Annotated in this window: 42 protein-coding genes and 1 pseudogene (1 of these 43 only partly in view); 13 read left to right on the top strand and 30 right to left on the bottom strand. The window is 52.8% G+C overall.

Translation table 11 applies throughout. The features are described 5' to 3' along the window. The 3 genes from E1N14_RS08900 to E1N14_RS08890 all read right to left on the bottom strand — a co-directional run. Window positions 1-216: the 5' portion of a 7(1) septoil knot domain-containing protein gene (locus E1N14_RS08900; RefSeq protein WP_025010474.1), read on the bottom strand. Its footprint begins 66 nt before the window's first position; only the first 216 of its 282 coding nucleotides appear in the window; the start codon lies at window positions 214-216; its stop codon lies beyond the left edge, outside the window. Window positions 217-294: 78 nt separating this feature from the next. Beyond that, window positions 295-738 carry a hypothetical protein gene (locus E1N14_RS08895; protein WP_025010473.1) on the bottom strand — a complete coding sequence of 148 codons (444 nt, stop codon included), beginning with the start codon at window positions 736-738 and terminating at the stop codon, window positions 295-297. A gap of 91 nt (window positions 739-829) precedes the next feature. Further along, window positions 830-1,441 (bottom strand): LysE family translocator, encoded by a 612-nt coding sequence (locus E1N14_RS08890; RefSeq protein WP_025010472.1) that lies wholly within the window; start codon window positions 1,439-1,441, stop codon window positions 830-832. A gap of 553 nt (window positions 1,442-1,994) precedes the next feature. Here E1N14_RS08890 and E1N14_RS08885 point away from each other — a divergent pair. After that, window positions 1,995-2,399, top strand: a complete 405-nt coding sequence (locus tag E1N14_RS08885) for a GFA family protein (RefSeq protein WP_123116176.1) — start codon at window positions 1,995-1,997, stop codon at window positions 2,397-2,399. A gap of 193 nt (window positions 2,400-2,592) precedes the next feature. Here the strand turns inward: E1N14_RS08885 and E1N14_RS08880 are convergent, their stop codons facing one another. Next, complete coding sequence (locus E1N14_RS08880; protein ID WP_025010470.1) at window positions 2,593-4,224, bottom strand: dipeptidase; 1,632 nt, start codon at window positions 4,222-4,224, stop codon at window positions 2,593-2,595. 202 nt (window positions 4,225-4,426) lie between these two features. Between E1N14_RS08880 and E1N14_RS08875 the strand changes: the two genes are divergently transcribed. Next, a complete protein-coding gene (locus tag E1N14_RS08875) occupies window positions 4,427-6,637 on the top strand; it encodes a M3 family metallopeptidase (protein ID WP_025010469.1) in 2,211 nt (736 codons plus the stop codon). A gap of 93 nt (window positions 6,638-6,730) precedes the next feature. Here the strand turns inward: E1N14_RS08875 and E1N14_RS08870 are convergent, their stop codons facing one another. Both E1N14_RS08870 and E1N14_RS08865 read right to left on the bottom strand, forming a co-directional pair. Further along, entirely contained in the window at window positions 6,731-7,147 is a 417-nt protein-coding gene (locus E1N14_RS08870; protein ID WP_062793990.1) for a GFA family protein, read from the bottom strand. Between the two features lie 64 nt (window positions 7,148-7,211). Then, window positions 7,212-9,377, bottom strand: coding sequence for a M3 family metallopeptidase (locus E1N14_RS08865; RefSeq protein ID WP_025010467.1), 2,166 nt, complete (start codon window positions 9,375-9,377; stop codon window positions 7,212-7,214). 436 nt (window positions 9,378-9,813) lie between these two features. On the opposite strand from E1N14_RS08865, the gene E1N14_RS08860 reads away from it, so the two are divergent. Then, window positions 9,814-11,865 carry a bifunctional 2',3'-cyclic-nucleotide 2'-phosphodiesterase/3'-nucleotidase gene (locus E1N14_RS08860; RefSeq protein WP_025010466.1) on the top strand — a complete coding sequence of 684 codons (2,052 nt, stop codon included), beginning with the start codon at window positions 9,814-9,816 and terminating at the stop codon, window positions 11,863-11,865. Window positions 11,866-12,025: 160 nt separating this feature from the next. Further along, a pseudogene (locus tag E1N14_RS08855) lies at window positions 12,026-12,641 on the top strand (DUF938 domain-containing protein). 186 nt (window positions 12,642-12,827) lie between these two features. Here the strand turns inward: E1N14_RS08855 and E1N14_RS08850 are convergent. The 10 genes from E1N14_RS08850 to fabB form a co-directional block, all read right to left on the bottom strand. After that, window positions 12,828-13,619, bottom strand: a complete 792-nt coding sequence (locus tag E1N14_RS08850) for a class I SAM-dependent methyltransferase (protein WP_025010465.1) — start codon at window positions 13,617-13,619, stop codon at window positions 12,828-12,830. 381 nt (window positions 13,620-14,000) lie between these two features. Next, window positions 14,001-15,515, bottom strand: coding sequence for an amidophosphoribosyltransferase (gene purF, locus E1N14_RS08845; RefSeq protein ID WP_062793938.1), 1,515 nt, complete (start codon window positions 15,513-15,515; stop codon window positions 14,001-14,003). Window positions 15,516-15,558: 43 nt separating this feature from the next. Beyond that, entirely contained in the window at window positions 15,559-16,047 is a 489-nt protein-coding gene (locus E1N14_RS08840) for a CvpA family protein (protein WP_025010464.1), read from the bottom strand. 107 nt (window positions 16,048-16,154) lie between these two features. Continuing rightward, window positions 16,155-16,745, bottom strand: coding sequence for an SPOR domain-containing protein (locus E1N14_RS08835; protein ID WP_037437005.1), 591 nt, complete (start codon window positions 16,743-16,745; stop codon window positions 16,155-16,157). Window positions 16,746-16,763: 18 nt separating this feature from the next. After that, window positions 16,764-18,035 (bottom strand): bifunctional tetrahydrofolate synthase/dihydrofolate synthase, encoded by a 1,272-nt coding sequence (gene folC / locus E1N14_RS08830; protein ID WP_062793937.1) that lies wholly within the window; start codon window positions 18,033-18,035, stop codon window positions 16,764-16,766. A 68-nt stretch (window positions 18,036-18,103) separates the two neighbouring features. Then, on the bottom strand, window positions 18,104-18,889 hold the full coding sequence (gene truA / locus E1N14_RS08825) for a tRNA pseudouridine(38-40) synthase TruA (protein WP_025010463.1): 786 nt from the start codon (window positions 18,887-18,889) through the stop codon (window positions 18,104-18,106). Between the two features lie 132 nt (window positions 18,890-19,021). Next, window positions 19,022-22,276 (bottom strand): FimV/HubP family polar landmark protein, encoded by a 3,255-nt coding sequence (locus E1N14_RS08820; RefSeq protein ID WP_062793936.1) that lies wholly within the window; start codon window positions 22,274-22,276, stop codon window positions 19,022-19,024. A 166-nt stretch (window positions 22,277-22,442) separates the two neighbouring features. Further along, on the bottom strand, window positions 22,443-23,459 hold the full coding sequence (locus tag E1N14_RS08815) for an aspartate-semialdehyde dehydrogenase (protein WP_025010462.1): 1,017 nt from the start codon (window positions 23,457-23,459) through the stop codon (window positions 22,443-22,445). Further along, window positions 23,460-24,590 (bottom strand): 4-phosphoerythronate dehydrogenase, encoded by a 1,131-nt coding sequence (locus tag E1N14_RS08810; protein WP_062793935.1) that lies wholly within the window; start codon window positions 24,588-24,590, stop codon window positions 23,460-23,462. A 165-nt stretch (window positions 24,591-24,755) separates the two neighbouring features. Continuing rightward, window positions 24,756-25,967, bottom strand: coding sequence for a beta-ketoacyl-ACP synthase I (fabB, locus tag E1N14_RS08805; RefSeq protein ID WP_062793934.1), 1,212 nt, complete (start codon window positions 25,965-25,967; stop codon window positions 24,756-24,758). 140 nt (window positions 25,968-26,107) lie between these two features. Between fabB and mnmC1 the strand changes: the two genes are divergently transcribed. Continuing rightward, the gene (gene mnmC1 / locus E1N14_RS08800; RefSeq protein ID WP_025010461.1) at window positions 26,108-28,162 is read left to right on the top strand and encodes an FAD-dependent 5-carboxymethylaminomethyl-2-thiouridine(34) oxidoreductase MnmC1; all 2,055 of its coding nucleotides are present in this window, start codon (window positions 26,108-26,110) and stop codon (window positions 28,160-28,162) included. A gap of 86 nt (window positions 28,163-28,248) precedes the next feature. Here the strand turns inward: mnmC1 and E1N14_RS08795 are convergent, their stop codons facing one another. From E1N14_RS08795 to prmB, 5 genes are all read right to left on the bottom strand, one after another. Beyond that, window positions 28,249-28,518, bottom strand: coding sequence for a YfcL family protein (locus E1N14_RS08795; RefSeq protein ID WP_025010460.1), 270 nt, complete (start codon window positions 28,516-28,518; stop codon window positions 28,249-28,251). Window positions 28,519-28,521: 3 nt separating this feature from the next. Further along, entirely contained in the window at window positions 28,522-29,649 is a 1,128-nt protein-coding gene (locus E1N14_RS08790) for an ATP-NAD kinase family protein (protein ID WP_025010459.1), read from the bottom strand. Window positions 29,650-29,691: 42 nt separating this feature from the next. Continuing rightward, window positions 29,692-30,879 (bottom strand): MFS transporter, encoded by a 1,188-nt coding sequence (locus E1N14_RS08785; protein WP_025010458.1) that lies wholly within the window; start codon window positions 30,877-30,879, stop codon window positions 29,692-29,694. Beyond that, window positions 30,880-31,974, bottom strand: a complete 1,095-nt coding sequence (gene aroC / locus E1N14_RS08780; protein WP_025010457.1) for a chorismate synthase — start codon at window positions 31,972-31,974, stop codon at window positions 30,880-30,882. 96 nt (window positions 31,975-32,070) lie between these two features. Beyond that, window positions 32,071-33,015 carry a 50S ribosomal protein L3 N(5)-glutamine methyltransferase gene (gene prmB / locus E1N14_RS08775; protein ID WP_025010456.1) on the bottom strand — a complete coding sequence of 315 codons (945 nt, stop codon included), beginning with the start codon at window positions 33,013-33,015 and terminating at the stop codon, window positions 32,071-32,073. An 84-nt stretch (window positions 33,016-33,099) separates the two neighbouring features. Here prmB and smrB point away from each other — a divergent pair, with 84 nt between their 5' ends. Then, window positions 33,100-33,630, top strand: coding sequence for an endonuclease SmrB (smrB, locus tag E1N14_RS08770; RefSeq protein WP_025010455.1), 531 nt, complete (start codon window positions 33,100-33,102; stop codon window positions 33,628-33,630). A gap of 171 nt (window positions 33,631-33,801) precedes the next feature. Here the strand turns inward: smrB and sixA are convergent, their stop codons facing one another. Next, the gene (sixA, locus tag E1N14_RS08765; protein ID WP_025010454.1) at window positions 33,802-34,272 is read right to left on the bottom strand and encodes a phosphohistidine phosphatase SixA; all 471 of its coding nucleotides are present in this window, start codon (window positions 34,270-34,272) and stop codon (window positions 33,802-33,804) included. Between the two features lie 171 nt (window positions 34,273-34,443). Between sixA and E1N14_RS08760 the strand changes: the two genes are divergently transcribed. The 4 genes from E1N14_RS08760 to E1N14_RS08745 all read left to right on the top strand — a co-directional run bounded on the left by E1N14_RS08760 (window position 34,444) and on the right by E1N14_RS08745 (window position 42,378). Continuing rightward, window positions 34,444-37,233, top strand: coding sequence for an insulinase family protein (locus E1N14_RS08760; protein ID WP_062793933.1), 2,790 nt, complete (start codon window positions 34,444-34,446; stop codon window positions 37,231-37,233). A 289-nt stretch (window positions 37,234-37,522) separates the two neighbouring features. Next, window positions 37,523-38,401, top strand: coding sequence for a ligand-binding sensor domain-containing protein (locus tag E1N14_RS08755; RefSeq protein WP_037437003.1), 879 nt, complete (start codon window positions 37,523-37,525; stop codon window positions 38,399-38,401). Window positions 38,402-38,418: 17 nt separating this feature from the next. Next, window positions 38,419-41,769 (top strand): EAL domain-containing protein, encoded by a 3,351-nt coding sequence (locus E1N14_RS08750; RefSeq protein WP_210736136.1) that lies wholly within the window; start codon window positions 38,419-38,421, stop codon window positions 41,767-41,769. 153 nt (window positions 41,770-41,922) lie between these two features. Beyond that, window positions 41,923-42,378, top strand: coding sequence for a hypothetical protein (locus E1N14_RS08745; protein WP_025010453.1), 456 nt, complete (start codon window positions 41,923-41,925; stop codon window positions 42,376-42,378). Between the two features lie 196 nt (window positions 42,379-42,574). On the opposite strand, the gene E1N14_RS08740 is transcribed toward E1N14_RS08745, so the two are convergent. From E1N14_RS08740 to E1N14_RS08730, 3 genes are all read right to left on the bottom strand, one after another. Beyond that, window positions 42,575-42,793 (bottom strand): hypothetical protein, encoded by a 219-nt coding sequence (locus E1N14_RS08740; RefSeq protein WP_243880317.1) that lies wholly within the window; start codon window positions 42,791-42,793, stop codon window positions 42,575-42,577. Window positions 42,794-42,957: 164 nt separating this feature from the next. Continuing rightward, window positions 42,958-45,411 (bottom strand): ABC transporter permease, encoded by a 2,454-nt coding sequence (locus E1N14_RS08735; RefSeq protein WP_062793979.1) that lies wholly within the window; start codon window positions 45,409-45,411, stop codon window positions 42,958-42,960. After that, entirely contained in the window at window positions 45,411-46,223 is an 813-nt protein-coding gene (locus tag E1N14_RS08730) for an ABC transporter ATP-binding protein (RefSeq protein ID WP_081782927.1), read from the bottom strand. Before E1N14_RS08730 ends, E1N14_RS08735 begins: the two co-directional genes overlap by 1 nt. Between E1N14_RS08730 and E1N14_RS08725 the strand changes: the two genes are divergently transcribed. Further along, on the top strand, window positions 46,162-46,836 hold the full coding sequence (locus tag E1N14_RS08725) for an arylesterase (protein ID WP_051546997.1): 675 nt from the start codon (window positions 46,162-46,164) through the stop codon (window positions 46,834-46,836). The two genes, E1N14_RS08730 and E1N14_RS08725, sit on opposite strands and share 62 nt — an antisense overlap. Before the next feature lie 47 nt (window positions 46,837-46,883). Here E1N14_RS08725 and E1N14_RS08720 read toward each other — a convergent pair whose 3' ends face one another. Then, complete coding sequence (locus E1N14_RS08720) at window positions 46,884-47,384, bottom strand: GNAT family N-acetyltransferase (RefSeq protein ID WP_025010451.1); 501 nt, start codon at window positions 47,382-47,384, stop codon at window positions 46,884-46,886. Window positions 47,385-47,592: 208 nt separating this feature from the next. Here E1N14_RS08720 and E1N14_RS08715 point away from each other — a divergent pair, with 208 nt between their 5' ends. Next, window positions 47,593-48,654, top strand: coding sequence for a DUF3083 family protein (locus E1N14_RS08715; RefSeq protein WP_025010450.1), 1,062 nt, complete (start codon window positions 47,593-47,595; stop codon window positions 48,652-48,654). A gap of 96 nt (window positions 48,655-48,750) precedes the next feature. Here the strand turns inward: E1N14_RS08715 and E1N14_RS08710 are convergent, their stop codons facing one another. After that, window positions 48,751-49,470, bottom strand: coding sequence for a suppressor of fused domain protein (locus tag E1N14_RS08710; protein WP_025010449.1), 720 nt, complete (start codon window positions 49,468-49,470; stop codon window positions 48,751-48,753). A 238-nt stretch (window positions 49,471-49,708) separates the two neighbouring features. Here E1N14_RS08710 and E1N14_RS08705 point away from each other — a divergent pair, with 238 nt between their 5' ends. Beyond that, complete coding sequence (locus tag E1N14_RS08705; protein ID WP_025010448.1) at window positions 49,709-52,351, top strand: SO2930 family diheme c-type cytochrome; 2,643 nt, start codon at window positions 49,709-49,711, stop codon at window positions 52,349-52,351. Between the two features lie 73 nt (window positions 52,352-52,424). On the opposite strand, the gene E1N14_RS08700 is transcribed toward E1N14_RS08705, so the two are convergent. The 3 genes from E1N14_RS08700 to E1N14_RS08690 all read right to left on the bottom strand — a co-directional run bounded on the left by E1N14_RS08700 (window position 52,425) and on the right by E1N14_RS08690 (window position 57,431). Then, entirely contained in the window at window positions 52,425-53,435 is a 1,011-nt protein-coding gene (locus tag E1N14_RS08700) for an AraC family transcriptional regulator (protein ID WP_037436999.1), read from the bottom strand. 385 nt (window positions 53,436-53,820) lie between these two features. Beyond that, complete coding sequence (gene sohB, locus E1N14_RS08695) at window positions 53,821-54,843, bottom strand: protease SohB (RefSeq protein WP_062793978.1); 1,023 nt, start codon at window positions 54,841-54,843, stop codon at window positions 53,821-53,823. Window positions 54,844-54,962: 119 nt separating this feature from the next. Continuing rightward, window positions 54,963-57,431: a VolA/Pla-1 family phospholipase gene (locus E1N14_RS08690; RefSeq protein WP_062793977.1), complete on the bottom strand. Its 2,469-nt coding sequence runs from the start codon at window positions 57,429-57,431 to the stop codon at window positions 54,963-54,965. Window positions 57,432-57,671 lie beyond the last annotated feature (240 nt).

Genomic DNA, 57,671 nt, shown 5'->3' with positions numbered 1-57,671 from the left:
CACCAGCAGATCGGCCGCGCCACGATGGCTGACCCAATGAATGAGTGACGTAGCCATTGAGCGGCTCGCCACCTGACACCAGAGACTATCCTGATTGTGTGTAGCGCCGCGGCTGTCGACTCGATAAACCAATAGATCGGCGGCCGCGCGGGAGCTGACTTCATGTACCAGCACCTTGGCCGCTCCCCGAACCTGAACCTCATAAATAAGCGCCATAAAACCTCCCTGTTGTAGCTTGGCTCTTGGTGGTTTTGCCTCTTATATCTAAATGCCACGCCTGTGATGCCTGAACACTCAGGGCTGTAGCATGCCTAAATCTTCAGCCACTTTCAGCGGGTTAAAAGGCCCGTCGATAGCCTTTGCCAGCGCCTCAACCTGACTCTGATCCAGGTGTTGTATCGCCTCTTTGTCCGGCGCCTCAAAATAGATAAAACCTTTGAGCAAGTCGTTGAGTGTGGTGATATCGGCATCGGCGAGTACCGCTTTGAGTCTCAGTGCTTCATCCTCAGTACACTGATAGTCTTTTAACTCATTCAGGTAAATCAACACTGCTATCTTGTCTTCACGTGCCAGAGCGTTGAACCAAGGGCTGGCGGGGAATGTGAGTGTCGATGTCTTGCCCTGACGATCACATGCTTGCCAGCTGTCATTCCATTGCTTCAGATAGGAAAACTTATCGACTTGAGTTGCGCAGCCTGACAGCAACAGCGCAATTGATACCACTATGATTTTCTTCATAAATCCCTTTTATTCTGCAAGCTTGTTGAAGATACCAACAACCCGCTTGAGATCATCCTATTTAAAAGCTCATGCCATAAACCCTGTGACACTAGCGGCTTGATGCGGCGAGGCCAATGCCGAAGCAGACAAAGACGCCGCCGCTTAGCTTATTCAACACTGAGCCTCCCTTGCCGGAAGCCAGCTTGGTCTTGGCAATGGAAGCAAACAGGGCATACAGAGTGTGAATAAGGATCACCAAGCCACTAAAGGTTGCGGCGAGTAAGGCAAACTGAGGAGCGTATTCCCGCTGCAGGTCGATAAACTGCGGGAATATCGACATAAAAAACACGATCGCCTTGGGGTTGGAGATGGAGACTAAAAATCCTTCGGCGAAACACTTGCGAGCGCTGCCTTGCTGTAAATGAGCGCTGCTGGTGCCACCACCCTTGGCTCGGAACATTTTCAGGCCAAGATAGATAAGATAAGCGGCGCCAATAAACTTAATCAGGGTAAAGGCCAGCATTGAACTGGCCAACACAACCCCCAAACTGGTGGCCGAGATCAAGGCAACAAACAAAATAGCCAGTGCGACCCCAAAGATACCGGCAAAGGTCTTGAGCAAGCCGCGTTGAATCGAGTTATTGACGGTCAGCATCACCGCTGGCCCAGGCAAGAGAATGGTGGCCATGGCAACACCGAAATACACAAAATAGTTATCCATTTTTATTCCTGAACTGATAAAACTGTCAAAAACCCTTAATCCATTCAAAATCTGCCAATCATTGTCATAGATATGGGCCTGCAACCTCGCAAACCCGCAAACCCGCAAACATGGATAAGCGATAAGATCAAATCATCACCATAACCCAGGCGCACAAGTTTGATGTGCTGGAGAATCAACATCCGGTAATGAGTAAACAAGAGAGCGCGCCGAACCTTGAGTTCAATCGGCGATAGCTACCGCGGAACCGACAATCCTTTTCGTCCCTGAAACATCCTTGAATACCCCGGGAGCTTGTACTGTATCTCATTGATAGTTATGGCGACCATACCCAAGCAAGTCACAGATTACAAGAAGATTTCCCGAAGGCCAAAGCCGCTTCTTTGGGTGCAAAATCGCGCTGGTTGTGGTGCCAACAGGATTTGCTGTTTCCCGGTCCATCCCATTAGAGTAAACTCGTTTGCTTATTCCTTGAGCCAGGGAGGCTGGAGCGGCTGCCAAGATTTTGGGACGGGCTCGAAAGGGAATAACCTATCAACACCAAGGAGGGAACATGAAGCACTATCGAGGCAGTTGCCTTTGCGGCAAGGTTCGTTTTGAAATCAGCGCTGAGCTGCAGCAGTTCTTTTTGTGCCACTGCAGTCGCTGCCGCAAGGATTCAGGTTCGGCCCACAGTGCCAATCTGTTTTCAGACAGCGCCGAGTTAACCTGGCTCAGTGGCCAGGACGCCATTACTGCGTTTACCCTGCCCGGTACCCGCCACAGCCGCCACTTTTGTGCCGTTTGCGGCTCGCCGCTGCCCAAAGCGGTCGAGGGTGGCCACCTACTGCAAATACCCGCAGGCAGCCTGGACGATGAGCCGGGCCTGACTCCCCAGGCGCACATTTTTTGTCAGACACGCGCCGCTTGGGATCAGGCTTTGGAACAAGTGCCCGGCCTGGAGCAGGGCCCGGTTTAAGAGTATAAGGCACCGCCCTGTGATGATAGCGCCACTCCCAGTCCGCATGACTTTACTTTTACTCAAGAGCGATTATCTCGGCAGCTTAGGGAAGTATTGTAAAGGACTAGGGCCATTTGCTGCGCCCCCCTTGCATTCAGGCCTGTAAGCCGACGCAGAGCACACATGGGACTTATTCGCACCTTCCCTAGACTTATGATCCCGGGTTTACCGCCAACTCCACCATGGCAGCGGTGTACATCTTAAGGTTCAGCTGCAACTGCTCGCGGGTGATAAACTCATGTTCACTGTGGCCTGTATACTCGACACCCGGCATGGCCGGACCAAAACTGAGGGCATTGGGAAACAGTTTACTGTTGGTGGAGCCGCCAATAGCAACAGGTTTAGGGTCGGTAATACCGGTAAACTCGGCAAACACATTGAGCAGGGTTTGCAGATGCGGCGCCTTATCCATCACCTTGGGCTCGCCCCAATAGCTGCTGACATCGACCAGAGTCACGCCGTGGGATTGCTGCCAACCGGCCAGCGCCGCAGACAGCTGTTTATCCAAGGTTTCCGGGCTCTTGCCTATGGGGCGCCTTAGGTTAAGCGTAATACTGGTACCACCCTGCCCCCACTCCACCACAGTCGGCGCCAGCGACATAGGGCCCATAAAATCATCACTATAGCCCAGCTCGCCAAAGCGCTCGGCATAGAGGTCCAAGCCTATCATTTCATTGATAAATGCCAGGGTTAATGCCGACTGGCTCGGCGCAAATATCTCAGACTCCAACAGCGCAGCCAGATGAGTCACGGCATTGACACCATCTTCAGGGGTTGAGGAATGGGCCGATTTACCGTTGGCGGCTATCTCCAGGCTGTCGAAATCCAGGGTAAAATCATAGCGCATCCCCTGCTGGGCTTCTGCGGCGCGTTGCAAACGGCTGACCATGGCGCTGTCGGCTCCGCGGATCAGGGCCAAGGCCTGCTGGGGGATCTGACTGGCAAATGAGCCACCGCTGAAATGCTGCAGTTGCGGTTTATCGAAATTAGGCGCCTTGACTTTGGGTTCAGGTATCGTGAGTTTTATCTGACTCCAGCCCTTCTCGGCGGTGACTACAGGATATTCGGCGTCTATGGTGATATTCATATCGGCCGCTTGATAGTCCTTGAGAAACACTTTCAGCGGCTCCCAGTCCGACTCCTCGGCCAGATATACCATGAGCTCGATGCGGCGATTCAGTTTTACCGACTTGTCCTTGAGCGCCTTCATGGCATACATGGCGGTGACTATCGGCCCCTTGTCATCTTCGGTGCCGCGGCCTATCAGCTTGCCCGGTTGCGATTGAGTATCCAGTTGATAGGGACTCTGGTGCCAAAGCGTTGAATTGGCCGGCTGCACATCCCCATGGGTAATAATGCCAAGCTTATTAGCGCCGCCGCCCCTGTCTTCGCCAAGGCCTATCAAGAGCACATAACCGTGATCGGCATAATCCAGCCCCAACTGCTCAGCTTGGGCCTTGAGCGCCTGCTTGAAGCCGATGAATTCCGGATTGGTGTCGGGTGTCAACCCTGGGATAGCCTCGGTATTGAAGTTCACCAACTCGGCGAGACTCTGTTCCATCTCGCTGCCGTAGCGGTCAAGGCTGTACTGGGCCAAGGTTTTCGACAGTGGCGAGACTTTACTCGTTGCAGACTCTGTACCTTGGGCAGCACTTACGCTTGAAGTCTGGCTTGAAACCTGGCTCGAGGGCTGAGCCGTAAGGCCGCTCTCTGCGCTTACAAAAGGAGCAAACACGCACAGGGACAGCGACAGGGATAAACGGGAAAGTGTTCTTATCATCATGGCAGGGTGGCTTTTGTTATCTTTTATTTTCAATGGCCTGAGAGTGTGCCACAGATACAGTTTCGATACTGCATTCGCTAAATTTTGTTACAAACTAAACAGGACAAAATTGGCCTTTTTCAATACGGCATGTTACTAAGGACGGCTTCGGCGCGGCCCGCTGCGCCATACGGGAGATAAACACCAGCATAGAGGAATAACAATGAAGGGAATGACCCTCTCTCCAGTGGCTCTGGCCCTGGGATTGGCGCTGACACTGAGCGCCTGCGACAACCAGCCTGTATCCCAGAGCGACACATCTGCCCAAACTCAAGCGCCTGCTCTCCAGAATGGCACAGGCACAAACCCAGCCGCAGCCAAGGCCGAACAAACCCGGGACAACCCTTTCTTCCAGCCCTGGAATACTTACCTTGAAATCCCCGCCTTTGATCGCATCAAGTCCGAGCATTACCTGCCGGCCTTCAAACAAGGGATTGCCGAGCGCAAGGCAGAGATTCAGGCCATCATAGATAATCCGGCCGCCGCTGACTTTGCCAACACCATAGAAGCCATGGAGCGCAGTGGCGCCTTGCTGACCAAGGTGTCAGGGGTGTTTTATAACCTCACCAGCGCCGACACCTCCGCCGAGCTGCAGAAGATCTCCAAGGAAGTATCCCCGTTGTTGTCTTCCAGCCGCGATGATATTTACCTGAACAACGCCTTGTTTCAGCGGGTCAAGGCTGTCTATCAGCAAAAAGATCAGCTGGTACTGAACCCGGCGCAGCAGAAGCTGCTCGAAGACACCTACAAACGCTTCAGCCGCGGCGGTGCCAACCTGGATGAAGCCGGTAAGGCGGAGCTTAGAAAGCTCAATGAAGCGATTGGCAAGCTGAGCTTGGAGTTCGGCGACAATGTGCTGGCAGAAACCAACGACTTTGAACTTGTGATAGACAAGCAGGCCGATCTGGCCGGTCTGCCGCAGGATGTGATTGACGTTGCCGCCCAGGCGGCCATCAAGCGCGGCCATCCCGGCAAATGGGTATTTACCACCCAACGCCCCTCCGTCACCCCGTTTTTGACCTATGCCGATAACCGAGAGCTGAGAGAAAAACTCTACAAGGGTTATATCGAGCGCGGTAACAACGACAACGCCCACGACAACAAGAAGGTGCTGGCAGAGCTGGCGGCTCTTAGAGCCAAACGAGCCCAGCTTCTGGGCTATCCGAGCCACGCCCACTATGTGCTGGAAGAGCGTACTGCCAAGACTCCGGAAAATGTCTACGCCCTGCTGGATAAAATTTGGCCCGCCGCCCTGGCCCAGGCCGAAGCCGAAAAGGCCGAGATGCAAAAGCTTATCGACAGCGAAGGCAAGGATTTCAAACTGGCCGCCTGGGACTGGTGGTACTATGCCGACAAGATACGCGTCGCCAAGTACAGCTTTAACGAACAGCAGACCAAGCCATACTTCTCGCTGGAAAACACCCTCAAGGGCGTGTTCTACACTGCCAACCGCCTCTATGGCATCAGTGTCACCGAGCGTGACGATCTGCCCAAGTATCACCCGGATGTACGCACCTTCGAGGTGAAAGATAAAGATGGCAGCGTTATCGGTATCTTCTTTGGCGATTACTATGTGCGTGACAGCAAACGCGGCGGCGCCTGGTCCAATGCCTATCGCCGCCAGGCGGTGGTCGATGGCGTCAACGAGCAGCCCATCATAGTCAACGTACTCAATTACCCTCGCCCCAGTGGCGATGAGCCGACGCTGCTGACCTTCGATGAAGCCGGTACCCTGTTCCATGAATTCGGCCATGCGCTGCACGCCTTGCTGTCCAAGGTGGAGTATCGTTCCCAGTCCGGCACTTCCGTGCCCCGCGACTATGTGGAGTTCCCGTCACAGGTGATGGAAAACTGGATGACTCAACCGGATGTGCTGGCGCATTTTGCCAAGCACTATCAAACCGGTGAGGTGATCCCCCAGAGCCTGGTAGACAAGATCCGCGCCGCCAGCAAGTTCAACCAGGGTTTCGCCACGGTGGAATACATGGCAGCCACCAAGCTGGATCTGGACTGGCACAGCAGCAGCGTCACCGAACCTCAGGATGCGGCCGCCTTCGAGCAGCAATCGCTGAGCAATATGGGGCTGATCTCTGAGATAGCTCCGCGCTATCGCTCCACCTACTTCAGCCACATCTTCTCCGGAGGATATTCGGCCGGTTATTACTCCTATATCTGGTCTGACATTCTCGGCGCCGATGCCTTTGAGGCCTTCAAGGAAAACGGTATTTTTGACCCGGCTACCGCCAAGGCGTTCCGCAGTAACATCCTTGAGCGCGGTGGCAGTGAAGATCCTATGGCGCTTTACAAGGCGTTCCGTGGTCAGGAAGCCGCCATTGAGCCACTGCTGCGCAGTCGCGGCCTGCTGGCGGAATAAACGCTTGCCGGATTAGCAATGTCCAGCAGCGCAATCAAAAAGCCGTTCACTCAGTGAACGGCTTTTTTAGTTCTTTATCAGGGCTGGGCTTTCTCAAGGCTGACCGGTGTATTGCTTGACTCCGGGCGGGATAACAAACCAGTCCTGCTTTTCACTGACCCAGGCATGGGCACTCGGCTGAATGATACGGGTATCTTCCAGGTTACTGGGCTTGAGCTTGATACTCTGCGGCTCTGCCGGGTTGTAGTGATAGATACGATTGCCGCAGCGACCACAAAACTTGGCGGCGCTGATATTACCGCTGGCCGAACCACGCTGCCAATGGCTCAGTTCGCCACTGAATTCTATATCTTCGGCTCTGACAATCGCCGTGATGCTGAAGGCACTGGTGGACAGCTTCTGGCATTCCTTGCAGTGGCAGGCCACCACCATCTGCGGCGGCGCCAACAAGCGATAACTGACAGCGCCGCACTGGCAACTGCCCTTGATGGGATAACGAATAGCTTCCATAGCTTTTATCATCTTATTTGAGGGATAAAAAACACCCGCCATTTGGCGGGTGTTATCAAAGGTTTCAGTCTACCAGGCCTCGGCGCTTGAGCAGCGCATCCACTGTGGGTTTCTGGCCGCGGAACTGGATGTAGTCCTGCATCAGATCCTCACTGTTCCCCTTGGAGAGAATTGCCTGACGATACTTGTCACCATTGGCTCGTTTGAGGCCACCTTCTGCCATGGTATGGGCAAAGGCGTCGGCAGCGAACACTTCGGTCCACAGGTAAGCATAATATCCGGCCGAGTAACCGCCACCGAATACATGGCTGAAATAAGTCGACTGGTAACGTGGCAACACAGGCGCGTAATCCAGGCCATGTTTGGCACGGGCCTTGGCTTCGAAGGATTTAACGTCCGCCACTTGTTCACCAGCCTTGAGTGAGTGCCACTCCATATCAAGCAGCGCTGCGGCCAGATACTCTACCGTGTCATAGCCCTGGTTGAAGGTAGCCGCTGCTCGCACTTTTTCCAGCAAGGCTTGCGGAATTGGCTCGCCGGTTTTGTAATGTTTGGCATAGTGAGCCAAAACGTCCGGATCTGTGGCCCAATCCTCGTTGGCCTGGGATGGGAACTCAACAAAGTCCCTTGGAGTAGCGGTACCAGCAAGGCTTGGGTATTTCACCTGCGAGAACAAACCATGAATGCCGTGGCCAAACTCATGGAACATGGTAGTCACTTCATCAAAGGTCATCAGCGTAGGCTGACCTTCGGCTGGCTTGGGAATATTGAGCGCGTTGTACACCACAGGCTTGTTATCCAAAAGGAAGCTTTGGGTCACGTACTCATCCATCCAGGCGCCGCCGTTCTTGCCTACTCTGGCGTAAGGGTCCAGATAGAAGAGCCCGATAGAGCTGCCGTCTTCGTTGAATACTTCCCAGGCGCGGACATCTTCCTGCCATACCGGCAGATCCTTGCGCTCTTTCATTGTGATGCCGTAGAACTTCTGCATGGCGTAGAACATGCCGTCATTCAGCACGGTATTGAATTCGAAGTAGGGCTTGATCTGGCTCTCATCCAGATCGTATTTGGCCTTGCGAACCTGCTCGGCATAGAAGGCCCAGTCCCATGGCTGCAGCTCAAAGTCGGCACCGGATGCCTTGATTTGCGCCTGGATATCCTTGCCTTCAGCCTTAGCCTTGGTAACGGCCTTGGGTGCCAGGTCATCCAAAATGGCAAATACCGCATCCGGATTACCGGCCATCTGATCGGCCAGTGCATAGTCAGCCCAGGTTTCATAACCCAGCAGTTTGGCCTTTTCGGCGCGCAACTGTGCCTGCTTGAGTACGATAGGACCATTGCTGGCCATGGCGCGATTGGCCGAAGTCTGCCAAATTTTCTCTCTCAGGCCTCTGTCTTCCAGGCTCGACAGCAGTGGCTGGCGGGTGGTATTCACCAGGCTTATCAGGTAGCCCTCTTTACCCGCTTCCTTGGCGGCGTTGGCCAGGGCGCCTATCTCATCCTCACTCAAGCCTTTGAGCTGCGCCTTATCGGTCACCAGGATCACATCATCCTTAAACGACTTGAGAATGTTTTGCGAAAACTCGGTCGACAATGTGGCCAGCTCACCGTTGAGCTCACGCATTTGGGTCTTGTCGGCTTCGCTCAATTTGGCGCCGGCACGGACGAACTGATTGTAATAGAAGTCCACCAGACGCTGATCTTGCGCGCTCAGGCTATCTTTGTGGTTGTAGACAGCTTCAACCCGGGCAAACAACTTGGGATTGAGGAAAATATTGTCGCTGTGTTCGGTAAGCTTGGGAACGATTTCCCCTTGAATGGCCTGAAACTCATCGTTGGAGATCAACCCGGCCAGATTGAAGAAGACCCTGGAAGTACGATTGAGAATGGCGCCGGTCTTTTCCATCGCCACTATGGTGTTATCAAACGAAGCGGCTTCGCTGTTGTTGATTATGCCGGCAATTTGCTGGTTGTGTTCCTTGATCCCGGCTTCAAAGGCCGGCAGATAGTCTGCGATTTTTATCTTGTCGAACTGCGGGGCATGATACTGCAGCGGACTTGGGCTGAGCAGCACATTGCTTGCTGTTTGTTCGGTGCTTTTTGCCTCTGGCGTACTTTGGCTCGCTTCTTTGGCCGGGGCATTGCTGACGGTTTCATTGGTTTGCTGTTCGGCACAGGCACTCAGCACCAGTGCAGCGCCTATGGCGGTGGCGATTAATGTCTTACGCATCTTGACTCCATTAACGGCAGGCTATTGCTTAGTTATGATTGAATACCCGGGACACCTGTCTCGGCGGGGCAACAGCCCTGTTGATTCCCGCCATTACCTTAACAACTCTTCCGCTATTTGGACAATGACTTAACTGTAAGAAATTCTGCCCTCCCCCGAGGGGCCGACATGACTGAGCAGAAATCCAGCGCCAAAGTTGGGCCTCTTGCGGTCACTGGATCAAGTTTTGAACAACCGGGACAGTCAGCGGACATTTATTTGCCACTTGTCACAAATTGTCACCCGTTTTTAACGGCCGATGTCACATAAGTGTCGCCGCCTTTGGGTATACTGCGCCTTGGTTAACCAGATTAATCACATGATTAACAGTGATTTAACCGGATGATGGACGGGATAATCTCCCGGGGTCGATAATAAAAACCAAGAGTAGTAAACAATGCAAACTAAAACATTAGTAACACTGGCGGTTGCCGCCGCAATGGGTCTCAGTGCCTGTGGCAGTGACAACAAGGATGAGCCAACGGTGAGCGTAGATCTGCGGGTTTTGGAAACCACAGATCTGCACACCAACATCATGGATTACAACTATTACAGCGGCAAGGAAGACCCTACTATAGGTCTGGCCCGTACCGCCAGCCTGATCCATGCCGCCCGCAAAGAAGTCACCAACACAGTATTGGTCGATAACGGCGATCTGTTGCAGGGCAGCCCCATGGGCGACTATATGGCCAAGGTCGGTATCACCGATGGCGAAGTGCACCCCGCCTACAAGGCGATGAACCTGCTCGATTATGCCGTGGGTAACATAGGCAACCACGAATTCAACTACGGCCTGGATTTCCTGGAGAAATCCCTCGCCGGCGCCCAGTTCCCCTATGTCAACGCCAACGTCTATTGTGATGCCGATGATTGCTGGAAGGGACTCAAGAAAGGTGACAACCTGTTTACCCCTTATCTCATCAAGGAAACCGAGGTTAAGGACACTGACGGCAACAGTCACAAGCTCAAGATTGGCTATATAGGATTTGTGCCTCCGCAAATTATGCTGTGGGACAAGCAGAACCTCACCGGCAAGGTTCGCGCCGAGAGCATAGTGGAGAGCGCCAAGAAATTTGTGCCGCAAATGAAGGCTGAAGGCGCCGATATCATTATCGCCATTCCGCACTCAGGCATTGGCTCCACCGAAAACCCAGGCGATCCTGCCGCCGAAAACGCCACCTATGCCCTCACCTATGTCGACGGCATTGATGCCATCATGTTCGGCCACAGCCACTCCATCTTCCCCGATGCCCGCTATGCCGACCTGCCCAACACAGATGTGGAAAAAGGCCTGCTCAACGGTGTCCCCGCCGTGATGCCGGGTCGCTGGGGCGACAACATGGGCCTGGTCGACTTCAAACTGCAACGTAAAGACGGCAAGTGGACTGTGCTCTCGGCCCGCACTGAGGCCCGCCCTATTTATGACGGTGCCAACAAGACGCCTCTGGTGGAAGCCGATAAGGACATTCACGATGCGGTTGAGCTGGAACACCAAGGTACCATCGCCTTTGTCGAGCAGCCAATCGGGGTAGCCGCCGCCGACATGTTCAGCTTCCTGACGCTGGTGCAGGACGACCCGACTGTGCAGATTGTCTCCGACGCCCAGATAGCCAACGTCAAGGCCAAGCTGCCGGAAGCACTCAAGTCATTGCCGGTGCTCTCTGCAGCCGCGCCGTTCAAGGCCGGTGGCCGCCATAGCACCACCAGTGATGCCGATCAGTATGTGATGGTGGACAAAGGGCCGCTGACCTTCAAGAACGCCGCCGATCTCTACCTCTACCCCAACACTATGGTAGCGGTTAAGGTAAACGGCGCCGAGCTGAAAGACTGGCTCGAGTGTTCAGCCAACCAGTTCAACCAGATAGATCCTGCCAGCACTGAGCCGCAGGAGCTGGTGAACTATAACCACCCCACCTACAACTTTGATGTTATCGATGGCGTGACCTACAAGATAGACGTGACTCAGCCAAGCAAATACGACCGGGATTGTGCTCTGGTCAATGCCGATGCGTCGCGAATTGTGGATCTGGCCTTCACCGACAGCGAAGGCACTGTCTATACAGGTGAAAACCTGGCGGCCAAGGAATTTATCGTCGCCTCCAACAACTACCGCGCCTTTGGCGGAAAGTTTGCCGGCACCGGCAGCGAGCACGTGGTACTGGAACTGCCGGACACCAACCGTGAAGCTCTGGCGGCTTATATCACAGAGCAGTCCAAATACAATCCTGAAACCGACAAGTATGACGCCATGGTCAACCCCACGGCCGACTATAACTGGGACTTCAAGAGTATAGATACGGCTGTTGCCCTGGATATCCGCTTTGCGACCCAGGACAGTGACAAGGCAGCCAACTTCATCCAGGCCAACCAGCAAAGGACCATGACCAAGCTGAGTACCGATGAGCTGGGCTTTGCCGTCTACCGCATAGATCTCAAGCCTGCCCAATAAGACTGTCGATTGAGACTGAAAACGACCCAAGCGCCCTCAGGGGCGCTTTTTTATGTTCTTCGCAAGATTAATCTAAACCTCTGGCAATGTTATAAAGTAAGTACAATAAAACACCAGACTCACTCAGCCGTCACGACGGCAAGATTGCAGGAAATCTTTTATGTCTTCGATACCCGCGCCCTTCTCCCAAGCCTGTGAAAACAATCGCGAGCCGATACTCAAAATACTCAAACAGGCATTTTCAGGCTGCCGCAGGGTATTGGAGATAGGCAGTGGAACCGGTCAGCACTCGGTCTACTTTGCCCCGCAGTTGCCGCATCTGGTGTGGCAATGCAGCGATCAGCCCCAGTATCTGGATGGGATCCGCGCCTGGCATGCCAAACTCCCGGCGAGTAACCTGGCCGAGGTGATCACTCTGGAGGTATGTTCACCCTGGCCGCAGGCGGCAACTGAGCCGGCGCCGGATGCCATCTATAGCGCCAATACTGCGCATATCATGAGCCAGCCCATGGTGGAGGCGATGTTTACCGGCATAGGCAAAGTATTGCAAAGCGGCGGCCGTTTCTGCCTCTATGGCCCCTTCAACTACCGAGGCGATTACAGCAGCGACTCCAACCGGGTGTTCGATGCCATGTTAAGGCAGCGCGATCCGCAAAGCGGCATTCGCGATCAAGAGTGGATCCTGATGCTGGCTGCAGCCCAGGGACTTGAGCTTTGTCAGGACCATGCCCGCCAATAACCGCCTGCTGGAGTTTATTCGCAAAACGGCTCGCTAACTGAGAAAAAAATCACGAGACAAAGTTACGCGAAAAGGCCACGAGAAAAAATCGTGAGACAAATTCACGAGCCAACAGTCGTGATAAAAAGCAGTGAACAAAAAGTAGTGAACAAAAAGTAGCGGGCAAAATAAGCGTTTTACCTGAAAAGCTCAGGCGCTATCAGCCTCTGAAGCGCCTTTGTTTTTACACGGCTTTGGCGTAGAGAAACAGATCTGTGGCCTTGACCTCGCCCTGCTCCAGATAGGGTTTACGCAGGCTGTCGATGAGCTCAAACCCGGCCGCGGCCAACTCACTGACGAAAAACACTTCGGGATAATAGTGGATAAATACCCTGTCTCCTGCGCTGGAGCTTTGATAGCCGGACTCTTGATAGTCATCCTCCATGGAGGCCAGATACAGGAGCCCGCCGTCATTCAGTAGCGCACGGCAGTCTTGCAGTAAGGCAATCACATCCTGACGTTCAAGATAAGGCGTGACGAAGAGCAGAACTATTGCATCAAAACCCTCTAGCGTGTCTAAGCCATTAAGGGCATTAAAGTCATCAAGGGTATTAGAGCCATCAGAAACCCCAAGGCTTAGGGGCGTAGCTGCACTTTCAGGCACATCTAAGGTTGCGATAGCCTGCACGGCATCAGCTTCAAGCAGCGACGAAAGACAACCAAGCTCGCGGCTATCCAGCCGATAAAAACGTCCCTCGGGTAACAACTCACTGGCAAGTGCCACCATAGCCGGCGCCGCATCTATACCCACTATCTCGAGCTCAGGCACCCTTTTTGCCAACATGCCGCTGACATGCCCTGGGCCACAACCGATATCCAGTAACCGCAGGCGCCGTCCGGCACAGGCCTGATACTGCTTCAGCAAGGAGGCAAATCGGTTATGGGCCGAGTCATAACAATCGTTGCCGGCAAACTTATCCCGATAGGGAAGCGCCATTTTGTCAAAGGTTGCCATGGTTTCCCGGTACTTATCCATTGTGCTTCTCTCCCTGCACCATCAAGAGTCGAGGCTCAGCATACTGACTGGCACAGAAAAAAGCCAACCTCAAGGGTTGGCTTTATCATAGAGTACTTAGGAAGGTGCGAACAAGTCCCATGTGTGCTCTGCGTCGGCTTACAGGCCTGAATGCAAGGCGTGGTTCGCAGCAAATGGCCTTAGTCCTTTGCAAGAAGCACAACACAGCAGGCAGGTCTGTAAGCCACGCCCTTCGGGGCTTTCACAGCAACCAGCTTTCTGCGTTATCTGACTCAGGCAGGCCCCGGCATGCCTTCAGTCAGATGCCTTGAACGCCAATTGCTGTGTAAGCCACTCTCTACAAAAGAGAAGGCCACGAGGACTTATTCGCACCTTCCCTTATCAAGGATGGCAGACGTTATGCAGCTCCAGGTTGGTACCTATATCCTTGTTGCGGTTGGCCTTGGCGTCGTCGTTACGCAGCTGGGTCAGATGATCCAGATAGGCCTGATCCACATCCTTGGTGATGTAGTGGCCGTCAAACACTGAGGTTTCGAAGCGCTTGATATCCGGGTTTTCCATTCGCACCGCTTCCACCAGGTCGCTCAGATCCTGGAAGATGATGCCATCTGCGCCAATGAGACGGGCGATTTCATCGGCATCACGGCCATGAGCAATCAGCTCATTGGAGGTTGGCATGTCTATACCGTAGACGTTGGGGAAGCGGATCTCGGGCGCGGCCGAGGCGAAATACACCTTCTTGGCACCGGCTTCACGGGCCATCTCAATGATCTGCTCTGAAGTGGTACCACGCACTATGGAGTCGTCCACCAGCAGCACATTCTTGTCCTTGAACTCGGCGTTGATGGCATTGAGCTTGCGTCTGACCGACTTCTTGCGCTCCTGCTGCCCCGGCATGATAAAGGTACGGCCGATATAGCGGTTCTTCACGAATCCCTGACGGTAAGGCAGATCCATGCCACGGGCAATTTCCAGAGCAATATCACAGGAGGTTTCCGGAATAGGGATCACCACATCGATATCATGGTCATACCATTCCTTGCGGATCTTCTCACCCAGCTTGGCGCCCATGTTGACCCGGCTGGCATAGACTGACACCTTGTCTATGGTGGAGTCCGGACGGGCAAAGTAAACGAATTCAAAGATACAGGGGGCATAGCTTGGCGCTTCGGCGCACTGACGGGTAAACAGCTCACCTTCCGTGGTGATATACACGGCTTCGCCGGGAGCCACATCGCGCATCACTTCGAAACCAACGGCATCCAGTGCCACGCTCTCTGAGGCCACCATATACTCGGTACCAGAGGCTGTCTCGTGCTTGCCGAGCACCAGAGGGCGAATACCGAAAGGATCGCGAAATGCCACCAGGCCCTGACCGATAATCATGGCCACCACGGCGTAGGCACCGCGGGTATCGGCGTGCACCCGAGAAACCGCATCGAACACTTCATCCGGGCTCAAGGTCAGGCTGTCGGTCTTGTCCAGCTCATCGGCCAACAGGTTGAGCAGCACTTCAGAGTCAGAAGTGGTGTTCACATGGCGGCGCTTGTTACGCAGTCCTTCGGCCAGTTGCAGTGTGTTGGTCAGGTTGCCGTTGTGCGCCAGAGAGATCCCGAAAGGAGAGTTCACATAAAACGGTTGGGCTTCAGAGGCACTGGAGCTGCCGGCGGTGGGATAACGCACATGGCCTAAGCCGGCGTTGCCCTGCAGCCGCTGCATATGCTTGGGTTCAAATACGTCCTTGACCAGACCATTGGCCTTACGCAGGCGAAAGGCATTCTGATCGATAGTCACTATGCCTGCAGCATCCTGGCCACGGTGTTGAAGCACTGTCAGTGCATCATAAATGGTCTGATTGACCGCCGAGCGGCCAACGATTCCGACGATACCACACATGGGTAAGCTTCCTCATTGTAAGATGTTCTGATAATTGTATTTTTTATATTTTGGGTACAAAGCTTGAGGTATTTTCCAGGTAGTCAAAAAACCACTGAATAACCACCCCGAATTCGGGCACCAGTTGCGAACCCTGCCACCAATCGGTTTTGGGCGCGCCGGTAAAGGCATCCATAAAAAAGAGTATGGCACTGACTATCAATGCGCCGCGCAGCGCACCGAAACACAGGCCAAGAATTCTGTCCGTTCCCGAGAGCCCTGTCTTGGAGACCAACTGGCCTATCAAATAGTTCACCAAGGCCCCCACAATCAGGGTGACTACAAACAAGATGGCGATGGCAACCCCGTTTCGCAGCACCTCATCATTAATTTGGGTGATATGAACGGCAAGGTCCTGATAAAACTGGCTGGCGATGAAAAAGGCGGCGAACCAAACCACCAGCGACATGGCTTCTTTGGCAAAACCACGGATCAGACTGATAAGGGTCGATAATCCGATAACTATGATGATGGCGTAATCTATCCAAACCATGGGTAGAAGTATCCGGTGAAGATTTAAGTCGGCGGGATTTTACCAGAGAAGGCAAGCATTCTCACCCCCGGGGCGTAAATAATTGCTTGCCGACTCGGGGCAAACTGTCATCTTTCCTGTGGGTTATAGCGAACCACTTTACCCTTGAGTTTGGTCAACTCTTCAACCTTCTTCTGTTGCTGTTTGATGCGTTCACTGGAGACATCCGGACCGACAAATACCCGGGTCAACTTTCCGTCCACAGGCTTGTCCGGCAAGGTATAGGCGCTGAATCCGGCCTTGCGCAATTTGGCTACCAGGGCTTTGACATTGGCCGCATTACTAAAGGCGCCGAGCTGTAAAGTCCAGGCTGCATCACTGGGTTTAGCCTTGGGTTCGGGAGTCTTTTTGACCTCCTGAGGCTTGGATTGGGCGGTGTTGGAAACACTGTTTTCGGTAGCTTTCACCTCGGGAGCGGGTTCGACTTCAACCTGAGGCTCGTCTGTTTCCTGTGCCAAGTCCAGAGTCTCGGCGACATCCAGGGTTTCAAACTCTCCCGGCTCCGCCAATTGCGATTCGGTATCCGGCCGCAGCGGAATTTCAGTGAACTGCTCTTGCTGGCGCTCTTTCTTGCCATCGAGAATGTCAGGTAAAAAGATCACCCCCAAAGCGACCAATACTACGGTACCTACCAGACGGTTATGAAACTGAGTCGACAAAATATCTTCCTTCCAGTCTTAGATAAGCGCTTTAAAGCCCGAAACAGTGTAAAAGGAGCCAAAGACAATTACCACATCTTCGGCGTCGAGTTTGGGTTTGAGGTATTGCCAGCAATCTTGCATCTGCTCAAATTCCCGGGCGTCACAGCCATCCGGCAGGGCTTTTTGCAAACGGCCAGCATCGGCACCACGCTCATTATGCAGCGTCACCAACAACCAGCTGTCTATGCTAGGCGCCAGCGCCTGCATCACGCCTTCGATATCCTTGTCCTTGAGCATACCGCAAACGCCATAGACTCGCCCCTTGGCTTGCAGTTCATCCAGCCTTTGCGCCAGATAACGGGCCGCGTGGGGATTGTGCGCCACATCCAAAATAATCAGCGGCGCCTCACTGATATGCTCCATTCTGCCACTGAGCCTGGCACTGGCGAGCCCTGAGCGAATCGCCGCTTCGGAAAGTTCTGGCCAGAGTTGTTCCAGCGCCGCCAAGCTGGTGGCGGCATTGGGCAGAGGTAATTTCGGCCTGGGTAAGCCCTCAAACTGCCAGTGCTCACCGCAAAAATCCCAGCCTATGCTGGTTTGCTTGTAGGAAAATGCCTGCCCCACCGCTTTGAGCAAAGCGCCCTTTTCATTGGCAACCTCAACTACGCTGGCAGGCATCTCGGCATCCCCTACTATCGCCGGGCGGTTCTTACGGAAAATGCCGGCCTTCTCACGGCCAACCAGCTCCCGAGTGTCACCAAGATACGCCTGATGATCAAGATCTATGGCGGTTACCACACTGACATCGGCATCTATGATATTGGTGGCATCCAGCCTGCCTCCCAGGCCCACTTCCAGAATAACCAGATCCAGCTTGGCCTGCTTGAACAGCAGTAACCCAGCCAGCGTGGCATATTCAAAGAAGGTCAGCGAGGTGTCACCCCTGGCCGCTTCTATGGTTTCAAAGGCCGAGATAAAGTCGCTATCCGGTGCATCGACACCGTCTATCCGCACCCGCTCATTGTAATTGATGATATGGGGCGAGCTGTAAACCCCGACCCGATAACCCGCCGCGCGCATCATCTGCTCCAACATACGGCAGGTGCTGCCCTTGCCATTGGTACCGGCAACTGTGATCACCTTGGTGCTGCCCAGTGACAGCACCCCGAGCCTGGCCGCAACTTGAGTAACCCGCTCAAGCCCCATATCGATTTCGGTCGGATGAATGGCCAGCAGGTAGTCCAGCCAAACAGACAAAGGAGCGTTGGCTCCCGGTAGCTGATGCGGATGAGCGGATGATTGCGACATTTGATTCTTCCCTTAAATCTTGATGTTGCCGCAAGCAAAAGCGTGGCGGCAACAGCATGCTAACGGTTTCAGTCCGGCATAAACAGTGGGCCCATAGCCAGCTTGGGCAGTTGATATTGCTCAGGATAACTGACATGCACCAGATAGAGGCCATTGGGTTTGGCCGTGGGGGCAGCCTTGGTTCTGTCTTTGAGCTCCAGCAACTGTCCCAGCCAATCCAGCGGCTGATTGCCAAGCCCCACTTCCAGCAGCGAGCCGACAATATTGCGCACCATGTGATGCAAAAAGGCATTGGCTTCGATATCCACTATCACATACATGCCCTGTCGGGTCACACTGACCCTATGCACATTGCGAAACGGGGTGCGCGACTGGCATTGGATCGCCCTGAAACTGGTGAAGTCGCGCTCGCCCAGCAGATACTGGGCCGCCTGATGCATCTTCTGTTCGTCTAGGTCACCGTGATAATGGCTGACGCCACCACGCAAAATGCCGGGACGGAAATTGTGGTTGTAGATGATATAGCGGTAGCGGCGAGCGGTTGCCGAAAAGCGGGCATGAAAACTGTCATCCACCTCTTTGGCCCAGCGCACCGCGATATTGTCCGGCAGATTGGCATTGACGCCCAGGGTCCAGGCGCCTTCTTTACGCACGGCAGAAGTATCAAAATGCACCACTTGCCCGGTGGCGTGTACCCCGGCATCGGTGCGACCGGCGCATTGCAGTGCTATCGGCTCATTGGCGACCATGGATAAGGCCCGCTCCAACTGCCCCTGAACTGAATCCACTTCGGCCTGGCGCTGCCAACCATAATAGCCGCTGCCGTCATATTCGATACCCAACGCGATACGCATCTGTTTCTCCCCTAATCTCAAGGCGGCGAATTCTACCACAGAGCAAGCATTCGCCTCCAAGAAAAAGCCCGGACAATAAACGGACTGCATAAAAAACGGCGCTCCAGGCGCCGTTTGAGTATTGATTGAGCTCTAGCCCAAGGTTTTTATCAGGGCTACAGCTTCCTCTTGCTGGCGGGCGTTGCCGTCCAGCTCCACCTCTTTAAGCAATGCCTTGGCGCTGTCTTTGTCATCGATTTCGATATAGGCCCGCGCCAAGTCCAGTTTGGCATTGACAGAGTTTTCCTCATCATCGACATCGACCATAGCGGCGGCGCCAACGAGGGAGTCGAGCTCACCCATATCCACATCCAGCTCCTTATAGGGATCGGTATCACTGTTGCCTTCATCGGCTTCACTGAGCAGGCGCTCAATATCGATAAAACCGTTTTCCTTCTGGAAGGCGCTGAGATCGTGCTCAGGTACCATGCTGGAAGCCACCTTGCCTTTTTCTTTGGCATCGAGGGCCGCCAGTGCTTCATCCACTGTCAGTTTATGGTCTTCGAGATCCAGCGAGTCATCATCATCCAGTTCGAGACTGAATTCCTCATCCGCCTCCGCTTCCTTGGCAACGTTTTCAGAAAAAGCGGCCAACAGGTCATCGTCGCTCAGGCTCTTGTCACTGTCGTCAGTATCCTGGGCCAGGTCAATATCCAGAGCCTGCTCGGTATCTATTACGCTGTCTTCAACATCAGCAGCCTGTTCCTGATTAGAGAGTTCCTCTTGAGCCAAGAGCTCTTCTATGGCTGAAGGCTCTTCTTGCGCTGAAGGCTCTTGCTTTTCTTGCGCTGAAGGCTCTTTTGGCGCTGAGGGCTCTTCCTCAACCAAAGGCTCTTTGGGTGCGGAGGGCTCCCACTCAAGAATATGGGGATCATGGCTCTTGCTGCCGGCCTTGAGATCGTCGAAGAAGCCGGAATCCTTGTCGCTGCGTTGAGCGCTTTGTGGCGCGCTGTCGGTATCCCTGCTCTCATCGGCTAAAGTATCGGTTTCATCGGACTTCTTAGGCTCATCCAAGTCCTCAACCTGCGACAAGCCTGCCAGCATGGCATCCAATTCGGCATCGCTGCGCTCAGTGGCATCACCCGACTCAACCTCTGAGCTATCTTCCTCGTCAGTCTCAGCTATCGCCTCATCAAGGTTATCTATCGCAATTACGTCATCCGCAAGCCCAGCCAACAAGGCGTCCAGATCTTCACTCTCTCCCTCAGCTTGAACCGGCTCTGCTTCAGCTTCCTGAGTCTCGACAGCATCGCCCAAGTCATCGAAGCCTGCCAGCAAGGCATCTATGTCTGCCTCTGTATCGCTGGAGTCTATGGCAACATTGTCATCTTCAAGCTCTGCGGCGATAGCGTCACTTAAGTCTTCCGTTTCAATGCTCTCTTCTGCAGGCGAGTCGAATCCAGCCAACAAGGCATCAATGTCTGCTTCTTCGCCCAGCTCGGTATCAGCTGAGTCATCCTCATCCAGCTCGGCAGCAATGGCAGCGCTAAGATTTTCCTCGGCTTCAGTCTTACTATCGTCTTCAACTTGAGTACCGGCTTCAATTTGAGGTTCTGTGTTTTCATTGACGTCAAACCCGGCCAGCAGCGCATCGAGATCGGCTTCCTGTGTCTCATCCAGAGTTTCTTCAGCCTGCTCATCTTCGGCCAATTCGGCAGCGATGGCGGCACTGAGATCTTCATCCTCATCAATGACTACAGCGCTGTCATCGGCCTGGCTATCCAAATCCAAACTCTGCAGCTCTGTATCCAATTCAGGCTCGGGGCTCTGCTCTTCGGGTTCGAGATTGAGATTCTGTTCAAGCTCGGCTTCAAAGCTCTGGTCGAAAGCGGCCGTCACATCTTCGGGTAAGGTTTCACTGAGCTCAGGCTCTGATGCTGGAACACTTTCGGCCTGCAACTCTTCAGGAATGGTTTCCTGTTTATCGGTATCGTCCAATCCGGCCAGCAGTGAGTCCAAGTCTTCTTCAGCGGGTTCTTCCTGCTCACCCGACTCCTGCTCGCCCATGGCTTCGGCCCAAAGATCATCAAGGGACTGGCCTTCATCTTCGGCCTCTTGGGTGTCATCTCCCTCTCCCGAGTCGATGAACATCTCCTGCGCCATGTCCATCTGCTCGTTGTCACTCTCAACTTCCGGCTCAGGCTGCAGCGCTGAGCTGTCGACATCCAGCAGTGAATCAATGGAATCGTCCGGATCATCATCCAGATGCACCGCCAATTCGTCGTCGGCATTGGCCATCTCGGCTGTGGCCGCGCCGGCGGCAGCCGCGGCAGCCATTGGAGCCGCTTCGGTCTGTGGTGCTTGGGCATCACTCTGTTTACGTCTGCGGCGCAGCATGCTCCATAGCAATAACAACAGCAGTACCGCGGGTATGGCCGCGGCCAGGGCCAGTAACAGCGGGTTGTCCATCAGGCTGCGCCAGAGGTCGTCCGGCTCATTAGCCGTAGCACTGGCAGCTTGAAGTTGCTGCTTGAGTTCAGCATTTTCGGCTTTGAGTTGCTGCTCCTGCTTTTTGCTGGCCTGCAGCGATTCTTCCAACACAGACAGACGCTGATTCAGTTCATCGATTTGCGCTTGCAGCCCTTGGTTATCGGTATTGGCCACTGTGAGCAGATCCTGCGCGCGTCCCAGTTCATCGGTCAGGCTCAGATTGCGGCTCTGCAGCGCTTCAATGCTGTTGTCGTCGGCCGTTTCCGGAGTTGCTTCCGTGGCTGCTTTTTCGGTTGTGGTGGCTGGCGATTTGTCTGCAGCCACTTGAGTTGGCTCAGTCGCTGGCTCACTGACTTTCGGCTGCGCGCTGTTTTCCTTGGCACTTGTAGCTACCTTGGATGGCTGCGCCGCCGTTGGAGTTTGGGTGGCCGGCGTTGGCTCTTTTGCGGCTTGGCTTTCACGCTCGGGGGCTTTGGCAGTTTCAATTTTGCCATCATCTGCTTTTAGCGGCTTACCGGAAGACCAGCTCTTGTCGTCCTGCTCGGCACGGGCTCTGGCCATACTCTGGGGAATAGCCTGCATCACCTCTTTGGAAGGGATCAGCAGTATCATGCCCCGTTCCAGGCTGTTGTAATTATTGGAGGTGAAGGCGTGCGGGTTGGCCTCAAATATAGCGGCCATGACCTGATAGATGCTAACACTGGAATCCGGTCTGACTTTCTGGGCAATGCTCCAGAAGGTGTCTGATGGCGTAGTCGGTCCATACTGGCGTACCTGTTGGCGCACCTGTTGGCGCACCTGACCATCAGGGCCGGTAATTTTCAGGCCTTCTGCATGGGCGGGTTCAATGAGAGTACCTTGGTTCAGGGCAAAAAAAGCGGCCATCAGGCCAACAAGATATGAAGTGCGAAAGTTCATCCATTCTTCCCTTTCAAGCGCTGGTTTCGCCAACTGACGACTGGCTTTAGGCATTTGTATTTATTGAGATTACTATAAACCAGAAATGTCCGCCCTGCTACTGTTCACATTTGCAAAACAAAAAAAGCCTGCTGCTTGCAGGCTTTTTCAACAGAAACAAGAAGTTCTAGAGATAATCGCGGATTAGGATTTCGCCTATCTGTACACTGTTGAGCGCCGCGCCCTTGCGGATATTGTCAGAGACCACCCAAAGATCTATACCCAGATCGTGGGAAATATCCTTGCGCACCCGGCCGACATACACAGGGTCACTACCGGCACCTTCGGTGACAGCTGTTGGATAATCATCATCATCTTCAAACAGCACCACACCTTCGGCATCCCGCAATACCGCCTTGACTTCCGCGGCATCAACCGGCTGCAGCGTCTCGATATGAATCGCTTCCGAATGGCCATAGAACACAGGTACCCGTACCGCGGTAGGGTTCACCAAAACCTCGCTGTCGCCGAGGATCTTCTGGGTTTCCCAAACCATCTTCATCTCTTCTTTCGTATAGCCATTTTCCATAAACTTATCTATATGCGGCAACACGTTGAAAGCTATCTGCTTATCATAAACCTTGGGCTCTGAAGGCAAGCCCTGCAGCAGCTTGGCAGATTGACCCGCCAGCTCTTCAATCGCCTTTTTGCCTGTACCGGAAACCGACTGATAAGTGGCCACATTGATACGGCTGATCCCAAAGGCATCATAGATGGGCTTGAGCGCCACCAACATCTGAATGGTTGAGCAGTTGGGATTGGCGATAATATTACGGTTACGGAAGTCGGCAATCGCCTGTGGATTGACCTCTGGAATAACCAATGGAATATCCAGGTCGTAACGGTAGTGGGAGGTGTTATCTATCACCACACAACCGGCATCGGCCGCTATCGGCGCCCACTTGGCCGAGACATCGCCACCGGCAGAGAAGAAGCCTATCTGCGCCTGAGTCCAGTCGAAGCTCTCCACATCGAGGATCTCTACCTGTTTACCGTGAAAACTCACAGTTTCACCGGCGCTGCGACTGCTGGCCAGCGGAAACAGATTCGCCACCGGGAAGTTACGCTCCTCAAGGATTTCTATCATGGTTTGACCCACAGCCCCTGAGGCACCCAATACGACAACGTTAAATTCCTGCGACATTTACAGACCGACTCCTGAAAAACCTAAATGAGACAACCAATCTACCCCAGAACCCCCGGCGTTTGAAAGAGTCAAAGCACTGAATTCTCGCCTATGGCGGTGATTTTTTCTCATGTCATCAAAACCTGCGGGGTTTTTCAGCATTTTCCGGAATTTTTCATCGTCATCACGTAGATCATAAATAAATCGGCATAGAGACAATAATGCCTTTTCATCGGGCATACTGCTGATATCGAGCCGGGAATTCCAGCGCTCGGGCAATAGAGTGGCAAGCGACTTGTCCGCCGGGCGATTGAGTATCGCCATCAAGGCCTGATATAACATGAAAGTGCCCCGGGCCTTGCCTTCCAGGCTGTAACCGGCAATATGCGGGGTAGCAAACTCCACCAAAGACACCAGTTCCATCATGGGGTTGGGCTCCCCTTGCCAAACATCCAGTACCAACTTGAGGTCCGGCCGCTTGGCCTTGACCCGGATCAGCGCGCGATTGTCTATCACTTCACCGCGGCAGCAGTTAAGCAACCAGCAGCCGGGTTTCAATGTCTCCAGTCGCTGCTCGTCAAACAGATACCAAGTAGGATGTTCGCCATCCCGGGTCAGAGGTACGTGCAGACTAACAATATCGGCGCCGGCAATCAGTTCATCCAGGCTGACAAAACGGCAGCTGTCTCCAGCCTTGGCCAGTAAGGGGTCGCAGAGCAAGGTATTGATTCCGTAGGCTTCAAGGCAGCGCGCCAGCGCCGAGCCGGTATTGCCGGCGCCGACTATGCCAACGGTTTTGCCCTTGAGCTGAGTATCAAATCTGTTGGCCAACTCCAACATGGCGATAAAAGCATACTCGCCAACTGCGGTGGCATTGCAACCTGGGGCATTGGAAAAGGGGATATTACGGGACGCCAGATAAGCCTTGTCCACATGATCTGTCCCTATGGTGGCACTGCCGACAAATTTAAGCTTATGTGCACCTGCCAGCAATGCCTCATTGACCTCGGTGACCGAGCGCACCAGCAAGACATCGGCATCTGCTACGGTGGCCGCATCCAGATGACGACCATCAACGGCCACTATCTCCCCCAGCTCGGCAAACAAGGGCAGCACATAGGGCATATTTTCATCAACCACCAACTTCATCGACTTTCCTGCTCTGTTGTGGATTAAGCCGCTATTCTATCAGCGGCCTGCAGACTTGTCTGAGTCCGGCGCACATTTAAGGAAGGTACTAACAAGTTCTGCGTCAGCTCATAAGCAAAGAAGGAAGCCATTCGGCTTCCTTCTTGTTTCACTGCATCAAGGCGCTTACTTGTACTTGCGCATCACCAGTGTGGCGTTGGTGCCGCCGAAACCGAAGCTATTGCTCATAACAGTGTTGAGCTCGGCGTCGCGGTATTCCCGTACAATTGGCATACCTTCTGCGGCCGAGTCCAGATTGTCGATATTGATGGAAGGCGCGATAAAACCACCTTCAAGCATCAACAGGCTGTATATAGCCTCATGAACACCGGCTGCGCCCAGGGCATGGCCTGTCAGCGACTTGGTTGAGGCAATCGCCGGCATCTGGCCGTCGAAAACTTCACGCAAGGCTTCCAACTCACGCACATCACCGACAGGGGTAGAAGTACCGTGAGTGTTAACATAATCGATAGGTGTATCTACTGACTCCAGCGCCATCTTCATGCAGCGCACCGCACCTTCACCGCTTGGGGCAACCATGTCATAACCGTCTGATGAAGCGCCGTAGCCGATGACTTCGGCATAAATCTTGGCACCACGGGCCAGCGCGTGCTCCAGCTCTTCAACAATCACTATGCCACCGCCACCAGAGATAACAAAGCCATCACGGTCGGCATCATAGGTGCGGGAAGCTTTTTCCGGTGTGTCGTTATACTTGGTCGACAAAGCGCCCATAGCATCAAAGCCCATGGTCAGGGTCCAGTCGATCTCTTCGGCGCCGCCGGCAAAGACCATATCCTGTTTACCCATCTGGATAAGTTCCACCGCGTGACCGATACAGTGCGCACTGGTGGCACAGGCCGAGCTGATGGAATAGTTCATCCCTTTAATTTTGAAGGGCGTCGCCAGACAGGCACTGGCAGTAGAAGACATAATCCGCGGCACAATATAAGGACCCACACGCTTGACGCCTTTGGCACGCAAGGTGTCTGCCGCCTGAACCTGGTTGGAAGACGAAGCGCCGCCGGTACCCACGATAAGACCCACACGAGGATCTGAATACTGCTCTTCGGTCAGACTGCTGTCTTCAATAGCTTGCTGCATAGCCAAATAGGCGTAGGCTGCGGCATCACCCATAAAACGCAACGCCTTGCGATCAATAAGCTCTGCGGGATTGAGTTTGATGTCGCCCCAGACATGACTGCGCAGCTGCATCTCCTCAAACTGATCCGAGTGGGTGATACCACTGCGGCCAGCCTTGAGAGATTCAGTCACTTCTTGTTTGTTATTACCGATACTTGAAACAACGCCAATTCCGGTGATCACGACTCTTTTCATGTTTTACTATCCATTCCGTACAATTCAGTACCTACTTTTGCTGACGCCATGTTAGCCGTTTTACAGCATTTAAGTGGTCAGCTTTCCGTAAACTTGGGTAAAATAATGCCGAACAAGGCCTCCAGAGTAAAAGATTGCCCGTGAAACAGGAACAACTTCGGCCATCCGGCAGTGAAAATACGCAAACTTGCAGCCAAAATCCCACATCTGCAGAAACAACACAAGCCCCGGCGACAACTCTTGCGCCCTACCAACAAACCCGGCTCGATGACAAGCCCCTTGGACGGCAAATCTGTCTGGCGGCGGTAGGCGGCGAAACCCTGTTGCCGCTGATACAACTCTGGAGCCAACTAAGGCAGGATTATCCCAAGCTTGTGTTACAACTTTTGCTGTTCGCCGCCGATAAAAACTCTCAGGCCGAGTCGCTCGAGCTTCTGAAAAACAAACTGCAATTATGGCAGAAGGCAAAAAATACGACATCCGCCGAGAGTCAAACGACTGCAGTAATGAGTTTGCTCGCCGAGCTGCAGGCAGGAAAACCCATGGCGCTCCCAGGCTGCCAGCGCTTTGTGCTCGATGGCGGCAGGCTGAGACTGGATCTCTATCTTGAATTCGACGCTGTGCTGCTCAAAGAGCTGCCAGGTTTAAGCCATCAAGGTTGGATAGACAACTGGCTGTGGCTTGCCGAGTCCTTGCCCTCTCAGGCAGCAGCCTGGCAGATGGCTCGCCTGGCCAAAGACAGCGCCGCCCTGCTGTGCTTACCGGAAAGAAAAGAAAGATTTGCGCCCTTAATGGTCAATAGCGGCCTCAATGCTGCGGATTTTAGCAGCCCGGCATCGCTGCTTTTGACTCACCAAACTGAGCTCGAGCCTATCGCCAAGGCAGAGCGCCTTGCCTTGCGGCACCAAAGCAGTGCCCGGCTGGCGCCCTGGCCACTCTATCGGGAGCCGGCGCTTGCAGCCGATGACAGTGTTGCCATTATCGGCGCCGGTGTGGCCGGCTGTCAGTTGGCGTTGTCGCTGGCAGAGCGTAAACAAGCCAGCCAGGTATTTTGCAGCGAGGAAAACGCGGGTGAAAGCGCCAGCGGCAACCGTCAGGGCGCGCTCTACCCGCTGTTGACTCCGGAAACATCCGAGCTCAACACCCTGTTCCAACAAGGTTTTCTCTTTAGTCGGCGGCGGATAACCGCGCTGGCTGCCGCCGGTTTCGATATCGCCCATGACTTTTGCGGTGTGTTGCATACAGGTTTTGATGAGCGAAGCCGCGCCCGTCTGAATAAGATTGCCGAGGGCCAAAACTGGCACTCGGATATTCTGCGCCGGGTCGACAACACTGAGGCGACAGAGCTTGCGGGATTGGATATAAAAGAAGATGGTCTTTTTTACCCTCTGGGTGGCTGGGTCTGTCCCAGAGCCCTGTGTCAGGCCGCCATCCAATACGCCGTCTACTCGACTTACTGTGACTTTCAACCCCGAACCCATATCAGCGAGATTTCAAGAGAAGGTAGCCTCTGGTGGCTGAGTGCAGCCGATGGTCACCGCTTTGGACCATTCAAAAAACTGGTGCTGGCAAGCGGCGCTTCGCTGACGGCGCTGCCACAAACTTCGGCCCTGCCCGCCTCCCCCTTTCGCGGCCAGGTCAGTGAAGTGGCAACCCAAGGCGGTTTGGGAGCGCTTAAGACTGTACTCTGCGCCAAGGGCTATCTCACCCCGGCCTGGGAGGGTATTCATTGCCTGGGAGCCAGTTATGTTAAAGATCCCGAGCAATTGGCCTACAGCGCAGTCGAGCAGAGAGAAAACCTGCAAAAAATCGCCATGAGTTATCCGGATGCCGACTGGCACCAGGGGCTGGTGATGGGGCAAGGTGCCAGAGTGGGTGTGCGTATGGTCACCCGGGATCACTTCCCCATGTTGGGACAAGCGCCGGATGTCGAGGCACTAATGCAGGGCTATCAGCAACATCAGCACACTCCCGAGAGTGCCCGCTACTGGCAACAGACGCAGGCGCCTGTGCATCCGGGTCTGTATGTTCTTGGTGGTTTGGGCTCCCGCGGCCTCAGTACCGGCCCGTTGGCGGCGGAAATTCTGGCATCAGAGCTTTGCCATCAGCCTTTGCCTGTGGGAAGTACACTGCTGCAGCGCCTCAACCCCAACCGGATGTGGATGCGAAAGCTCATCAGAGGCAAGGCGCTGTAAACTCTCTGCATTCGCTATCATTTCAGACACAAAAAGTCAGACACAAAAAAAGCCCCGAACGGGGCTTTTTCTTGCTTAAACCAGACTCAGGCGGCGATCCGCTGTTTCAGTTCTGACCAAGCGTTATCCACCAGACGGTAATCGGCATCTTCAAGCTCTTTGGCTGCCAGTTTCAGGCATTGCTGCATCCGCTCATTCAAGGCATCCGGCCCTTGCTCTGACTCGTTTTCCAGCTCGGCCAGCACCACGGCAAAATGACCCTGCAGGTAACCGCTGGCAAACAGGGCATCATCGTCACCGCCGGCCACTATCTCGCCAATCCACTGCTCCAATGCCTGTTCGTACTTCTCTAACATGCTCTACTCCGCTAAGTCTGGGTTGGCCACCTGATACATCACGTAATCCCGGTAACCTGTCACAATTCGATAATAGCCACTAAGTTCGCTATCCAATTTCTGGTCGCCACTATCCACGATAAGCGGCCTGCCTTCAAGTGCTTTTAGTTTGCTTTTGGTGGCAAGAATGATGATATTTTCCTTAGCAATGCGCCTGATAAGCTCGGGCGACAACTGCTGATTGCCACGGCCAAGAATGTGCCCTTGGCCGCCTATCAGGGTAATGACCAACTTAACCTTTTGATTTTCAGTGGCACTCAATAACTGCGCCGCATTAAGATCTGAGGCCAGCAGGGCCTTGTTCTGCACCAGATCCACCCCGAGCAGGGTGTTATCGAGCCCCAGCTCCTCCATCACGGCCGCCACTGTACTGCCGGAGCCCATAATATAGAGCTCATCTTCCATATCGCCGACCACCTCGGCGGCAATATCCGCCAGCACCAGTTCATCCACCTCGCGGCCGCCCATCTTCACCGCCTGGATATATCGCGGCTCGGCAGGCACTGTCATTTCACCATAACGCCGCGCCCTGACCGTGCCTTGGCGGAAGGCCTCTTCATCTATGTCCATCACATCGGCGCTCATCAGACTCACCAGGGCGCCTTCCAGCAGTTGCTTTAATACCAGCCCGGATGCATGGGGAGTAATGCCGTAAACACCCGAATGAATTTTGACCCCGGCCGGTACACCGAGTACAGGGAAGTGCTCACCGACAACGCCATAGATATCCCTTGCCGTGCCATCGCCGCCGGCAAACAGCAGCAAGTCCAGCTCCTGCGCCATCAAGGCCTTAGCGGCAGCCTGGGTATCACTGCGACTGGTATCCATTGCCGCCTGGTAACACACCTTTGTGCGAAAACCCAGCTTTTGCGCCAGGTCGGCGCCCATGTTACCCGAGGCGGTATAAATTTGCAGGCGCTCGGCAAAAGGCGTTATCACAGCCAAGGCCTGCTCCATTCGCAGCCCGGCCTTGGGGGTGGCGCCAAGGCTCAGCGCCTCTTTTGCCACACCGTCGCTGCCCTTGAGGGCCACACTGCCCCCAAGCCCGGCCAGCGGATTAATGATAAGGCCCAGTCGAAACATTTTACTCATAACTCTCTCCGGCAAATGATGCTCTGCTCTTGTAAGAAATCATCAGGCGTCAATGGGGTCACTCTGTGATTGACGCCTGGAGTCGCTACCCGGAATAGCCAGCACGGCCAACATGGACAGCAAGGCGCATGCTGCGGCAAATACCCAACACCAGAAGGCGCCGCTGCCATCGCCCCAAATCAGGCCGCAGATCCAGGTGCCCAAAGCGCCGCCGACGCCAAAGCTCAAACTGGCGTAAAGTGCCTGGCCCTTGCTGCGGTGACTGATATCAAAATTACGGTGAACAAACTGGATGGATGCCGCATGGGTCAAACCGAAGGTAAAGGCATGCAGCAGTTGGCTGAGCCCCAAAAGCAACATGCTTTCGGCGCCAAAAGCCACCAGCAGCCAACGCAGTGCCGTCATGCCTATGCTCACCAGCAGCAGCGTCTTGACCCCATAGCGACCGAGTAACCTGGGCGCTATCATGAACATGAAGATTTCCGCCATTGCCCCGAGAGCCACAAAAATACCGGCGCTGGCCTCTGTGTAACCCACCTGCTTGAGATAAAGCACGAAAAAGCCGTAGAAAGGCCCGGCGCTGGCTTGAAGCAACATGGCAGACAGTAAAAACCACAGCAGCGGCCGCCCGAGTTTGAGTGCCGGCTTATCCTGCCCGGCCCCCGCCGAGGCCCGATTCGATGGCAAGGGTAAGGCACTGCCCAGCAACCCAAGAAACAGACTCAGCCCCACATAAAGCAGCACCTCGGGGCCAAATTCCTTGATTGCCCAGCCTGTGCCCACCACCAGCACGATATAGCCGACACTGCCGAAACTGCGAATGAGGCCATACTTGTTGGCTTCAGCACCCAGGGTTTCCAGGGTGATTACCTCAAGCTGCGCCAGAATCGCATTCCAGAAGAAGGTATAAAGGGCCAGACTCAGCGCCAGATAGAGAAAGCCGCCATGATAAAAGAAACTCAGATAGGTCAAGGCGGCGGCAAAGGCGCCGAGCTTGATAAGCTCTGAGCGCATGCCGGTGCGATCCGCCACCTGCGCCCAGACATTGGGCGCGACTATGCGGGTCGCCATTAGTATGGCCAGCAGGAAGCCTATTTCGGCGGCGTCGAAGCCGCGGTTGTCAAAAAATACCCCCAGATAGGGCACCATGACACCGAGTATGCCAAAGAAGAAGAAATAGCAGGCAGAAAGCCAGGCGAGCTGTCCCCCTGCGGGAAACAGTCCGCGCATTTATCGCATTCCAAGTACAGGTGTAAGGCTGCTGACATCCTGGTTTTGGGCCCGATGACGCAGCAAGTGATCCATCAAGACTATCGCCAACATGGCTTCGGCAATGGGCACGGCGCGGATCCCGACACAGGGGTCGTGCCGCCCCTTGGTCACCACTTCAGCCTCAGTGCCCTGCACTGTCATGCTCTTGCCTGGCACGCTGATACTGGAAGTGGGTTTCAGCGCCATATGCGCCACTATGGGTTGCCCGGAAGAGATACCCCCGAGCACACCGCCGGCATGGTTGCTGTCAAACCCGGCAGGCGACATCAGATCTCTGTGCTCTGAGCCCTTTTGGTTAACAACGGCAAAGCCATCACCGATTTCAACGCCCTTGACCGCATTAATCCCCATCAGCGCATGGGCAATATCGGCATCGAGACGGTCAAATACAGGTTCGCCAAGGCCGACCGGCACATTGGTGGCCACCACACTGACCTTGGCACCGATGGAATCACCGGACTTTTTCAGCTCGCGCATATAGTCATCCAGCGCTTCCAGCTTGGAGGCATCGGGGAAGAAAAAGGGGTTCTGTTCTACCTGAGCCATATCCAGAGTGTCAGCGCAAATAGGCCCAAGCTGGGAGAGATAACCTTGGATCTCAATGCCGTGTACCGCCTTGAGGTATTTCTTCGCCACAGCCCCTGCCGCCACCCGCATGGCAGTTTCCCGCGCCGAGGAGCGGCCACCGCCGCGATAATCGCGCAGGCCATATTTTTGCTGATAGGTATAGTCGGCATGTCCGGGACGGAACAGATCTTTGATATTGGAGTAGTCCTGGCTGCGCTGATCGGTATTTTCAATCAACAGGCCGATGGAGGTGCCTGTGGTCTTGCCCTCAAACACGCCGGAAAGAATACGCACCTGATCCGGCTCGCGCCTGGCTGTGGTATAGCGGGAAGTACCCGGACGGCGACGGTCGAGATCCTGCTGCATATCGGCTTCGGTCAGCTCAAGCCCTGGCGGGCAGCCATCGATAATGCAGCCCAGTGCAAGCCCATGGCTTTCACCAAAAGTGGTGACGACAAAGTTCTGACCTATGCTGTTTCCCGACATCCGCTTAATTTCCCCCTGGAGATAAAATGACCGAGCGCTGAGGTTCGGCCATCCGAACCTCGTCTTTACTGGCCCATTGGCTAATGGGCCGCTTTATTATTCACTGTCTTTAAAGATGGCGAACAGTGATTGATTTTCAACTAGCTGATCTTTTGTCAGCACAAACACCCCATCACCACCATGTTCAAAGCTGACCCAGGTGAAAGGCACATCGGGGAACTGCTCAATCAGGTGCACCATGGAGTTACCCACTTCAACCACCAGGATACCGTCATCTGTGAGGTAATCGGCGGCGTTGGCCAGAATGCGTCTGGTGATATCCAGGCCGTCGCGACCGGACGCCAAACCAATTTCCGGCTCATGGCGATACTCATCCGGCATATCGGCAATATCTTCGGCATCAACATAAGGAGGGTTGGACACAATCAGATCGTACTGCGGCGCTCGTGGCACTGCGCTGAAAAGGTTGGACTGCATGGGAAACACCCTGTCCATCACGCCGAGCGACTCAACGTTTATCTGCGCCACTTCCAGTGCATCCTCGCTGATATCCAGCGCATCGACCTCAGCATCTTCAAACTGATAGGCACAGGCGATAGCGATGCAACCACTGCCGGTGCAGAGATCGAGGATCCGTCTTACCGGCTTGTTGTAGAGCCAGGGACCGAATCCGTTTTGGATCATCTCGGCAATGGGTGAGCGAGGCACCAGCACCCTTTCGTCCACATAGAAGTCCAGCCCGGCAAAACGGGCGGTGTTGGTCAGATAAGGTACGGGCAAGCGCTCGCGTACCCGGCGGATGATAAGCTCAACTATCTTGTGTTTTTCGCTGCTGGTGAGATTGGCGTGGATCACCTGCTGACCAATGTCATCGGGCAGATGCAGGGCATGAAATACCAGGGAAACCGCTTCGTCCCACGCGTTATCTGTACCATGGCCATAATAAACATTGGCGTCATTGAAACGGCTGACGGCCCAGCGCAACATGTCGCCTACCGTCCGCAATTCGGTGACGGCTTCATCCACAAAGATCTTATCCAAAATCTGACTCCGGCTTTATTCTTATTCCGCCCCCATTGTAACTGAAGTCTGTTCAGAAGAAACAGGATTCAATAAAATAGCCTGATGAACGAAGAAAACGACAAAGAAGGCCTGGCGGAATTTCAGGCACTGGTATCCGGGATCACCCCGCTCGACCAGGATAAACGCCATTTCCGCCCGCCGAGCAAAACCAAGAAGCAACTGGCTGAAAAAGAAGTTCAGATCCAGGCGGACAGTTATTTTTCAGACGTTTACCAGCCATTATTGCCAGTTAACGGCCCTATGCGTTGGTGTCGGGACGATGTGGACGCCATGGAAGTCAAACGTCTGCGTAGAGGCGATTATGTGCCTGACTTTCTTTTGGATCTGCATGGTTACCGCCAAACCGAAGCCAAGCTGGAACTGGCGGCCTTGATCCAGGCCTGTATCCGTGAACACAGCCCTTGCTGTAGTGTCATGCACGGCTACGGCACCGGCATTCTCAAACAGCAGTTACCCATGTGGCTGGCGCAGCACCCCAAGGTCAAAGCCTTTCACCAGGCTCCCAAAGAATGGGGCGGCGATGCGGCGCTGTTGGTACTGATAGATATCGGTGAACATCCCCACAGACGCTAGCCGCAGCAGAGTTGCCCCCTTTTAAAGACTTAGCGCGATAAATGCAAGGAACCCGGCCATGGCCGGGTTCCTTGTTTAGCTGGCGCTTTAAGATTCATCTTTTAATCACATAAGGCGCATGATTTCAGGTTAGTTGCAGCACTAAAGGCGGCTTTAAACCTGGGGAAAGCACTAGGCGATATTGTGCGGCCCTTGCTGCCACATCACGCTTGCCTGCTGACCATGTACATCAATAAGTGCCACTGACGAGGTCGCAAATAACGGCGGCTCAATGCCGGCCACCAATTCACTGACCATATAACCCAATAGTGGCATGTGGGCTATCACCAACACCTTGTCAGCCTTGAACTGTTCCGCGTATGCCTTCACCAGGCTGGCAGCCATTTCAGGGTCGGCCGATGGTACCAATTCATCCAATACCATCCATTTACGCGGTTCAGGAAAGTGCTTTCCCAGTTCTTGCCAGGTCTGCTGCGCTCTGAGGTAGGGGCTTACCAACACCAGATCAAAGGCAGAGACTGAATCATTCAGCCAGTTGCTCATCTGTGTCGTATGGAGGCGTCCGGCATCAGTCAGCATTCGCTCCCGATCCGAGGGTGCTTCGAAACTGGCCTCACCATGGCGCATTAGAAAAAGCTGCATACATCACTCACTACAGAAAAAGTTCTTATGGTTCTATGTCAATTGTAGCCGTTTATAGCGCGGCAACAAACCGCACAGCTCTCAATCTTTAGTCGAAAAATCCAAGAGATATTTGCCAAAAAAGCATAAGGCTATCAATATATAACAATCTGTCTATACGGGAGTTATCCCTTGAGCACTTGCCAGTCTGTCATTTCCAGCCCCAATGAACACCGCAGCTATCGTCATCTGACTCTGACCAACGGCCTGCGGGTGTTGCTGGTGCAAGATATGCATTCTGCCCAGGCCGCCGCATCCATGGCGGTCAATGTCGGCCACTTCGATGATCCCCAATCCCGCCCCGGGATGGCACATTTTCTCGAACACATGTTGTTCCTGGGTACCGCCAAATTTCCCGAGGCAGGAGGTTATCACAGCTTTATCAACCAACATGGCGGCAGCAATAATGCCTGGACGGGCACGGAGCACACCAACTTCTTCTTTGCCATAGATCCCCTGGTATTTGCCGAGGCACTGGACAGATTCAGCCAGTTCTTTATTGCACCTTTGTTCAATCAGGAGTTGGTGGACAGAGAAAGACACGCCATAGAATCTGAGTTCAGTCTCAAGCAGAAAGATGATATCCGCCGTATCTATCAAGTATTGAAAGAGACGGTCAACCCGGCGCACCCTTTTTGCAAGTTTTCCGTCGGTAACCTGCAAACCCTGGGCGGAGACGAGCAACAGCTCAGGGAAGAACTGCTTGCCTTCTACAAGAGCCATTACAGCGCCAATCTGATGACCCTGTGTCTGGTGGCTCCCATGGCAATCGATGAGCTCGAGCAGTATGCCAGACGCTATTTTTCGGCAATAGAAAATCATGATCTGCAAAAAACCTATCCCGAACTGCCACTGTTCTCCAGTGAGCAACTGCAAAAGCAGATCCATATAGTGCCGCTTAAAGAGCAAAAGCGCCTGACCCTGAGCTTTGCCCTGCCCGCTATAGATCGCTTCTATCGCAGTAAGCCACTGACCTTTATCAGTCACCTACTTGGGAGTGAGAGCCACGGCAGCCTGTTTTCCAAACTCAAGGAAGCCGGTCTTATCAACGGGCTTTCCGCCGGTGGCGGCATCAACGGCTACAACTTCAAGGAATACAGCATCAGCATTCAGCTGACCGACAGAGGTTTGAACCAAACCGACAAGGTGGTTGCTGCTTGCTTCGGTTATATCAAACTCATTGCCGATACTGGGCTGGAAGACTGGCGCTATCAGGAAAGGGCCAATCTGCTCAAACTGGCATTTCGCTACCAGGAACAGATAAAAGCCCTGGATCTGGCCAGTCACCTCAGCATCAATATGCAACATTATCAGGTTGAAGATACCGTCTATGGCGACTATCGCATGGACGGCCTGGATGTCGCTGAAGCCAGAGCACTGATGAGCCTGATGACCCCGGATAATATGCGCCTGCAACTGGTGGCCCAGGATCTGGATACCGAGCAACAAGCGGCCTGGTATCACACCCCCTATCAAATTAAGCCCATAGAAGAAGCCAGGCTGGCACTGTGGCGCTGCGCCGAGGCTGAAACCGGGATGGAGCTGCCAAGGCCTAACCCTTTCATCGTAGAAGACGCCATAGCCCGAGGCGAACCCAGCCGACATCCTGAGCCGGTGATTGTCGCCGAAGGTGCCGGTTACCGTATCTGGCACAAGAAAGATGATGAGTTCAATGTCCCCAAGGGGCATCTTTATCTCTCGCTCGATTCGGATCAGGCCAGCCCCACGCCGAGACATGCCGCCTTGACCCGGCTGTATGTGGAGATGCTGCTCGATCATCTGACCGAACATACCTATCAGGCGGAAGTGGCCGGCCTCAGCTACAACATCTACCCCCATCAGGGCGGGCTGACCCTGCATTTAACCGGTTTTACCGGCAACCAGGAAACCCTGTTGGCGCTGCTGATAGACAAAGCCCGGGAGCGCAGTTTTACCCAGGAGAGGTTCAACCTTATCAAACGCCAGTTACTACGCAGTTGGTATAACCATGCCCAGGCCAAACCCATCTCCCAGCTGTTCACCAGCTTGACGGTAACCTTGCAAAAACGCAGTTATGAACCACTGCGGATGGCAGAGCTGTTGGAAGATATCACCCTGGACGATCTGCATGACCATGTGAGCGCCTTCTATGAAAAAATCTATCTGGAAGGCCTGGTCTATGGTGACTGGCTGGAACAGGAAGCCCAGTCTCTGGGAAAACGACTCAGCCACATTCTGTCGCTGGTTTCCAAGCCCAGCCGTGAATCGGCCAGGGAGTTGGTCAACCTTCAGGGGAAAGGAACCGTACTCAGGGAGCTGAACATAGCTCACCCGGACAGCGCCATCATAGTCTATTACCAATCCGTGTTTGCCACTCCTGAGAAAATGGCGTTGTTCAGCCTGCTGAATCACACCATGTCGTCAACTTTCTTCCACGAGCTGCGAACCCAAAGACAACTCGGTTATATGGTGGGCACAGGCTATCTGCCGCTGAACCGCCACCCGGGGATGATCTTCTATGTACAGTCACCGACCGCCGGGCCACTGCAGTTACTGGAAGCCATAGATGAGTTTATCGCCGACTTTAACTACGCCGTGATGCAGATAACCAATGAGCAGTGGGAAAGCACCAAGCAGGGACTGATCAACCAAGTCATGGAACATGACGCCAACCTCAAGACCCGCGGCCAACGTTATTGGGTCAGCATAGGCAATAAGGATTATCACTTTAATCAGCGTGAGCTGGTGGTAGCAGAAATCAAGCGCCAAACCCGGGCCGGCCTGATTAAGTTTATGATGGATAAAATGCGCACCAAACACAGCGATCGTCTGGTGCTGTTCAGCACAGGAGAACAACACAGACATCTGGAGCGTCTGCAAGCCGGTTCCTTGATCACAGATTTACGCACCTTCAAACAACAGGCTGAGCAGTTTAACCTTTAATCCCTGGGCTGCCCTTGCTCAAACGAGGAATTTTTCTCCATTCCAATTGGTATCGAAGATTGTTCCAAGACAAAGGGCTGCAACAGTTATAATCAAAAGGTATTATATTCAATAACAGCACAGCATGCTTTTAAGTGGATGGCGCAGCTCGATTTATCACCACATATCTGGGACAGAAATGAGATAAGCGTATGTGATAGAAAGGTTTAATTTTGACAATCAGGCTACTTTCTGAAAGAGTTATCATTCAACGGTACTGGCATCACTCATTATAAAATTTACTAAATTTATGCCTAAATCACTGCACGGTCTCACACTCTCCTTTTCGCTGGTGCTTGCTGTTTTATTCACTTTGGTATCATCACTTCCTGCCTCAGCCATCCCAATCCAACTTAAAGCCGATGTTTACAGCGTTCCCGAAGGGCTATCACAAAGCACTGTTACATCAATTGCTGAAGATCCGGATGGCTACATCTGGGTTGGTACAGTAAATGGGTTAAACAGGTTTGATGGAAGGTCCTTCAAACAGTTTTTTTCCAACGATGGTTCTGGATTGAAAAGCTCATTCATCCGCTCTTTAATCTATTCAAGAAAGTACCAAGCACTCATTGTTGGAACAGATTCTGGACTATCAAAATACGATCCGGAAACGGAAAGATTTATTGGTGTGAACTTTTCAGAATCGGTACTAAGCATAGATGAAAGTGATGACAAACTCTTTATCACAACCCCACAAAATACCTATGTTTTCAATGAAATAGAAAAAAGCCCTATCCACAAGAGCTCAACATCTGTAAAAAATATTAAATCCGGTATCTTAATAAAAAATAGTGAATATATTCTCACTTACTCGGGTGAGTTATTACACAACAATAAAACTATCAGCCTAAACATTGAAAATATTGAGAAAATTTCTGATTCCCTGTATGCAGCAAAAAAAGATGAAATCATTGAGTTTATTGATGGGAATAGAGTAAATTCCATTCCTGGTACATACGACTCTTTAGGTGGTGACAGTGAGCACCTTTACTATACCTACGGCAACAGTATTTTTAAGCTGAACAAAGATAATTCAAGCTCTTATATCGGAAGAGTATCATCAAAAAAGTACTCTCTTAAAAGTCCATATATAAAAAAGTTAAAAATGGAATCTTACTTTCAAATATAAATGAAGGGTTCGTTTATTTGAAGAGTAGTAAAAACCTGTTAAAAAATCTTGACATAACCAACAAGCCGACTTGGTCATTAAGCTTAGACAGTAGCGATCATGTTGTTATTGCAGACCAAAGTGATAAAATACGAATACTAAACAGTGACCTTGTTAAAGGTGAAGGTTTTGATAGTAAATTTACTGGTCCAAAGTCAGTACTGAGTGACAATAATAGATTCTTGATTGGAAATAGTGAAGGGTTATTTCAACTGTCTAAAGACACTATGTCTATTAGAAAGGTTATGGCTACTCCTGTATCCGTTGTGAAAAGAATAAAAAATCAATTTTTAATTGGCACTGTTGATGGTCAGATAATATCTTTAGATACAGAAAATCTAACCAAGATAGAAAGTTTTACGGTAGACACTCAATTCCCAGTTTTTGATATGATCAGCTATAACAATGAGTTATACATTGCAACACAAGGTGGCCTGTATAAAAAAGATAGTAGTGGTATCAATAACATTTATTCTCATGATATGGTTTTCTGCTTGTCAGCAAATAAGAATAGCGTTTATTTTGGCACGCCTAAAAACATACTTAGATATGATGGGGAAAACACTTCATTATTTTATTCTAACAATAAATCCATTTTCTCAATTGTCGCAACAGATGAATTAATTGCCGCATCATCAATAAAAGAAGTTGTAGTGTTTAAAGACAACCAAGAGTTTGTAATCAATTCGAGTTATGGCGCTCAGTTGGAATACAACTCTCAAAGTGGCGTTATAATTAACAACAAATTACTATTCGGGGGTAACTCAGGCGTAAGTATACTAGATATAAGCGAGCTATCTGAGTATATAAACTCTCAAGAAAGAATCATTCCAACCATTGACTCCCTACTCATATTCAACATAGAGGAGAGTGTTGGTGACGGTGTACTGGATAAGTCTATTCAACATACAGAAAAAGTCGTATTAAAGCATTCAGACTACCCTTTTACTCTAAAATTCAGTGCGCCTAGCAGCGATATAGATAATATCGAATTCATGTATAGCATGGAGGGACTTTCTGATGACTGGATTTCATCGAAAGGAACGAACTCAGCAACCTACACCAACTTATCTCCTGGTACCTATAACTTTCATGTTTATGCGATTAATCCTTTGACTCAGCAACAAGGCATCACCAGAACACTGCAAATTGAAATAACCCCTCCTTGGTGGCTTTCCACGCTTGCCAAAACTCTCTATGTATTGGCGATACTGCTGATACTGACGGCTATCACCAAAGCCGTGCTGCGCAAGAGAGAGATCCAGCGTCAAATAGCCTTGAGTGAGGAGCGTCTAAAGCTCTCCCTCTGGGGTAGCGGTGATGAGATGTGGGACTGGGATATAGAAACTGGGCAGATATACCGCTCCAATATCTGGGGTTCTCTCGAATTTCCCCGCGACGGCCAGCGCTCCGGCCACCATGGTGAAGAGAGCAATATACACCCTCAAGATAGAGAGCGGGTAAGAGAAGCACTCAATAAACATTTTTACGGTGAAACAGATCATTTCGAAGCAACCTACAGAGTCAAAAGCAAGAGTGGTGAGTGGCTGTGGATCCTCGACAGGGCCAAAATTGTTGAGCGGGATGAGCATGACAATGCCCTTCGTATGACGGGAACCATCAAAAACATCAACAGTTTCAAGACAGCAGAAGAGCAGCTGCGCCTGTTCGAGCGGGCGATAGAGAATATCTCGGAAGGCATGTTTATTCTGGATGCCGATTTCCATTATGTTGAGGTTAACGAAGCCTGCTGTGAACTAACCCAACACAGCCGCAACCAGTTGCTCGGCACAACGCTGCAGTTCAGCCGTTATCCTGACAATTACAATCAACAAATAAAACAGTTATTGCAGCAGTACGGTCGCTGGAGCAACGATATAGAAGCCATTAAGGGCGACGGTTCAGAGTTCTTGATGGAACTCACCATAGATGCGATTTACGATGAGCAAGGGATCCTGACCCATTATGTTGGGGTGTTTTCCGATATCTCCCGTCGTAAACAGCAGGAAGAAGAGCTGCGCAAACTCACCAATAATGATCTCCTGACCGGTCTTCCCAACCGCTCCAACCTGCAAGTCACCCTAGGCAACCTGGTGAAAAAAGATCATCACCACACTCTGATGGTCCTTGACCTGGATAATTTCAAAAAGATCAATGACTCTCTTGGTCACCAAATAGGTGACGAGCTTTTGATCCTGGTCGCAGAAAGGCTGCAGCAATCTATACCCGGACACACCAACCTTTATCGCCTCGGTGGTGATGAGTTTGCCATTTTGGTAGACAAGAATCCCGATATAGGTTCCAGTGCAGTGATAGCCAGCCGCGTCATAGACGCATTCGGTCAAGCCTTTGAACTGGTAGGCGAACAGCTGGTTGTCGGCGTCAGCATAGGCATAGTGCTTTATCCAGAAGACGAGCAAAATGAGCAAGCGCTGCTGAGAAAGGCCGATATTGCCATGTACCATGCCAAGTCTGCCGGTGGTAACCGCTATCAGTTCTACTCAGAATCATTGAACCGCAATGCAATCCGGCAGTTGGAGGTAGAAAATCTCATCCGAGAGGGCCTAAAAGACGATCTGTTTGAAGTCTATTACCAGCCAAAAATCAACCTGCGCAGCGGTTTGGTGTCGGGTATGGAAGCCTTGGTTCGCTTGAATCATCCTCAACACGGATTGATCCCACCCAATGACTTTATTCCGCTGGCAGAGGAAAACGGCCTGATTGTTGAAATAGGTGACCTTGTTATGCGAAAAGCCTGCTTTGCTGCCCAACAGTGGCGTGAGCAGGGATTGTTTGATGGCCGTGTGGCTGTCAATTTGTCGTCGCGACAATTCGCGCTTCCCGATCTACAGCAAAGAATCGCGTCAATTTTACGTCTGACCCGCCTGCCACCGGCTAATCTGGAACTGGAAATCACCGAAGGGACTGTTATCAAGCATCCGGAAAAAGCCATTAAAGTCATGCAACAACTGGCTAAAATGGGAGTCTGTCTGGCACTCGATGACTTTGGTACCGGCTATTCATCTCTGTCCTATCTGAAACGATTCCCCATTCACTGCTTGAAAATAGATAAAGCCTTTGTCGACGATATCGATAAGTCTGACAGAGACCTAAAGATGGTCGATTCCATCATCACCATAGCCCACAATATGGGGCTTTCCGTTGTGGGAGAAGGCGTGGAAGACTCATCACAACTCAGTATTTTAAAAGCGTTAAACTGTGAAGAAATACAAGGGTTTATTTACAGCAAAGCCGTACCGGAAGCTGAGTTTTCCGAGTATCTGAAACAAAATCTGCCCACATTTACAGGAAAGAAAAATACAATTTAAGAACCAAATTCAAACCGTATACAAACCGATAAAAAGCCAAAATAAAACCAATTTAAAACTGAAATAACACTTTGGCATAACTCCTGCTTTATCTCTCTCAGCGTCAAGAAGTTAACCGCTGACTGTTACCACTACCCTGAGAGAGATAAAATAATGATTAAATCAATACTTGCTACCGCCGCCGTTGTTACCAGTTCACTGGCTTTTGCCGCCGTCCCTCACATTAAAGTACTGGACACCCAAGTCGCTGCTGTGCCACACATCAAGGTGCTAGATACTCAAGTCGCTGCTGTGCCACACATCAAGGTGCTGGAGACTCAAATTGCTGCTGTACCACACATCAAGGTGCTGGATACTCAAATTGCCGCAGTACCACACATCAAGGTGCTGGATACTCAAATTGCCGCAGTACCACACATCAAGGTGCTGAATACTCAAGTTGCCGCAGTACCGCACATCAAGGTGCTGGATACTCAGATCGCTGCGGTGCCACACATCAAGGTGCTGGATACTCAAATTGCTGCTGTGCCACACATCAAGGTGCTGGAGACTCAAGTCGCAGCAGTGCCACATATCAAAGTCGTTAACTCTGTTAAGAGCATTGCGTAAGGGGTTCCAATATGATCATAGCAATCAAGAAGTTATTGGGTCTGACCAAACCAGAGCGTAAACGGGTGAAACTGCCGGAGGGTCTGTGCCACCTGGAAGTGGTTCCTGCCAGAGGTTGGTGGAACTGATGAAACAGCGAAAAAACAAGGGAGCATTTATGCTCCCTTTTGCTGTGATTTGGAATCAATAGACGATTCTAGAAGGAATGCTCGCTATCGCCGGGCCGAGTGGTTTTGCGGTACGCTAATTGCCTATGTGCATTAAATAACAACATGGCAGCGGGTCCCAGCAACAACCCGGCAGCCACCCAACGTTTAACCCCCATCCCCGCCTTGAAGGCTGAATGTCCCAGAGTGTAAGCGGAGACGCCCAGAGTCCCCGCCAAAGCCAAAGCGCCTGCCAGTATCAGTGTCAACTTGCCTCACCTCACTTGTTGCAGCGCATCCCTTCACTGTCCAAAAGAAAGCCGGAATACTACCCCAGCAGCGCTCAAAATAACAGCAAAAGGTCAGTAATTCGCCACCCGAGCCTGGCAAAAAATGGTTCGACAAAAATAGCCTGACAACCAATCCCCTGGCATTACTCAAGCCTTAACAGCTCACCACAGGACTTTTGCAGCAGACTGCGACATCGCCACAGGCCAAGCAGTGCCACCAACAAGGCGCCACTGAGGGGAGCCAACAGCCACCATTGCCAGTGAGGGCTGACTCTGAGTTCAAACACCTGAGTTTTCAAAAGCCAGAGCGCAAACTCCGCCACTGTGACCGCCAGAATGCCCGCCACGGCACCTAGTAGTGCAAACTCCAACGCCGTGGCAAGCTTAAGCAAGCTTCCCGGCGCACCAAAGGTGCGTAGAACCGCCAGTTCTCGTTGGCGACTGGCCATGCCGGCTTCGGTCTGCGCTATCATCACCAGGGCACTGGCCAATACCACCAGCACCAACACCAGCGTCAGCGCCAAAGATACCTGGGCTACTATCTCTTTTAGCTGAGTCACCATGGCCCCCACATCTATGATGGAGACAGTGGGGAAATTACGGATAAGCTCAAGTACAACGGCCTTTTGACCATCATCCAGATGAAAACTGGCCATGGAGGTATAAGCAAAGGGGGCCAAGGCTTCCTGACTGAAAATCATAAAGAAGTTGGGTTGCAGAGTTTCCCACTGCACAGAACGAATGCTGGCCACTTTGACGGTCAGCGTTTGGTTATCGATAACAAAACTCAGGCTGTCTCCGACAGTAATTCCCAAGCGCTCGGCCACCCCGGACTCCACCGACACGTCATCGGTTTGCCGATTAAAATGCCCCTCAAGGATCTCATTGTTGGGCGGCAAGGTATTTCGCCAGGTGAGATTCAGTTCCCTTGAAATCCCAAGGCGCCCTCTCTGCCCCTGTTCCTGCTCTTCGGCAGTGATCACCTCCTCACCATTGATAGCGCTGAGCCGACCGCGGATGACAGGATAGATATCTGTGGCAGCAATCTGGCGCTGAGCCATAAAGTCCGCCAGCGGCTCTACTTCGTCCGGAGCTATGTTAACCAGGAAATAGTTCGGCGCATCCTCAGGCAACTGCTTCTGCCATTCGCTGAGCAAGTCCTGACGCAACGCCATTATGGTCAGCAATAACACCAGGGCGCTGGAAAAGCCCACCAGTTGTACAGCGTTTTGTCTGGCGCGGCGCCGAAGGCCCGCCAGTGCCAGCGACAAGGGGTTGGTCGTGCGCATGCCAACACTCTGCCCCAGGCGGATTAACAAAAAACCCATCAGGCTGAGCAGCACACCAAGCAACACCACGCTGGCCACCACGGTCAGGGTCAAAGGCAAAGAGCGCGAGTAGAGCCAGCCGAGTAATCCCATGGCCGCCAAACTCAGCAGCAGATGCAACCACATGCCCAGACGTATTCCTTCGAGCTGGCGTTGCAACACCCTGAGCGGCGGAATAGCCAGCAGCCGCATCAGCGGATAGGCACTGAACATAAAGGCGCTGATAAACCCTGTAGCCAACCCCAAGAGAAGCGGTCTAAGCATAGGCGGAGAATAGGCGGCAATTTCCGCAGGCAAGGCTCGGCTGATGAGAGAATCCAGCACCAAGCCACCGAAGATCCCCAAGATCACTCCAAGAAAGGTCACCAGCAGCAGGTGCAGACCGAACAATAAACGGATTTGTCTTGCACTGGCGCCAAAGGTTTTCAGCATGGCAACCACATCATAGTGACGCTGGCAATAACGCTGGGCGGCAATGCCGATGGCGGCGCAGGCAAGGGCTATCCCCAGCAAGCTTGCCAGCAGCAAGAATCGCTCCGCCCGCTGCACCGCCCCGGCAATCGGCGAATCGCCGGATTGTACATCAACCCAACGTTGGCTACTGGTCAGCAGTGGCTTGGCGTATTCTTCAAAACGGCTCAGCGCCTGGTTATCCCCGACAAACTGATAAAGATATGTCACCCGGCTGCCGGGTTGAATGACCCCGGTTGCCGCAACATCATCAAGGCGCATCAACACCAGGGGGGAAGAAGCAAATGGATTGAAACCGGCATCGGGCAGCCTGTCTATCTCCTTGGCCAGCGCCATCTGGGCGTTACCCAGCTCAACACTCTTGGGATACCCCAGCAAGCCCCCAAGACGCATTTCAAACCACAGTTCACCTGGCTGCGGCAAGGCACTGGTTTCTCCTTGACGCAAGACAATTTTGCCCTTGAGCGGATAGGCATTATCAACGGCCCTGACAGTGACCAACTGAAAGGCATCGCCGCTGTAAACCATAGAGTTGAACTGCAAACTCTGCGATTGCTTAAGCCCTAACGCGTTGGCCTGCTGCAGTATGCCTGCATCTATGGGAACGGGTGAATTAATGATTCGGTCGGCAGCAATAAACTTGGCCGCCTGGCCATTGATGGCGAGCTGCAATCTCTCACTGACCCGGGCCAGACCGGTGACAGACAACACCGCCAGGGTCAAGGCCAGCACAATCAATACCAACTGCCCTTGCTTGAGCTCGCGGCGAAACAGGCGCCATGCCAGCGTCCATTCCATCAGCGCCCCTCCTCTGCTGTTACCGATGCCGCCGGCACCTGGCTCTCTGTCTTGGCCTCATGCAAACTGGCCTCTTCCGGCAGGGTTTGCTGCCCCTGTTCATACAATCGCCCTTCGTGCATCTCCAACTGGCGCTCACAACGACTAGCCAGTTGCATATCATGGGTCACCAAAATCAAGGTGGTCGAACTCTCGCGATTGAGCTCAAACAGCATGTCGGCAACCCTGTCGGCGTTGTGTTTGTCCAGGTTGCCCGTGGGTTCATCGGCAAACAGCACCTTGGGTTCGCTGATAAAGGCTCTGGCGATAGCAACCCGCTGCTGCTCACCGCCGGAAAGCTGTTTCGGGTAATGATTGAGCCTGTGCCCGAGGCCAACTCGCTCCAGCATGGCTTTGGCTCGCTCTCTGGCATCCTTGATACCCGCAAGTTCAGCCGGCAGCATGACATTTTCCAGGGCGTTGAGGGTATCAACCAACATAAAAGACTGAAAAATAAAGCTGACTTTCCGCTTACGCAGCGCAGCCTTCTGCTCTTCATTCAGCCCGGCCAGGGCACTGCCATCGAGCCAAATCTCACCGGACGAGGGGGTATCCAATGCCGCCAGCAGGCCCAGCAGAGTTGATTTACCTGAGCCTGATGGCCCAAGAATGGCCACACTCTGGCCCGGCTTGACATCCAAATTGATGCCACTCAGGATAGTCAGGTCACCTTCCTGGGTAGTGACAGTTTTTACGAGATGGGAAACCTTAATGGCACTGTTCTTCAAAATTGCTTCCTTATGCTTGCGTCCGCTGGCATTGATACCAGTCATATTCTTGTTCTCTGCGCTGCCCGTCAAGGCCGCTGATGTACTGATCCTGGGGGACAGCCTGGGAGCCAGTTACGGCATGGCCGAGAAACAGGGTTGGGTCGAAGGGCTGAGACAAGCCTTACCCGAGCATAACATTGTTAATGCCTCTGTCAGCGGCGAAACCACGGCCGGTGGCCTCAGAAGATTGCCTCAGTTGCTGGAGTCGGTAAAACCCTCGCTGCTGTTGGTGGAGCTTGGCGGCAATGATGGTCTGAGAGGCTTTCCGCCAACAGAGCTGAAAAACAATCTTACAAAAATCATTGCGCTGGCTCATCAATCCGGCGCCAAGGTGCTACTTTCCGAAGTCATGGTGCCGCCAAACTACGGCCCCAGATATGCCAACGCCTTCAGCGCCGTTTACAGTGACCTGGCCAAACAGCCCAACGTCACCCTGATGCCCTTCTTTATGACAGAGATAGCGCCCTTCCCCGAGTTGATGCAGGCCGATGGGCTGCACCCGAACGAAAAGGCCCAGCCCAAGATCACCGCCTTTGTGCTGCCCTGGGTTGAATCGGCAATCGAAGCCATCAAAGCCCCTGCCACAGACGCATCTGCGCCGGCAACAGGCGGATAAGGCAATCACCGGACATAATAGCCGCAGGACGACATAGCTAAAAACGACTAAAGGCTGCAGCTGAATACCCTCACCTTGTGCCCCATCAGTTCACTTTCTTCCAGCGGCAGCATACCCAACTTGAGGGCTATCGCTTCCGAGCCCAGGTTGCCATCCATGATCAGGGCTATCAACTCATTCACGGCGCAAATCGCTTTTATTTTTGGCAATGCATGGCTGGCGGCTTCATAACCCAGTCCCTGGCCCCAGTATTCAGGCAGATACCTGTATCCCAACTCAACCTTGCCGAACTCCGGCAGGAACTTGGGGCCGCAAAAACCTATCACCTTGCCATCGGCCTTATGCTCAACTGCCCAGCGACCATAGCCATACTTGCGGTAGTCAGCAAAAATGACCTTTTCAAGCACCTGAGCGGCCTCTTCAATATCCTTCAATGGCTCGCCGGGGATATACCTCAGCACTTCGGGAGTACTGTTCATGGCAAATAAAGCCTGCTGATCACCATCACGGAACTGTCTCAAAATTAATCTGGGGCTTTCGGTAATCAAGATTAACGACTCCTTGTTATTCAGTTTGTTGCCTTAAGGTTGGCTAAAGTTTATTAATGTTTAATAAATCATAACCATAGATTACACTAGGGCGGGCGCGATAAGTCCATACCCGATCGGATTGAAAGTTGTTTTGTCGCAATAAGATTGCAGTGCAACCCGGCTAGTATGCCTATACCGGCCTGATAACATAAAACAAGGAAAGCGTATGTCCCAGCAAAAAGTCTATATTCCTCTGGCCACCCGTACCAGCCAGTACATCATGGCTGAAATACTGATGACAGATGCGCTGCTCAGCCACTATGCCAGTTACGAAAACTGCTACCGCGAGATCAGCAAGTTGGTATTCCAATTGGCAGAAAAGGAAGATCTGCACAACATTCATGTGATCGCCAATGACAAACTGCCTGTGGTGCGTTTTCACACCGAGGCCTACTGCTTCCAAACCGCCGAACAGATCCTGTTCTTTTACAACCCGGCCTACCATGAAGCCCAGAACCTTTTCTTCCAGCCGGACTACAAGGCCCGCAAGTTAAGACTGCTGTTTTTGGCCACAGGTAAGGAAATTCGCGCCAACGCCGCCAATTTCCACAGCCGGGTCAATGCCGTATTGAATGGGGTGTTGGACAACCTGCCGGAGCAGGAATTAAGGGTCAAAGTCCGCGATCACCAGCACATGGCCTACGATCTCTTCGCCCGTGCCAAGGGGGAGAAAAAGACCTATGGCTACAAGCTCAGGGATATTTATCAGCGCTACAAGTCGCGCAAGTGCAAACTGCCGGAAGATCACAGCTCATTGGCCTATGTCACCGTCAGCCTGCCGCTGAGCCGCCGCCTGAAGCAGAGCGTGCTGGAAGAAGAGCATACCGAAGACTTCAGCCCGCTGTACCAGTTTCTTGAGGACAAGTTCCGCAGCGCAGCGGCCGGCAAGCAATTGCACCGCATCGCCATGGTGGCCAACGGCCTGATGCCTTTGGTTCGCAACAGTAAGTTCGAGAAGGTGGAAAGTACTGCCGAAGCCCAGATGATAGGCTTTGATCCTGCGGCAACCGACACTCAGTTTGTCAGCCATTGGGATGGGCGCAACCTGGTAGAATCGGTGCACTTTTTGCTGGTTGCCGGTAAAGAGGACTACACAGAGCCAGGTTATGGCCGCTATATGAACCAGGTGGAAGCGGCTTTGAAAGACTTTGCCGAAGCCATAGGCTTGGATCCGGAGCGCCGTGAACTGGTGTTGAGATTCCATCAGCACATCAGTTACAAGCGTTAAGACTCAAAAAAGCCGGGCTAGCCTGCACAATGCAGCTCAGTCCGGCTTTTTACCTTGTTATTATGAGTGTGCTATGAGTGAGTCCCCGGGGCTCGGTTATTTCCGCCCTGTGACCACATTGATTCTGGCAACATCCACCAGATCGCTCACCTGATATTTGTCGAACAGATCCAACAAGGCATCGCTGCCCTGCTCCAGTTTCAACATCATCTCTTCTTCATAAAGCGGCACCAGGCTATAAAAATTGATGCACTTGTCCTGGTCAATCTCCAGGGTGTGGAAAACCTCATCAACCAGCAGTGACGGCAGAACTATCATGCCGTTTTGACGGGTATTTTCGGCAAAGGGTTCGGCAGGATCACCATTGGGTATTGTGTGTCCCCAGCCCAGCCAGCTGTCGTATTTATGCGGAAAGCGCGCCAAAAACTTAAGCTGCCTTACAGGCCAGTACCACTGTTCATCGCTGAAGGCTTCCTGACTTATCTGCCAATGCGCCGGCAAGGTGATCATCAGCTCCATAAACCTGGGGATATCCGCCTCTTCGGGGGTACTCATAGGCAAGTCACTCATGCCGGAAGTCACCAGAGTATGGAAAGGTCGCTCGTCTGTCGGTGCCACATAATGCACATCAATATGCACAGTATCCGAGATAACTTCATGAAAGACCCAGGTGACTTCACCAATATGGCGCTCAATATGTTCGCTTATCTGGACGATACACTCTTCACCCATAGGCGATTGCCATTCCTTTTCACCATCCGTGTATCTGAAAATGGGATCACCGGAAAGGCTGTATTCTTGTTCATCCTTACTCATGCCAACTCCTTTTGATTCTGACGCATGAGGTTTTATCACTGCCGGCGAACTAAATCCAGAATAAATGATGAAAAACAAACTGTTGTTAAAATAGTGTTTACATATGGCGATAACATCTCAATCTGTTATTTGCCGCCACTTGCATTATTTGGTGCTAATTTGGCCGGATTTCACATTGTCAGTCGGGAAATGAATCGGGATCTTGTTAACGGAATAATAACAATAATCAGGAGAGATTATGTTCAACAAGAAAAACCCCCTGACTTTGGCGTTGCTGGCAGCCGGGTTAACCGTGGGACTCATTGCCTGCTCGGATGACGACAATACGTCTCAAACCACTGAACCGCCGGTCGTGACGCCACCGCCGGTAACCAGCCCCTTCCCCGAAGGCGCCATCATGGTTGAAGCCGGAGACAATTTGACAACCCGAATTCAGGAAGCTCTGATCAACGCCCAGAGTGGCGCTGTAATCGTGTTGCCAAAGGGCCGATTTGAGATAGATGCCACCTTGTTGTTTGACGGCGATGTCGACGGTGACGGCAGCTATGCCAGCAATGTCACTGTCATGGGCTATGGCCGCGATGAAACCATTCTCGACTTTGCCAATGCCAACGCCGGTGACGGTATCTTTGTACAAAATGCCCTCAATATCACCATCAAGGATCTGTCGGTCTATGAAGCCAAAAACAACGGCATCAAGCTGAAAAATACCAATGGCATCATACTGCGCAATGTCTCCGCCGTGTGGGAAGGTGAGCTGGATCAAGGCAATGGCGCCTACGGCCTTTACCCGGTGGAATGCGAGAATATTTTGATTGAAGACAGCTATGTCCGCGGCAGCGCCGATGCCGGTATCTATGTCGGCCAGTCTGAGTACATAGTCGTCAGGCGCAATATCGCCAAGGAAAACGTTGCCGGTATCGAAGTGGAAAACTCGCGTTTTGCCGATGTCTATGACAATGAGGCCATGGGCAATACCGGTGGTATTCTGGTGTTCGACCTTCCCATTGGCAACCACAAGTACGGCTCCAGCGTACGGGTATTCAACAACAAGGTTTATGACAACAATACCCACAACTTCGCCAACGCCTCTGCCAACCCAGCCGGAGTGCATATTGTTCCTCCCGGCACCGGGGTGATCATACTCTCCACCAACGATGTGGAAGTGTTCAACAACCAGATCAGCAACCACGATACCCTGGCGGTCACTGTCTCCAGCTTCTTTATCGCCGAGCCGGATGTATCCGCCTTTGCCGCCAGCTATGCCCAGCCGGGTCAGGCCATTGAAGATGGCTGGCGCGCCACACCGCGCAACATCTATATCCATGACAACCAGATAAGCGGTTTTGCCACCAAGCCCAACGGTTATCTTATCGAGGATATCATCAAGGCCTACATCTACAGCCATGGCCGCTTCCCGGGGATCCTCTACGATGGCCTGGGTGAACTGCTCGCCAACAATGGTACCGGCGCCTATCTCGGCTTTGGTGAACTCCCCTTCAACCCTGACGGCAGTGAAAATGTCTGTGCCAGCAACAATGGAGATGTCAGTATTGGCCAGCTCTACGGCAACAGCAATACCGATGTCAGCATTCCCGATGTCATGTATGAAGCCAAGCAGCAGCAACTGTTGCAATGCTCTTTGGTCAGCCTACCTGTGCATACCGTCACTTTCGGCGAACAGATCTTCGGCTGCGGCGTGGATGATGATACCGAAGGTTGTGACGGTGGCGTGCTGGTCGGCGGTGGCGGTACTATAGGAGAAGGTGAAGGCGGCCTTGAAGGCGATGGCGACCTGTCGCTGTGCAGCGCTCAAGGCTCTGGTGTGAACTGGGATGCTCTGACGGGTGCCAATTGCAGCAGCCTGGCACAATACCGCCTGTTTGCCGACGCCTCTATGCCGGCGGCCATGCCAAACAGTGGCGGGATCCCTTACGATCTCAACACGCCGCTGTTTACCGACTATGCCAGTAAGTATCGCTATGTGTTTGTGCCGGAAGGGAAACAAGCCAACTACAGCAGCAATGAGGCCTTTGACTTCCCGGTAGGCACAGTACTGGTGAAAACATTTGCCCTGCCTGCCGATACCGCAACCAGAGGCGTGGACAATGAAACTCTGATTGAAACCCGGTTGTTGATCCACAGAGAGTCGGGCTGGACCGCCCTGCCCTATGTCTGGAATGCCGAGCAAACAGATGCCACTTTGGCCAAGGCCGGTGCCATTCAAGGCAAGAGCGTGGTGCACAAGGGGCAAACCCTGAACTTTGACTACGTTGTCCCGTCAATGAATCAGTGCAAGCAGTGTCATCAGTTCAAGGCCGACAGCGCCAGCCAGGCGGTGTTTATGCCGATTGGTCCCAAGGCCCGCCATCTGAACCGTGACTACCCCTACCAGGATGGCAGCGCCAACCAACTGCTTCATTGGCAAAGCGCGGGTATTCTCAGCGGCCTGCCAACCCTTACCAGCGTCGACAAGGTACCAGCCTATGTGGATGGTGATGAAGCCACTTTGACTCAGCTCAGTGACAGCGAGCTGATGCAAACTGCCAAGGGTTACCTGGATATCAACTGCGCCCACTGCCACAGACCCGAAGGCAATGCCTCCAATACCGGGCTGAAACTGGAATACCAGCGCAGCTATGATGAAGACAACGGCTTCAGCCACGGCACCTGTAAATCGCCTGTCGCCTATGGCGGCGGCACCCTGGGCTACGATGTGGTACCGGGTAATCCGGCCGAGTCCATCATGCATTTCCGGATGCAGAGCAATGAGCCGGGCGACAGAATGCCCGAAATTGGCCGTAGCCTCAGCCACGATGAAGGAGTCGCGCTGATAAGCGAATGGATTAAACGTTTACCGGCAGCCAGCTGCTCCAACTGAAGCTGGAGCCAAGCAGACTGAAAAACGCTTACCGCAATAAGCAAAAGGCCCGGGTTTGACGACCCGGGCCTTTTTAGTCTTCCTGCCCCAAGCGGCTGAAATAGCCTGGTGGATAGCCGAGCCAATGCTTGAAGCTCTGGCGAAAATGACAACTGTCGCTGTATCCCAAACGCTCGGCAATCTCACTCACCGATAGCCGGCCCTCAAGGATCCAGCTCACCGCTCTTTGACACCTTTGCTGATCCACCAGGCGTTGATAGCTGCTGCCGAGGGCCGCCAGCTTGCGCCTCAGGCTGCGACTGCTCATGTGTAACCTGAGTGCCATGGTTTCCAATGGCGGTACAGCGGGAAAGTCGCCATCCAGCTCGGCAATAATCTTTTCAATCAGCGAGCTCTGCTGCTGACAGTTTTGGCTGTGATCGGAAAAATGACTCAGATCCACAGCCAGCGCCAGGTAGGATTTATCGAGGCGCCATTCATTGAAGTCACTCAGAAACTCCAGCTGTTTGGTCAGTTTTGCCAATCCCTCAGACGGCATCAAAGTGCCGGTAACACAGATACAGTTAAAGCTGACCTCTTGACCGGTTAACTCCCGCGCCAAACTCAGCAGCGCACCTATGCTGTGAAGAAATTCGCCGCGATAGATTAACGGCTCGGCCCGGCCGGTATTGAGCCAGCGCAGGCGGATTTCCCGCTCATCTTCCAGTAGCAACAGATCGGCAAAACTGCCCACCCACTTGGGATGGTTGAGCACAAAATCCAGGCATTCACCGAGATCCCGGCAATCCCCAAGCAAAGGCAACAGAAAGCCCAAGTCGGTTACCCGGGTATTGAGACCAGCCAGCAGGCTGATATCCTCACGTCGACTACGCTGCATGAGAAACGCTATGGTGGCGCTGAGCTGCCAGACCCGCACCAATTGGCACTCCTTGAGTTCATTGATACCCGTGCCTATGTGCCGGCATATCTCTTCGGCAGCCTCGGCTCCCAATTGTGACTGAATAAAACGAATAAGGTTGGCCAGTTCAAAAGCCGGGTACGCCTGATCCCCAACCATCATGTTGGCTCGGTATTTGATCTGCATAGTTATTGTTATCTTTTTGTTAATCCCCCAAAGCTGTTTTAACGTATCCAGCCAGAGAATTAAAGGCGTACTGCATAAAAAGGCCTAAATGCCTCTGTTTATGAATTTTAAAAGCATTAATGTCGGTGTTTTATGCAAAATAGCGTCAATTAGCCACTCGAATTGGTCTGCGCTTGCGGTCGTTTTCTCAAACTCATCCGGAGGCAGAAGCAGCCAAGGTATTAAGCACATTAGGAATGCATTCGGCCGAGGTAATCCTGTGGCTGAATGGTTTGGGTAGCGACTTGAGTGACGATAACACCGGCACGGCTTTGCCGGAAGAATAGCGGCATAAAAAACCCCGGCGTGCCGGGGTTAGATTAGCGAATGGATTAAACACCAGGAGTTACATTGGTCGATTCTTCTCGGCCAACTTGTTGTAGCAGGCGTTGAGCATCAAAGAAGCGCTGTGGGCCAACTTGTCGGCCAGTTTCTTGCGCAGCTGATATTTTACCTTGATCACAGTGCGATCCGCGGCCAACTTCAGCAAGAGATCATCACTGGTGCCGACTTCATCTATGAGCCCCAGTTCTACGGCCTGCTGACCATACCAATGTTCACCTGTTGCCACCTTGTCCAGCTCCAGTTGCGGCCGATAACACCCGACAAAGTCTTTGAACAGCTGATGGGTTTCTTCCAGTTCCTGTTGGAACTTGGCTCTACCCTCATCTGTGTTCTCACCGAACAGCGTCAGGGTGCGCTTGAAATCACCGGCGGTATGCTGCTCATAATCAATGTCATGCTTCTTCAGCAGCTTGTTAAAGTTCGGCAATTGGGCAACAACACCTATGGAGCCTATGATAGCAAACGGCGCTGCAATAATGCGGTCGGCGACGCAGGCCATCATATAACCGCCACTGGCAGCCACCTTATCGACACATATGGTCAGCGGCAGCCCGGCATTGCGGATCCTGTCCAGTTGGCTGGCCGCCAGGCCATAGCCATGAACCATGCCGCCACCACTCTCAACGCTGGCGACTACCTCATCACCTTCCTCGGCAATTGCCAGAATGGCGCTGATCTCTTCCCGCAGTGACGCCACTTCGGCCGCTTCTATGCCACCTTTGAACTCGACGACATACACCTTGGGATCTTTGGCTTCCCCGGCATCAAGTGCCTTGTCGTGAGCCTTTTGCTCGGCCTTGAGCTGTTTCTCATAGGCCTTGAACGCCTTTTTGCCCAAAAGCTCTGCCTTGAGGTGATGCTTGAGCGATTTAAGCTCATCGCTGAGATGCGTCAGTTTCAGCTCGCCCCTGTCACTCTTTTGTTTTACCGCCGATGCCACCACAATTACCACTATGGCACCCACTGCCACCACTAAAGTGATCGCCTTGGCCAGAAATAATCCGTACTCGTATAAAAATTCCACTACAGGGTTCCTTTCACCGCGAGAAAGCACACAAAATCGCGCTATTCTAGCAGCCCTTGCATAGATAAAAAAACCCGGCATTTCGCCGGGTTTGTTACAAAAAACATATGAGTAACCGCTTAGCCACCGCAGCTTTGCAGAACGGACGAGTCGGTCACCAAAATGCTGGCACCATCTTTACCGGCAGAAGAGGCAAAAATAGACGCCTGAGACTGCATTTCTGCCGTCGCCTGAGCCGCCATGCCATCGGTCACGCCCGGTACTTCGGATGGGTCAATGAGTGAGCTGTGATGCCCCTTGGCAAAGCGCACAGCGCCGCCACCGGCACTGGTCTGATCGACGCAGTTAAGCCCCAGAGTCGCAATCAAAGGCTCAGTGCCGGACAGCGGGAAGCCCGCGACAGTACCAGGCAGAACCTGATCGCCCTTGTTACCAGCGCCATCACCGACGATTTCCACCAGATGCACCGGCAAACCCGTGGCCTTGAGCATGGCAGTCTGGTTGATAGGATCGGCTGACTCTATCCCGGTTTGCACCGCAAAGGCGAAGGTAGGGATAAATTCGGCGTATACCGTCTGAACCAGGGCCTCATATTCGGCCGAACCCGGCTGATATCCTTGTTTATTGGCCACGTCCACCAAGGCCTTGAAGGTATCGGAAGCCGTCACATTGGCAAACAACAGAGGTGCAAAGGTGGCTGAACCGGCGAAAGAACCCGCCAGGCCGCCGCTCGGCGCCACCAAAGATGCGCCCTTGATGCCATAGTAGTTGGGCAAGGCTGTGCCGGATGCAGGGTCTTTCAAACCTGTGCTGGCATAGGTCGCGAAGTTGGTGCCGACAATGGCGCCAAGGCTAAGCCCCTGAGCGGTTATCTGGTTATTATCAAACACCTGAGGCGCGCCCATTTCGGCCAGTTGCGCCGACATACCTGTTATCGCGGCTCTAAGCGCCAGATGATCCATGGTCGCCTGACGGAAGTTATCCCGTACCGACAGCGTGCTTTCTATGTTGACAAATACCAGCGGATTGCCGTTTTGGAAGGCATCCGGCTTGCCGACAACATTACCATAGGCAGCACCTGAGGCCGACACTTCATAGATGCCGTCACCATTGGCATCAAATGAACGGGCACCGTGCAGCGGCATATCCATGGCCACTGTAGCCACACCGGCTGCGGCATAACTACCGGCATAGGCCAGCGACATCTCTTTGCCGCCACCCAGACCATGCAGCGCTATCGTGGTAGGCCAGCCACTGGTTGGTGGCGTGAAAGGCAAGCCCTGGCTGGCATAAAATGCCGCCAGCTTAGTGGCGTTGGGCATGGAGATCAGCACAGGCACAGTTTCGTAGTTGCGAATCGCCGGAATGGGATTAAAGCGGGTCAGGTGCTTGGTGGCATCGGCCGCACTGTCATCATCCAGTTTCCACGCTTTGCCGGCCAACAAGGAAGGATTGGCCAGTGCAGCGGCGGGATCTATGTTGTAAGCCATCGCCTGGGCGGCAAAGTTCTCCTGGCTCAGAGTACCGGCCTGCAGCGCCAGCAACACAGATACCGGGCTGTCGCCCTGGGCCTGCCAATAGCCGTTAATGCCGTCACAGCTTGCCGATGAACAAGTGCCGTAAACCGGTACTTCAATGGCCGCAGTGTAGACATCGGCCAAATCCGCCAATACATAGGCTATGCCGTCAGCAGGGGTAAGCCCAGCTGCCATCGCCACTGTATAGCCGGCTGGAGTCGGAGTTTGCAACCACTTGGGCGCATAGGGTGAGCCGGGTTGCAGCATCAGCAGCTTGGTGGTTTCATAAACATCGGCCACCGACTGGGTGGTAAACAGGCCTGAATAGGTAATGCTTTCCTTGTCGACGCCATGAGCCGCCGCCATGCCCTTCTCATAACTGTTTACCAGAGTTTGCAGCATCAATTGATCGGCGGTTTCCAGCGGCGCTGTGTCGATATCCAGTTTCAACAGGCCATAGGTGTAGGAAGGCGCTATCGGGCGCTCGGCCGAATCCATGATGAGTTTAGTGGTGGCATAGATATAAGACTGAGCGGGCTTAAGTGGCTTCAGTGGCACAATAACAATCTTGTTGCCGGACGCTTGAGTGATAAAGTCTTCCCCCCAAACCAGCTCTTCACCCACTTCACAGGCAGAAACCGAAGGCTTGGCCTGGCACTCGGCTTTGGAAGAAAGCGGGCCGCCGCTGACAGCTTCAAACATTCTCACCGCTCCAGGCTGGGCCACGGAAGATGCCAGCAGGCTCAGGGTATTGCCGCTGTTATCTTTGGAAGGTTCAATATCTATGGTTATCGGTTGCGTGGTTGACCAGCCATCCAGCGCGCCCAGCGCCAGCTGCGGATTGGTATAGTCACCGGAGGCTTCTCCTGGAATATTCAAGGTACCGTCTGTGGTGCCGTTGAGCAGTAGGTCGTTTGGCAAGGGAACTTCAGCTTTGGCAGGATCAAACACCAAATGGGACTCAGGGATGAGCGGCTCTGTCTTATCCTTAAGTTCGTTATAGCTGTCTTCACCACATGCTGTCAGTCCAAGTGCAGATGCGATTGCAACACCCAAAATGAGTCTTTTCATCTTTTTTCCCCAAATCTTGTTGTAATAATTTTGTTTTCCCCAAGAAATTGGTCACAATACCCCAGACACTGTGACCAGAGGAGCTGAAATCAGCCCTCAGCTCGTTTCAAGTTAACGTAAAAATATTGAGTTAGCTACATTTTTGTCACAGTTGCACGCAACGAAAAGTAACAATGAACAGTCATTTGTTTTAAACAGATGTATACCGCTGTAGTGAGTCGAGTATTGGCGGGCTTTAGC

This window comes from Shewanella algae, from assembly GCF_009183365.2.
Taxonomy (GTDB): domain Bacteria; phylum Pseudomonadota; class Gammaproteobacteria; order Enterobacterales; family Shewanellaceae; genus Shewanella; species Shewanella algae.
This window is presented reverse-complemented; position numbering and strand designations above follow the sequence as displayed.

Excerpts from the sequence above, each read along its gene's own strand:
- E1N14_RS08895 (WP_025010473.1), bottom strand. The coding sequence starts at position 738 with ATGAAGAAAATCATAGTGGTATCAATTGCGCTGTTGCTGTCAGGCTGC.
- E1N14_RS08890 (WP_025010472.1), bottom strand. The coding sequence starts at position 1,441 with ATGGATAACTATTTTGTGTATTTCGGTGTTGCCATGGCCACCATTCTC.
- E1N14_RS08885 (WP_123116176.1), top strand. The coding sequence starts at position 1,995 with ATGAAGCACTATCGAGGCAGTTGCCTTTGCGGCAAGGTTCGTTTTGAA.
- E1N14_RS08880 (WP_025010470.1), bottom strand. The coding sequence starts at position 4,224 with ATGATGATAAGAACACTTTCCCGTTTATCCCTGTCGCTGTCCCTGTGC.
- E1N14_RS08875 (WP_025010469.1), top strand. The coding sequence starts at position 4,427 with ATGAAGGGAATGACCCTCTCTCCAGTGGCTCTGGCCCTGGGATTGGCG.
- E1N14_RS08870 (WP_062793990.1), bottom strand. The coding sequence starts at position 7,147 with ATGGAAGCTATTCGTTATCCCATCAAGGGCAGTTGCCAGTGCGGCGCT.
- E1N14_RS08865 (WP_025010467.1), bottom strand. The coding sequence starts at position 9,377 with ATGCGTAAGACATTAATCGCCACCGCCATAGGCGCTGCACTGGTGCTG.
- E1N14_RS08860 (WP_025010466.1), top strand. The coding sequence starts at position 9,814 with ATGCAAACTAAAACATTAGTAACACTGGCGGTTGCCGCCGCAATGGGT.
- E1N14_RS08850 (WP_025010465.1), bottom strand. The coding sequence starts at position 13,619 with ATGGATAAGTACCGGGAAACCATGGCAACCTTTGACAAAATGGCGCTT.
- purF (WP_062793938.1), bottom strand. The coding sequence starts at position 15,515 with ATGTGTGGTATCGTCGGAATCGTTGGCCGCTCGGCGGTCAATCAGACC.
- E1N14_RS08840 (WP_025010464.1), bottom strand. The coding sequence starts at position 16,047 with ATGGTTTGGATAGATTACGCCATCATCATAGTTATCGGATTATCGACC.
- folC (WP_062793937.1), bottom strand. The coding sequence starts at position 18,035 with ATGTCGCAATCATCCGCTCATCCGCATCAGCTACCGGGAGCCAACGCT.
- truA (WP_025010463.1), bottom strand. The coding sequence starts at position 18,889 with ATGCGTATCGCGTTGGGTATCGAATATGACGGCAGCGGCTATTATGGT.
- E1N14_RS08820 (WP_062793936.1), bottom strand. The coding sequence starts at position 22,276 with ATGAACTTTCGCACTTCATATCTTGTTGGCCTGATGGCCGCTTTTTTT.
- E1N14_RS08815 (WP_025010462.1), bottom strand. The coding sequence starts at position 23,459 with ATGTCGCAGGAATTTAACGTTGTCGTATTGGGTGCCTCAGGGGCTGTG.
- E1N14_RS08810 (WP_062793935.1), bottom strand. The coding sequence starts at position 24,590 with ATGAAGTTGGTGGTTGATGAAAATATGCCCTATGTGCTGCCCTTGTTT.
- fabB (WP_062793934.1), bottom strand. The coding sequence starts at position 25,967 with ATGAAAAGAGTCGTGATCACCGGAATTGGCGTTGTTTCAAGTATCGGT.
- E1N14_RS08795 (WP_025010460.1), bottom strand. The coding sequence starts at position 28,518 with ATGTTAGAGAAGTACGAACAGGCATTGGAGCAGTGGATTGGCGAGATA.
- E1N14_RS08790 (WP_025010459.1), bottom strand. The coding sequence starts at position 29,649 with ATGAGTAAAATGTTTCGACTGGGCCTTATCATTAATCCGCTGGCCGGG.
- E1N14_RS08785 (WP_025010458.1), bottom strand. The coding sequence starts at position 30,879 with ATGCGCGGACTGTTTCCCGCAGGGGGACAGCTCGCCTGGCTTTCTGCC.
- aroC (WP_025010457.1), bottom strand. The coding sequence starts at position 31,974 with ATGTCGGGAAACAGCATAGGTCAGAACTTTGTCGTCACCACTTTTGGT.
- smrB (WP_025010455.1), top strand. The coding sequence starts at position 33,100 with ATGAACGAAGAAAACGACAAAGAAGGCCTGGCGGAATTTCAGGCACTG.
- sixA (WP_025010454.1), bottom strand. The coding sequence starts at position 34,272 with ATGCAGCTTTTTCTAATGCGCCATGGTGAGGCCAGTTTCGAAGCACCC.
- E1N14_RS08755 (WP_037437003.1), top strand. The coding sequence starts at position 37,523 with ATGCCTAAATCACTGCACGGTCTCACACTCTCCTTTTCGCTGGTGCTT.
- E1N14_RS08745 (WP_025010453.1), top strand. The coding sequence starts at position 41,923 with ATGATTAAATCAATACTTGCTACCGCCGCCGTTGTTACCAGTTCACTG.
- E1N14_RS08735 (WP_062793979.1), bottom strand. The coding sequence starts at position 45,411 with ATGGAATGGACGCTGGCATGGCGCCTGTTTCGCCGCGAGCTCAAGCAA.
- E1N14_RS08725 (WP_051546997.1), top strand. The coding sequence starts at position 46,162 with ATGGCACTGTTCTTCAAAATTGCTTCCTTATGCTTGCGTCCGCTGGCA.
- E1N14_RS08730 (WP_081782927.1), bottom strand. The coding sequence starts at position 46,223 with ATGACTGGTATCAATGCCAGCGGACGCAAGCATAAGGAAGCAATTTTG.
- E1N14_RS08715 (WP_025010450.1), top strand. The coding sequence starts at position 47,593 with ATGTCCCAGCAAAAAGTCTATATTCCTCTGGCCACCCGTACCAGCCAG.
- E1N14_RS08710 (WP_025010449.1), bottom strand. The coding sequence starts at position 49,470 with ATGAGTAAGGATGAACAAGAATACAGCCTTTCCGGTGATCCCATTTTC.
- E1N14_RS08705 (WP_025010448.1), top strand. The coding sequence starts at position 49,709 with ATGTTCAACAAGAAAAACCCCCTGACTTTGGCGTTGCTGGCAGCCGGG.
- E1N14_RS08700 (WP_037436999.1), bottom strand. The coding sequence starts at position 53,435 with ATGCAGATCAAATACCGAGCCAACATGATGGTTGGGGATCAGGCGTAC.
- E1N14_RS08690 (WP_062793977.1), bottom strand. The coding sequence starts at position 57,431 with ATGAAAAGACTCATTTTGGGTGTTGCAATCGCATCTGCACTTGGACTG.